Below are 56,527 nucleotides of genomic sequence, written 5' to 3'. Positions count from 1 at the left end.
CTTGGGGTCCAGGTTGGCCCCTTCGAAGGGCTGAACGTGGAAGGACAGGGTCTGGTGCCGGTACAGCTGACCTTCGGGGTCCATGCGCAGCAGCACCGCCGCCACCTGCAGCAGGGCGTCGGTGCGCGGGTTGAAGCCGCCGGTCTCCACGTCCACCACCACCGGCAGGAAGCCCCGGAAGCGCTGAGCCAGGGGGATGAAGTCGGATGTCTCGCTCATGGGTGCGTAGGGTAATACAGACGGGGTGTGAAGGGCGAAGTAAGAATTGGGAAGTGGGAAGTGAAAGGCCTCGCTTCGCACTTCCCAATTCCAACTTCCCACTTCAGACGAGTTTCCAGCCTATCTTCCCGCCGGCCCGCAGGGGCACCACCGTCTCGCCACCCAGGGGATACTCCCCGGGCACCTCCCAGTCCTGCTTCACCAGGGTGATGCGCTCCTCGTTCACCGGCAGGCCGTAGAAGCGCGGGCCGTTGAGGCTGGCGAAGCCCTCCAGCCTGTCCAGCGCGCCGGCCTGCTCGAAGGCCTCGGCGTAGAGTTCGATGGCGCCATGGGCGCTGTAGATGCCGGCGCAGCCGCAGGCGGACTCCTTGGCGCCCTTGGCATGGGGCGCGCTGTCGGTACCCAGGAAGAAGCGCGGGTGGCCCTCGGCCAGCACGTCCATGATGGCCTTGCGATGGCTTTCCCGCTTGAGCACCGGCAGGCAGTAGTGATGCGGGCGGATGCCGCCCTGGAACAGGGCGTTGCGGTTCATGAGGATGTGCTGCGGGGTCACCGTGGCGCCCACCCGCTCACCGGCCTCGCGCACGAAGGCCACGGCATCTGCGGTGGTGATGTGTTCGAACACGATCTTCAGTTCCGGGAAGTCCCTGCGCAGGGGCGCGAGGGTCTGTTCGATGAACACCGCCTCCCGGTCGAACACGTCCACGGCCGGGTCGGTGGCCTCGCCGTGGATCAGCAGGGGCAGACCCGCGGCCTGCATGGCCTCCAGGGCGGCGTAGGTATGGCGGATGTGGGTCACGCCGGCATCGGAATGGGTGGTGGCGCCGGCCGGATAGAGCTTGACGCCGAACACGATGCCGCTGTCCCGGGCGCGCTGGATCTCTTCCGGGGAGGTGGCGTCCGTGAGGTACAGGGTCATCAGCGGGGTGAAGTCCACGCCCTCGGGCACCGCCGCCAGGATGCGGTCGCGGTAGCCCTCGGCCTGGGCAGTGGTGGTCACCGGCGGCTTGAGGTTGGGCATGATGATGGCCCGGGCGAAGCGCGCGGCAGTATGCGGCACCACGTCCTTGAGCACTGCGCCGTCGCGCAGGTGCAGGTGCCAGTCGTCGGGACGTCGCAGGGTGAGGGTCTGGGGGACGGTCATGGCCTGATTCCTGTGTCTTTTCGGTAGCTTGCGGGCGTGACGGGGTGTGCCGATTGCTGCGCTGCACATTGACCTGTTTGCCCCGAGGCTTGAACATACCCGGCTTTGCTCTGCCCCGTGATCACGGGCGGGCTCAACAGAATGACTAACATATCAGGATTCTCCCCGGTTTGACCCTCCCGCCTGTGTCCGCCCCGATGGAGCAGGGGATGGTCGGCCGGTCACGGAACCTGACCCCACGAGGCTGGCATGACACAGCAGAATCAGACCCAGGATCTGGACGCCCAGGAAACCCAGGAGTGGCTCGACGCCCTTGAGGCGGTCATCAAGGCGGAGGGCCCCGAGCGGGCGCATTACCTGCTGGAACGCTTGGTGGACCAGGCCCGCCGTTCCGGCGCCTTCCTGCCGTATTCGGCCAACACGGCCTACGTGAATACCATCCCGCCGCACCTGGAGCCCGAGTATCCGGGTGACGGTGATCTGGAACATCGCATCCGCTCCTACATCCGCTGGAACGCCATGGCCATGGTGGTGAAGGCCAACCGCATCAGCGCCGAGCTGGGCGGCCACATCGCCACCTTCGCCTCCGCCGCCACCCTCTACGACGTGGGCTTCAACCACTTCTGGCGCGCCCCTTCCCATGAGCATGGCGGCGACCTGCTGTTCGTGCAGGGTCACTCCTCGCCGGGCATCTACGCCCGGGCCTTCCTGGAGGGGCGCCTCACGGCCGAGCAGCTTGACCACTTCCGCCAGGAGGTGGACGGCAAGGGCCTGTCCTCCTACCCGCACCCCTGGCTGATGCCGGATTTCTGGCAGTTCCCCACGGTGTCCATGGGCCTCGGCCCCATCATGGCCATCTACCAGGCCCGCTTCATGAAGTACCTGCAGGACCGCGGTCTGGCCAACACCAAGGACCGCAAGGTGTGGTGCTTCATGGGCGACGGCGAGGTGGACGAGCCGGAGTCCCTGGGCGCCATCTCCCTGGGCTCCCGGGAGAAGCTCGACAACCTCACCTTCGTGGTCAACTGTAACCTGCAGCGCCTGGACGGCCCGGTGCGCGGCAACGGCAAGATCGTGCAGGAGCTGGAAGCCACGTTCCGCGGCGCCGGCTGGAACGTGATCAAGGTGCTCTGGGGAAGCTACTGGGATCCGCTGCTGGCCCGGGACACCAAGGGTCTGCTGCACCAGCGCATGATGGAGGCCGTGGACGGCGATTATCAGAACTACAAGTCCAAGGACGGCGCCTACGTGCGCGAGCATTTCTTTGGCAAGTACCCGGAACTCAAGGCCATGGTGGCCAAGATGACCGACGAGGACATCTGGCGCCTGAACCGCGGTGGCCACGACCCTTACAAGGTCTACGCCGCCTACAAGGCCGCCATGGAATACACCGACGGGCCGACCGTGATCCTCGCCCATACCGTGAAGGGCTACGGCATGGGCGGCGCCGGCGAGGGCCAGATGCGCACCCACAGCCAGAAGAAGCTGGGCGTGGACGACATGAAGGCCTTCCGCGACCGCTTCAGCATCCCGCTCAGCGACGAGCAGGTGGAGCGCGCCGAGTACATCAAGCCGGACGAGGACGCGCCGGAGATGAAGTACATGCACGAGCGGCGCAAGGCACTCGGCGGCTACATGCCGGTGCGCAAGCACAAGGCCGCGCCGCTCGAGATCCCGGAGCTGTCCGTGTTCGACGCCCTGCTGGAATCCAGCGGCGAGCGCGAGATGTCCACCACCATGGCCTTCGTGCGCATGATCACCGCGCTCGCCCGGGACAAGAAGGCGGGCCGCCACGTGGTGCCCATCGTGCCCGACGAGGCGCGCACCTTCGGCATGGAGGGCCTGTTCCGCCAGCTGGGCATCTACTCCTCCGTGGGCCAGCTCTACGAGCCCCAGGACCGTGACCAGGTGATGTACTACAAGGAGGACAAGCAGGGTCAGATCCTGGAGGAGGGCATCAACGAGGCCGGTTCCATGTCCTCGTGGATCGCCGCCGCCACGTCGTACTCCACCCACGGCGTGAACATGATCCCCTTCTATATCTTCTATTCCATGTTCGGCTTCCAGCGGGTGGGGGATCTCATCTGGGCCGCCGGCGACATGCAGGCGCGCGGCTTCCTCATGGGCGCCACCGCCGGTCGCACCACGCTGGCCGGCGAGGGCCTGCAGCACCAGGACGGTCACAGCCTGATGATGGCCGCCAACGTCCCCAACTGCATCAGCTACGACCCCACCTTCGCCTACGAGCTGGCGGTGATCGTGCACGACGGCCTGCGCCGCATGTACGCCGAGCAGGAGAGCGTCTTCTACTACATCACCGTCATGAACGAGAATTATCCTCAGCCGGCCCTGCCCAAGGGCGCCGAGGAGGGTATCGTCAAGGGCATGTACCTGTTCCAGAAGGGCGGGCGCGGCAAGAAGCAGCGCGTGCAGCTGATGGGCTCCGGCGCCATCCTGCGCGAGGTGATCGCTGCCGCCGAGCTGCTCAAGAGCGACTTCGGCGTGGAATCGGATATCTGGAGCGCCACCAGCTTCACCGAGCTGGCCCGCGAGGGCCGCGATTGCGAGCGTCACAACCTGCTGCACCCGGATGCCAGGCCCCGCGAGGCCTACGTGACCCGGTGCCTCAAGGACGCCGAGGGCCCGGTGATCGCCGCCACCGACTACGTGAAGGCCTACGCGGACCAGATCCGCGCCTGGGTGCCCGGGCGTTACGTGGTGCTGGGCACCGACGGCTTCGGTCGTTCCGACCTGCGCTCCGCCCTGCGTCGCCACTTCGAGGTGGACCGCCACTTCGTGGTCGTGGCGGCACTGAAGGCCCTGGCCGACGAGGGCGCCATCGCCGCCTCCAAGGTGGGCGAGGCGATCAAGAAATACGGCATCGACGTGAACCGGCCCAACCCGCTGCGCGCCTGAGCGCGCGGTGGGGCTTTGAGTTGCGTTGATCGATTACAAGACACTGGAGTTGCGAGATGAGCAACGTGGTTGAGGTGAAGGTCCCGGACATCGGGGATTTCAAGGACGTGGAAATCATCGATGTGCTGGTCAAGCCGGGTGACGCGGTCAAGGCCGAGGACCCGCTCATTACCCTGGAATCCGACAAGGCCACCATCGACATCCCGTCCCCGGGCGCCGGTGTCATCAAGGCGCTGAAGGTGAAAAAGGGCGACCGGGTCTCCCAGGGCGATGCCATCGCCGACATGGAGGCCGCGGCCGGCGCGCCCGCCGAAAAGCCGGCGCAGAAGGCCGCGGAGAAACCCGCCGAACCGGCGCCCTCGCCCAAGGCCGCCGAGCCGGAGCGCGCCGACACCGGGTCCGCCGCCGAGCCCGCGCGGCCCGCCGGTCCGCGCCCCTCGCCCACGGCGGGGTTGGTCAACGAGGAGGGCTTCCGCAAGGCCCATGCCTCGCCCACGGTGCGCCGTTTCGCCCGGGAACTGGGCGTGGATCTGGGCGCCGTGGACGGCAGCGGCCCCAAGGGGCGCATCCTCAGGGAAGACGTGCAGGGCTACGTGAAGCGGGCGCTCGCCCAGGGCGGCGGCGGTCTGGGCGTGGCGCCCATGCCGGAGATCGACTTCAGCCAGTTCGGTCCTGTGGAGACCCAGGCGCTGACCAAGATCAACAAGCTCACCGGTCAGAACCTGCACCGCAACTGGGTGACCATCCCCCACGTCACCCAGTTCGACGAGGCGGACATCACCGAGCTGGAGTCCTTCCGCAAGACCCTGGCCGAGGAATACAAGGACAAGGGGGTGAAGATCACCTTCCTGGCCTTCCTGATGAAGGCGGTGGTCTCGGCGCTCAAGGAATACCCGCGGGTGAACGCCTCCCTGGATGCCACCGGCGAGCACCTGATCCTCAAACAGTACTATCACGTCGGTGTGGCGGTGGACACGCCTGACGGCCTGGTGGTGCCGGTGATCCGCGACGTGGACCGCATGAGCCTGGTGGATATCGCCCGGGCCCTGCAGGAGATGTCCCAGAAGGCCCGGGACAAGAAGCTCAAGCCCGCCGATATGCAGGGGGGCTGCTTCACCATCTCCAGCCTCGGCGGCATCGGCGGCACCTCGTTCACGCCCATCGTCAACGCCCCCGAGGTGGCCATCCTGGGCGTCTCCCGGGCCAAGATGCAGCCGGTGTGGAACGGCAAGGAATTCACCCCGCGCATGATCCTGCCCCTGTCCCTGTCCTATGATCACAGGGTCATCGACGGCGCGCTGGGCGCACGCTTCACGACCTTTTTGAGCAGCCGGCTGTCGGATATGCGCAGGATGCTTCTGTAGGAAGGCGCGAGAGGCAGGATACAAGAGACAAGAGGCAAGAAGGGGTGCCGGTCGTAGGTCGGGCTTCAGCCCGACGCCGGTGCCCGTCGGAGCCGCCGTTGTCGGGCTGAAGCCCGACCTACAGGCAACTGTGGCCCATCGCTTGTCACGTAGGGTCTGAACATACGAGAACAAATCGGAGTTTTGCCATGGGCAAGGTGGTTGAGATCAAGGTGCCGGACATCGGCGATTTCAAGGGCGTGGAGATCATCGACGTCCTGGTGAAACCCGGTGACAAGGTCAAGCCGGAAGACCCGCTCATCACCCTGGAATCCGAGAAGGCCAGCATCGACATCCCCGCGCCCCAGGCCGGCAAGGTCAAGGGGCTCAAGGTGAAGAAGGGCGGCAAGGTCTCCCAGGGCGACGCCATCCTGGATCTGGAGGTGGACGAGGCCGAGGCGGCCAAGCCCGCCGACAAGTCTGCCAAGTCCGAAGCCAAGGCACCGGCGGCCAAGGCCTCGGCCACCGCCCCCGGCGACGCCGACATCAACTGCCAGCTACTGGTACTGGGTTCCGGTCCTGGCGGCTACACCGCCGCCTTCCGCGCCGCAGACCTGGGCCTGGACGTGGTCATGGTGGAGCGTTACGCCGAGATCGGCGGCGTGTGCCTGAACGTGGGCTGCATCCCCTCCAAGGCCCTGCTGCATGCGGGCCAGGTGATTGAGGAGGCCGAGGCCTTTGCCGAGCACGGCATCACTTTCGGCAAGCCCAGGATCGACCTCAAGAAACTGGCCAGCTACAAGGACGGCGTGGTGGGCAAGCTCACCGGCGGCCTCAAGCAGCTGGCCAAGCAGCGCAAGGTGCGCGTGGTCCATGGCACGGGGCAGTTCTCCTCTGCCAACACCCTCACGGTGGAGGGCAAGGACGGCACGCAGGTGATCGGTTTCGAGCAGGCCATCATCGCCGCCGGCTCCCAGGCGGTGAAGCTGCCCGGCTTCCCTTGGGACGACGAACGCGTCATGGATTCCACCGACGCCCTGATGCTCAAAGACGTGCCCAAGCGCCTGCTGGTGGTGGGCGGCGGCATCATCGGCCTGGAAATGGCCTGTGTCTACGACGCCCTGGGCGCCAAGGTGACGGTCTGCGAACTGTCCAACGAGCTCATGCCCGGCGCCGACCGCGATCTGGTGCGGCCGCTGGAGAAGCGCATCAAGGGCCGCTACGAGGCCATCTACACCGGCACCAAGGTGGCCAGGGCCGAGGCCACCAGGCAGGGCATCAAGGTGAGCTTCGAGGGCGGCAAGGCCCCGGAGACAGACACCTTCGACCGGGTGCTGGTGGCCGTGGGCCGCAGCCCCAACGGCAAGAAGATCAATGCCGAGGCCGCAGGCGTGCAGGTGGATGAGCGCGGTTTCATCAACGTGGACAAGCAGCAGCGCACCAACGTGGCCCACATCTTCGCCATCGGCGACATCGTCGGCCAGCCCATGCTGGCCCACAAGGCGGCCCATGAGGGCAAGGTGGCCGCCGAGGTCGCCGCCGGCGAGAAGTCCCACTTCGACGCCCGGGCCATCCCCTCCGTGGCCTACACCCACCCGGAGGTGGCCTGGATGGGCATCACCGAGACCGAGGCCAAGGCCCAGGGCATCGAGTACACCAAGGGCGTGTTCCCCTGGGCCGCCAGCGGCCGGGCCATCAGCGTGGGCGGCGACAGCGGCCTGACCAAGCTGCTGTTCGACGAACACGGCCGGGTGATGGGCGCCGGCATCGTCGGCCCCAACGCTGGCGAGCTGATCGGCGAGACGGTGCTGGCCCTGGAGATGGGTGCCGACATGGAAGACATCGGCCTGACCGTGCACCCCCACCCGACCCTGTCCGAAACCATCTGCTTCGCCGCTGAGGTGGCCCACGGCAGCGTCACGGACATCATGGCGCCCAAGCGGAAGTAGATTCCCTGCCCCTGAAAGCCTTCGACGCAAAGACGCGAAGACGCAGAGAAAAAGCTTTGTTGACAGGATTGACATGATTAACGGGATTTCTGAACGAGATTCCCGACAATCCTGTTAATCATGTCAATCCTGTCCACGCCTTATGCATTGCTCTGTGCCTCCGCTTCTGCGCGGCAGGTTCTTCTAAAGTCCCGCACACGCCCGCCGATACAGGGTCTATGGCCCGACTTATGGCGATCCTCATGCTGTTTGCCGCCGCGCCCGCCTGGGCGGGGGTGGAGTTCGGCGCGCGCCTGGAGCAGTCCTTCTGGACGGTCAGCAGCGCGCCGGATGCCTGCGAACTGCGCCACGAGATCCCCCGCTACGGGGTGGCGCGCTTCCAGGAGCGGGCCGGCCACGAGCTGGGATTCAGGCTGGATACCGATCTCTCCGGCGCCTCGGGCCGAGAGGCGCGGCTGGTGCTGGTGCCGCCCAACTGGCGTCATGACCTGCGTCCCCGGCACCTGGCGGACGTGGGCTCCGAGGCCCGGACCCTGAGCCTGGACAGGGCCACCACCCTGGAACTCTTTCACGCCCTGGAGGCCGGCTACCAGCTGAGCGTGGAGCATCCGTCCCCCGGGGCCGGCGGCTTCCAGGTGGCGGCGGCGGTCTCCACGGTGCGTTTCCGGGATGTGCAGGCGGAATTCAGCCGTTGCCGGGCCGGCATGATCCAGCTGGATTTCCGGCCGGTGGCCGAGTGGCGGGTGCATTTTGACACCAACCTGAGCCGCCTGGATGCCCGGGCCCACGAGACCCTGCGTGAGGTCCTCACCGCCTGGCGCGCCCAGCGCCACATGCGGGTGATCGTGGCCGGTCATGCCGACGTGCGCGGTGGCGACACCATCAATGACCCCCTGTCCCGGCGTCGCGCCGAGGCGGTGCGTACCTTCCTGGATGTCTACGGCATCCCCCGCAACCGCATCGAGCTGCGTTCCTTCGGCGCCACCTGGCCCCTGGACCCGGGCGAGGGCGAGGCCGCCTGGGCCCTGAACCGCCGCGCGACGGTCTGGCTGGCGCCATAGGGGCGATATAAATTCAAGATTCAAAATTCAAGATTCAAAGGACAGAGAACCCCTTTGAATCTTGAATTTTGAACTTTGAATCTCCCCTTACGTATAATCCCGCCCCCTATCCTCAACTTTTTCTTTGAAGGTTCCTCCATGGCCAGTGGCGTGAAAAAGGTGGTGCTTGCCTATTCCGGCGGGCTGGACACATCCGTGATCCTCAAGTGGCTGGAGGATACCTACGGCTGCGAGGTGGTGACATTCACCGCCGACATCGGCCAGGGGGAGGAGCTGGAGCCGGCCCGGACCAAGGCCCAGGCCATGGGCGTGAAGGAGATCTACATCGATGATCTGCGCGAGGAGTTCGTGCGGGACTTCGTGTTCCCCATGTTCCGCGCCAACACCCTGTACGAGGGCGAGTACCTGCTGGGCACCTCCATCGCCCGGCCGCTGATCGCCAAGCGCCTGATCGAGATCGCCAACGAGACCGGCGCGGACGCCATCTCCCACGGCGCCACCGGCAAGGGCAACGACCAGGTGCGCTTCGAGCTGGGCGCCTATGCCTTGAAGCCCGGCGTGAAGGTCATCGCCCCCTGGCGCGAGTGGGACCTCAACTCCCGCGAAAAGCTGCTGGCCTACGCCGAACAGCACGGCATCCCGGTGGAGATGAAGCGCGGCAAGAAGTCGCCGTACTCCATGGACGCCAACCTGCTGCACATCTCCTACGAGGGCGGCCCCTTGGAGGATCCCTGGTTCGAGGCAGAGGAGGACATGTGGCGCTGGAGCGTGTCTCCGGAGAACGCCCCGGATCAGCCCACCTACGTGGAGATCACCTACCAGAACGGCGACCCGGTGGCCCTGGACGGCAAGGCCATGAGCCCGGCCACCCTGCTGGCGGAACTCAATCGCATCGGCGGTGCCAACGGCATCGGTCGTCTGGACCTGGTGGAGAACCGCTACGTGGGCATGAAGTCCCGGGGCTGTTACGAGACCCCCGGCGGTACTATCCTGCTCAAGGCCCACCGGGCCATCGAGTCCCTCACCCTGGACCGCGAGGCCGCTCACCTGAAGGACGAGATGATGCCCCGCTACGCGAGCCTTATCTACAACGGCTACTGGTGGAGCCCGGAGCGGCGCATGATGCAGGCGCTCATCGACGCCTCCCAGGCGCACGTCAACGGTGTGGTGCGTCTCAAGCTCTACAAGGGCAACGTCATCGTCGCCGGTCGCCAGTCGACCACCGACAGTCTGTTCGACGCCTCCATCGCCACCTTCGAGGACGATGCCGGTGCCTATAATCAAAAAGATGCGGAAGGCTTCATCAAACTCAATGCTCTGCGCATGCGCATCGCTGCGCAGCGGGGGCGCTGAGCGGCGCACTGCCGGGCACCGGGGCGCCGGACGATGAAGCAAGGCTCATGGTCATCTGCCTGGCGCAAGCCCGTGGTAGTCGCGGCCTCGGTCTGCCTGTGGCTGCTGGTCTTCGCATCGCCCATCAAGGCCTGGCATCACCACGATGAGATCACCATCGGCGTGCTGGCCTTCCGAGGCATGGACGAGGCGGTGCGCATGTGGTCGCCCACCGCCGAGTACCTGGAATCGCAATTGCCCGGCGTGCAGTTCCGCATCCTGCCGCTGACCAATGACACCATCGAGGAGGCCGTGGCCAGTGGCGAGGCGGATTTCGTCATCACCAACTCCGGTTCCTACGTGGCACTCAACCAGCGCCACGGTATCACCCGCATCGCCACCCTGATCAGCCAGCGCCCCACCGGCACCTCCACCCGCTTCGGTGCGGTGATCATCAGCCGGGCCGACCGCGACGACATCCGCGAGATCGCTGATCTGCGCGGCAAGCGATTCGCCGCCATCCATCCGGATGGTTTCGGTGGCTGGTGGATGGGCTGGAAGGAACTGCGTGATCACGGCATCGAGCCGCTGCAGGACATGCAGCTGGAATTCACCGGATTTCCGGTGGACCTGGTCATGGAGGCGGTGCGTTCAGGCCAGGTGGATGCCGGCACCTTCCGCACCGAACTGCTGGAACAGTGGATCAATGAGGGGCGTATCCGCGCCGACGAGTTTCATGTCCTCAATGCCCGGACCACGCCGGGTTTCCCGTTCCTGCACAGCACCCGCCTGTACCCGGAATGGCCGCTGGCGGTGCAGCCGGACATGGACGAGGATCTGGCCAAGCGGGTGCTCCAGGCCCTGTTCGCACTGCCGCAAGGTCACCCCGCGCTGGATGCCGCCGAGATCGCCGGCTGGACCATCCCGCTCAACTACGATCCGGTCCATGACCTGATGCGCGAACTCAAGGTAGGCCTCTACCAGCCCGACGAGGTGATCACCCTGCGCGAGGTGCTCACCGTCTATGGCCCCTGGTTCGCCGGGATCCTGGGCATCCTGCTCACCGGTTTCCTGGCCTTCGTGATGCGGCTGAACCGCAGTCTGACCGCCTCCCGGGTGAGCCTGGCCAACACCCTGCGCTCCATCGGCGACGCGGTGGTGACCACCGACACCCAGGGCCTGATCCAGTACATGAATCCGGTGGCCGAGCGCATGGGGCATTGCAGCCTGCCGGATGTCCAGGGCCATGACTACCGGCAGGTGTTCCACCTGGTGGACGAGTCCAGCCGCAAGGAACTGGGCAACCTCGCCCGCCACAGCGCCAGCATGCGGGAGCCGCGGCCGTACACCTTCGACGGCCTGCTGCTGGGTCGCGACGGCCAGGAATACTCGGTGAAGATCACCACCTCCACCATCCGCGCCGGGCTCAGCCGGGTCTCGGGCTGCGTGCTGGTGATCCATGACGTAACGGAACTGCGCACCCTGGCACGCCAGCTCAAGTTCCAGGCGGCCCACGACCCGCTCACCGGCCTGGTCAACCGCCGGGAGTTCGAGACCCGCTTGTCCCGGGCCGTGGATGGCAGCCAGAAGAGCGGCCAGACCCACGTGCTGATCTTCCTGGACCTGGACTGGTTCAAGGCCATCAACGACACCCTGGGCCATGCCGCCGGCGACCAGGTGCTCAGGGAGGTGGCCGACATGCTGGAACGGCAGGTGCGTTCCACGGACACCGCCGCCCGGATCGGCGGCGACGAGTTCGGCATCCTGCTCCTGAACTGCGAACTGGAGGCGGGGATCGCCGTGGCGGAGAAGCTGCGCGATGCCATTGCCGGCTACAGCTACGTATCCGGGGGAGAGACCTACCGGGTGGGCGTGAGCCAGGGACTGGTGCTCATCGATCGGCAAAGCGGAAACCTGGGTGCGATCCTCAAGGCGGCCGACGAGGCCTGTTACACTGCCAAGGAACACGGCCGCAACCGCTATCACGTATACTCCAGCGACCCCAGTTGACCCCCGTCAGGCGGCTGCGCCGAGACGCAGCATCATCGCCTGGAAAGGACATTCGTTCATGACACGCCCATCCTCTTACATTCGCCTGGTTTGGCTGCTGTGTGCCGCCTGGCTGCTGGTCGGTTGCGCGAGCACCCAGGGGCCGCGGGATCCCGCCGATCCGTGGGAGGGTTACAACCGCGCCATGTTCCAGTTCAACGAGGCGGTGGACAAGGCGGTGCTCAAGCCGGTCGCCCAGGGCTACGTGAAGGTGACCCCGCGACCGGTGCGCACCGGCATCGGTAACTTCTTCGCCAACCTGGGCGATGTCACCAACCTGTTCAACAACATCCTGCAGCTCAAGTTCGAGCCGGCACTCAACGATTTCGGCCGGATCACCTTCAACAGCACCATCGGCCTGCTGGGCATCCTCGACGTGGCCAGCCACATGGACCTGCCCAAGAGCAACGAGGACTTCGGCCAGACCCTGGGCCACTGGGGCGTGCCCTCCGGACCCTACCTGGTGCTGCCCCTGCTCGGGCCGAGTACCGTGCGCGATGCCCCCAGTCTCTACGTGGATGCCCTGACCAATCCGCTCTACTACCACGAGCCTGAAGGCCGCCGGAACATCCTCGCGGGCGTCTATGTCATCGATACCCGGGCAGGCTTCCTGGCCACCGAACAGATGCTCGACGGCATCGCCGCCGACCGTTACTCGGCCATCAGGGACTTCTACCTGCAGCGCCGTGAGTTCCTGGTCCACAATGGCGAGGCCCGGGGTCGGGACGTGGGCGCCGACCTGTTCGACGAACTGGAGGCGCTCGAGGTCCTGGAAGCGGAAGAGGCCAGGCAGAGGCAGGAAGGACAGTAGAGCAAGTGCGAAGTGGGAATTGGGAAGTGCGAATTGAAAGATCGCATTTCACTTCTCACTTCTCACTTTCCATCCTCAAGGCATACCTGTCCCCCAGTTGCATCAGCCAGTCGTCCAGGCCGCCGAACAGCCATTCCTTGAAACGCTGCCAGCGGCCCCGGGCACGCCAGTCCTCGGCCTGCCAGGCCAGGCTCTGCGCAAAGTCCTGCTCGAACAGGCGCGCCAGTGCCCCGGCCAGGTCCTCATCCATCACCGCCTGATTGGCCTCCAGATTCCAGCGCAGGGTCCAGTGGTCCAGGTTGCTGGAGCCGACGCTTGCCCACTGGTCGCAGAGCAGGAACTTGGCGTGCAGGAAGCGTGGCTGGTATTCGTAGATTTTCACCCCTGAACGCAGCAGCCGCCCGTAGAAGCGCCTGCCCGCGTGCCAGACGCTGGGGTGGTCCGTGTGCGGGCCGGGCAGCAGCAGGCGCACGTCCACCCCTCGCCGGGCCGCGCGCACCAGGGCGCGGCGCAGGCGTCCGGTCGGCACGAAATAGCCGGTGGCCAGCCAGATGCGCGAACGGGACCGACCCATGGCGGCGATCGTCGAGGACATCACCGCTCGCCCGCCGTGGCCGAACTCCCCCAGCACCTGACCACCGCCGCCGGCGGAGTCGATTGTCCGGGAGGGCGAGGGCAGGCGGCGGGCATCGGTGCACCAGCGCCGCCATGCGGCCTCGAACAGCTTCTGCCAGTCCTGCACGCAGGGTCCGCGGATCTCGAGCATCACCTCGTGCCATGCGGCCTCGCCGCGCACGGCCGGGTCGAAGTCATCGGTCATGCCCATGCCGCCTGTGAAAGCGATCTCCCCGTCCACCAGCAGCAGCTTGCGGTGATCCCGCCACAGGCTCAGTCGCCAGCGGTGCAGGCTCAGGGGGTTGAAGAAGGCCAGTTGCACCCCGGCTGCGGCCAGTGCTTGGCGGTGCGCCTCGGACAGGCCACGCCCGCCATAACCGTCCAGAAGGATGAATACCGCCACACCCCGCTGCGCCGCCCGGCACAGGGCGTCCACGAAGCTGCCGGCGCAGTGGCCATCCTCGACCAGGTAGAGTTCCAGCAGGACGTAGCGGCGGGCCGCTTCGATGGCCTGGAGCATGGCGGGCAGGAAGCGCTCGCCGTCCACCAGCAGTGCGTAGCGGTGGCCTGCTCGCTCTGGAAACGCGGTTCTGGGACGGCGCAGGGGGTTGGCGGGCATAATTTAGTGGCAAGTGGCAAGTGGCAAGTGGCAAGGTCAATAATTCGTCAGTTGGCTAGTCTATCGTCCCTTGAATGGGAAAAGCGCGAACACGGATTCAGGTATCCTATTCGTACCAAGAGGATTCCCCCTCGAGGTCAGAAGCTTTTCGTATTTCCTTGCCACTAGCCACTAGCCACTCTACTTGCATGTACGCCATCATCCGACCTTTCCTGCAACTGACCCTCTTGCAGATCGGCCCTCAGGACCTGCCCGCTTCCTCGACCCTGGCCGGGATCATCGGGCTGCTCTACCTGCTGGTGGGCAGCCTGCTGGGCACGCCCTTCTACGGCTTCCAGAGCGCCATGATCCAGAGCTTTGCCGAGCTGGTGCTGCTGGCGGTGGTGGTGCACCTGGCCCTGCACCTGGTGGGCCATCCCGGGCGCTTCCTGCAGACCTACAGCGGCCTGCTCGGGGTCGGCGTGGTGCTGGGCGTGGTGATGCTGCCGCTTACCCATAGCCTGGCCGGAGGGCTGGAGCAGGGCGGGCAGACCCCGCCGCTGATCAGTCTTGCCTACCTGCTCATGCTGGGCTGGCTGCTGGCGGCCTACGGCAACATCATCCGGCACGCCCTGGCCCTGCGCCGGCTGAGTTTCGGTTTCGGTCTGGCGCTCCTGTACCTGATCCTGTCCGCCGGCCTGATCGAGCTGGTGGTGGGCGCCTGGCTGCGGTCCTGACGGGGTATCCGGCTTGCGGCACATACACATCCTCGGCATCTGCGGCACCTTCATGGGCGGCATCGCCCTGCTGGCCCGGGCCGCCGGCTACCGGGTCACCGGCTCCGATCAGAACGTCTACCCGCCCATGAGCACCCTGCTGGCGGAGCAGGGCATCGATGTCTCCCAGGGCTTCGATCCCGCCCACTTGGATCCCGCACCGGACCAGGTGGTGATCGGCAATGTCATGAGCCGGGGCAACCCGGCGGTGGAGTACGTGCTTAACCGCGGGCTTGCTTACACCTCGGGTCCCCAGTGGCTGGCCGAGCACGTGCTCAAGGACCGCTGGGTCCTGGCGGTGGCCGGCACCCATGGCAAGACCACCACTTCGAGCATGCTGGCCTGGATCCTGGAGTACGCGGGTCTCAGGCCCGGCTTCCTGATCGGCGGTGTGCCGGAGAACTTCGGCGTCTCCGCGCGCCTGGGCGAGGCGCCGTTCTTCGTGGTGGAGGCCGATGAGTACGACACCGCGTTCTTCGACAAGCGTTCCAAGTTCGTCCACTACCGCCCGCGCACCCTGGTGCTCAATAACCTGGAATACGACCACGCGGACATTTTTCCGGACCTTGCTGCCATCGAGCGCCAGTTCCATCACCTGGTGCGCACCGTGCCCGGCGAGGGCCTGATCGTGCGCAACGCTGATGACGAGAACCTGAGCCGGGTACTGTCCCAGGGCTGCTGGACGCCGGTGCAGGGTTTCAGTGTGGCGGGTCATGGTGACTGGCAGGGGCGGCCGCAAAGTCCCGATGCCAGCCGTTTCCAGGTGCTTTACCGGGGTGAGTCTCAGGGTGAGGTCTGTTGGGAAATGATCGGCCGCCACAACATGGCCAACGCCCTGGCGGCCTTGGCCGCCGCACGCCACGCCGGGGTGCCGGTGCCACAAGGCATCCATGCCCTGGCCAAGTTTCAGAGCGTCAAGCGGCGTCTGCAGCTGCGCGGCGAGCGTTCGGGCATCCAGGTCTACGACGACTTCGCTCACCATCCTACCGCCATCGCCACGACCCTGGAGGCTCTGCGCGCCCGGGTGGGCGCGGCGCGTATCATCGCCGTGCTGGATCCGCGCTCCAACACCATGCGCATGGGCGTGCATCGCGACCGCCTGGCCGGGTCGCTGGCGGCCGCCGACCGGGTGTTCCTGCACGCCCCGGCGGACCTGGGCTGGGACAGCCAGGTGGTGATCGATGCCTTGCCCCATGGTCTGGCCTGTGCGGACACCGATGCCCTGCTGGCCGCGTTGCTCGCCGAGGTGCGCCCCGGCGACCACGTGCTCATCATGAGCAACGGCGGTTTCGGCGGCCTGCATGACCGGCTGCTGGCCGCCCTGTCCGGACCGTAGGATCCTCCTTTCCCCGCTCAAACCATGGCGGGATGTCGGCCTTAAGGCCGACCTACGGAGCGTCATGAGGTAGGTCGGGCTTTCAGCCCGACAACCAGGTATCCGAAGCAGCACCAGCCACGGGCCTCCCCGTTGCCATCGGTGGTATCCTCAAACTTCGCAGGGAATGGCCGAGGATAAAATCAGAGGGATAGCAAGGCCTATGAACCGCGCGGAGCGCATCTACCGGATTCACGGGCTGCTCAAGGGCAGCCGCAGGCCTGTCCCGCTGGCCCGGCTCATGGAGGAATTGGGCGCGTCCCGGGCCACGGTGGTGCGGGATCTCGCCTACATGCGCGATTTCATGGGGGCGCCGTTGCCCTATGATCGCAACCTCAACGGTTACGGCTATGATCCGAACGCCCCGGAGTTCGAACTCCCTGGCCTGTGGTTCAACGCCAGTGAACTGTATGCCCTGCTTGCCACGGAACAACTACTCGAATCCGTGCAGCCCGGTCTGCTGGGCCCAAGTCTTGGACCCCTCAAGGGGCGTATCCGGAAACTGCTGGGGGAGAGCGGTCATTCCTCGCAAACGGTGAGTCAGCGGGTGCGCCTCCAGCCCATGGCCCCGAGACGGGTGGACGACCGGTTGTTCGGACAGGTCTCGGCGGCTGTGCTCGAATCCATGCCGCTTCACATCGAATACCACGGGCGCGAGCGCGATATCTTTTCCCAGCGCCGAGTGCATCCTTACCGTCTCACGCATTACCGTGACAACTGGTACCTGATCGCCTGGTGTGATCAGGCCAATTCCCTGCGCACCTTTTCCCTGGACAGAATTCGCCAGGCGGAACCTGTCGAGGGTCCTCTGCGACCCGTGGACGCCAGCCTCCTGGACCGCTACCTGGGCGGAAGCTTCGGCATCTTCACCGGCACGGTCGAGCACTGGGCCGTGTTGCGCTTTACCTCCGAACGCGCCCGCTGGGTGGCGGACGAGAATTGGCACCCCGACCAGATCGGACGTTGGGACGGCGACGTTTACGAGCTCCAGGTGCCTTATTCCGACCCGAGGGAGCTGCTGATGGACATCCTCAAGTACGGGCCGGATGTGGAGGTGGCCGCGCCGGCATCCCTGCGTCGGCAGGTGGCCGCGCGTCTGCGGGCGGCCTGGGAGCGTTATCGAGGGCCTGGGGATTGATCCGGTTGCCCCATGGGACGGACACCGCTTTCCGGCCATGCCAAGTGCCTTGCATTTCATGCCAATGAATGGAGTACCCATGACCGCCGAACTCAATTACGTAGAACTGCCCACCTACGAGGACGAAACCCTTGCCGCTCTCGATCCGCCTCGGCTCGTCGCCCTCCTCGTGTGCGACCAGGACCGTGTTCCGCTGAATCTCATCGATGCCTGCGTGGCCCATGGCGACGGGATACTCGAAGCGTTACTTGAAGCCATGGGCGAGCCTTATCCCATCGAGGAAGGCGAAGACGGACTGTGGTGGCTTTCCTACCACGCCGCCATGATTGCCGGACGCCTGCCGTCCCGGGAGGCCGGGACGTTTCTGATCGATCTCATGCATCGACTGGAAGCGACCGGCGACGAGAACATGATGGAGTGGCTGACAGGCTATTGGCCTACCCTGTTTGCCAACAAGCCTGAAGACCTCGCGGAGCCCTTGCGCGTGCTCGCCGAGCACTGTGGTTACGATCTCTATACACGCACCAACGCGGCGGACACGGTCCTCAGCCTGCATGCCCGGGAGGACGCGGCCCGGCTCGAGGAGGCCATCGACTGGCTGGCCGGGATCGTGGCGGATGAGGAGCAGGACTGGAGTACCCGTCTGTGCCTGTGCAGCACGCTCCTGGACTTCCCCAGGGAGCGGCACCGCCCCTTGATCGAGTCCCTGGAGCGACGCCAGGAAGGCTTCGGTAAGCATTTCGACCAGCGGGATATCGAACGAGCCTACGGGGCCGGCGCGGACGCACCGGACTGGGAGCGGTTCCGGGACCCGTGGGCGTTCTACCGCCCGGCGGCGATCAGTAAGCGCCAGCTTCGCTGGGCGGAAGAGGCTCGACGACGTCGCCGACGACAGGACCTTCTTGGTCCGTCGGTGTGGACCGATGTCGAGCCATACATTCGGTCCGAACCGAAGACAGGTCGCAACGACCCCTGCCCGTGCGGCAGCGGAAGGAAGTACAAGAAATGCTGCCTTGTGCGCCAGGGGCTGTCTTGATCCCAGGGGGTGCAACTTGACCAATATTTGTCGCCGGCGGGGGGTGTCGGCTTACGCCGCGCGTCGACGCGTTCGGGCCGAATTTGACGTGGCGCGGCCACAAACTTACCCTTTTGTAAGGCTGATTTTGAAAGGTAAGGAATTATGCTCTCCACGTTGACCAGCAAAGGGCAGGTGACTCTGCCCAAGGCCTTGCGGGAACGCCTGCACCTTCGGACGGGTGACAAGGTGGAGTTTCTCATTCATGAAGATGGGCGGGTGGAGCTTCTCCCCGTCACCGCGCCGGTGACTCGCCTGAAGGGTATGGTGCCGAGACCCAAACGCTCGGTTTCCATCGAGGGTATGGAGACCGCCATCCGCCGTCGGGCGCAGGATCACGAATGATCGGTCTCGATACCAATGTCCTGGTGCGATATATCGTTCAGGACGACCCCGCCCAATCGGCTGTGGCCGGAGATCTCATCGAGGGCATGTGCACGGCCGAATCCCCTGGCCGGGTCGATACGATCGTGCTGTGTGAGCTCGTCTGGGTACTGGAATCCGCCTACGGGTATTCAAGCGGGATCGTCGCCGGTGTGCTGAGGCAGATCCTGTCCACCGCCGAGCTGTCCGTCGAGGCACCCCACCTGGCCTGGGCCGCCTTGCGCGCCTACGAACAGGATCATGCCGATTTCGCCGATTACCTGATCGGTGCCCGCAACCGGGAGGCCGGATGCACGGCCACCTACACCTTTGACAAGCGCGCCGCGAAGTCACCCTGGCATTCCCTGCCGGGCTGAGCGGCTGTCCGTCGATCACCGCTGCCACGGAAAAAAGACAGGCACAGGCTCAATCTGTGAGCCACCGGGGCTGGTACAAAGCAATCAGATTAAGTGAGCAGGCATTGCCGATGAAATACGCTGATTTTTTCAATCAGGCGGCTGGCTTCGAGCCCTTCCCATATCAGGCCAGGCTTGCCGAGGCTCCATGGCCGGATACCCTCGATGTCCCCACGGGGTTGGGCAAGACCGCCGCAGTCACGCTGGCCTGGCTCTACAAGCGCCGTGAGCAGCGCGATGAGGCCACCCCTCGGCGCCTGATCTGGTGTCTGCCCATGCGCGTGCTGGTGGAGCAGACCTGCCGCAATATCGAGCATTGGCTTCAGCGACTGAATCTGCACGGCTTACCCGGCGAGGGCAAGGTGTCGGTTCATTTGCTCATGGGCGGGGAGGACGATGTTCGGGCCGCGACCTGGGCGGAGCACCCCGAGGAGGACATGATCCTGGTGGGCACCCAGGACATGCTGCTTTCCCGTGCGTTGATGCGTGGTTACGGAATGAGCCGGTATCAATGGCCCATGCACTTCGGCCTACTGCACAACGATGCCCTGTGGGTGTTCGACGAGGTTCAGCTCATGGGACCCGGTCTGCAGACATCAGCGCAACTGGAGGCCTTGCGCCGTGACCTCGGTTGTGTGCGTCAGAGTCGCAGCCTGTGGGTGTCTGCGACCCTGAATCCTGGCTGGCTCGGCACCGTGGACATGCGCCCCTGGATGGATAAGCTTGCGCGCCACGCTCTCGATGCGCAGGAATGCACAATGGACGCGGTGCGGGCACGTCGGGAGGCGGTCAAGCATCTGGAGTGTCTCCCGGTCAGCCTGGAAGGGGACTCTAAGACGTTCGTTCAAGCCTACGTGACCGGGCTTGCCGAGCGGGTGATCCAGGCCCATGTGCCGGGCACGACCACGCTGGTGGTGCTGAACACGGTGGAGCGGGCCCAGGGGCTGGCGCGTGCGCTCAAGGAGCGCACGGAAGACCGGGATCCGTTGCTCGTCCATGCGCGATTCCGTGCCCGGGAAAGACGCCTGCTGGAGCAGGCCCTGGGCACGCAGGTGCCGCCCGAAGGGCGTATCGTGGTTGCCACCCAGGCGGTGGAGGCGGGCGTGGACATGACGTCGCGTACGCTGTTCACCGAACTGGCGCCCTGGTCCTCCATGGTGCAGCGCTTTGGCCGTTGCAACCGCTATGGGGAGTACAACGGCGATGGGGGCGCGCGAATCTACTGGATCGATCTGGACGATGCCGTGTCGGTCCCCTATGACGCCGAACAGCTTGCCCCAAGCCGTGAAAGGCTGCGCGCCCTGACATCCGCCAGTCCGGTGGATCTGCCGCCCACCAAGGAGACAGCACCCGAGGCGATGGTGTTGCGTCGCAAGGATCTGTTGCAGTTGTTCGACACCGACCCGGACCTGTCCGGTTTCGACCTGGATGTCTCCCCTTATATCCGCGATGTCCGAGAGACCGATGTGCAGGTCTTCTGGCGTACTTTGAACCGGGATCAAAAAACAGCGTCCCGGCTCGATGACATCCCGAGGCCCTTGTCTCGGGAGTTGTGCCGTGCGTCGCTGAGCCAGATCAAGTCCTACCGCGACAAGCGCAAGGCCGGCCGGGTTTGGGCGTGGGATGCGGTCATGGGCACATGGCAATCGGTGAGCGATGCCATTCGACCCGGCATGACGCTACTGCTCGATGCCGAGGCGGGCGGGTACGACCCCGTGCTGGGCTTCGATGCCGCGCATAAAGGGGATGTCGAGGTGATCCCCGTTCCGGCGGATCTCCCCGCGCCCGAGGCCTATTCGTCGGATGTGCGCAGTCTCTTGCGACGGGCCGTGCCTTTGGATATGCATTTGCGAGATGTGGGTCAGGCGGCCGGCGAGCTGTGCCGGGCATTGGAACTTGATGAGGTCTTCAGCCGCTCGGTCATCCGAGCCGCCCGTTGGCATGACGTGGGCAAGGCCCACGAGGCCTTTCAGAACATGCTACGCGCCGCCATGCAAGATCCGCAGGCGCGGCGCGCGGGTCTCTGGGCCAAATCCGACGGCATGGCCAGGGCGCGTCCCGAGTATTTCGTCGAGCGCGACGGCTTACAGGAGAAGCGCCCGCACTTTCGCCACGAGTTGGCCTCCATGCTGGCCTGGTTGGAACATCACCCCGAAGAACCCGAATCCAACCTGATCGCCTATCTGATCGCCGCCCATCACGGCAAGGTGCGCATGGGCCTGCGTGCTCTGCAACGTGAGCAACAGCCGCGTGATCCCGATCTCCTGTTCGCGCGCGGGGTGTGGGATGGCGACGCGTTGCCGCCGGTGCCCATCGATGAAGGCGAGTCGGTGCCGCCCACGGTCTTGCGCCTGGATCTCATGCGCCTGGGCGACGGACCCCAGGGCCCGTCATGGAGCGCGCGCACCCAGAGCCTCTTATCTGAACACGGCCCGTTCAGACTGGCCTGGCTGGAAACCCTGGTGCGGCTGGCCGACTGGCGGGCGAGTCGGCTTGAGCAAGCAGAGGGCGCCGAGCATACCGACGATGAGCCGTCACAGGAGAATGGCCATGGATAAGGACATGCATATAAATGAGATCGTCCTGCGTGGTTGTGCTCCTACGCCTCTGGCCGCCTATCTCAAGGCGCTGGGTGTCCTGCGGCTTGTTTGCGAGCAGGTGGACGCAACGGCGAAGGGCTGGTGGCAGGATGAGTGCTTCATGCTCCGTACCCGTCTCGATGACAACGATCTGCGGCGCTTCTTTATCGAGGACTATCGCCCCACACCCATGCTGTCGCCCTGGAACGGCGGCAGCGGGTTCTATCGCAAGGGCAATGAAACGGCCTGGAGCACGCTTGAGAAAATCATAACCACCCAGGCCGAGCGCTGGCGCCCGTTCCGTGATACGGCGGAGGTCATGGCCGATGCGCTTGAACACTTGAAACTGACCGAAAAGCCTGCCGAGTTGGACAAGCGCGCGCTCTTGGCCCGCTTGCGGGCGACACTGGATGACGAGTTCCTGCCGTGGCTGGATGCCGCAGTCCTGCTGACCGACGACAAGCCCGACTACCCGCCCTTGCTGGGTACGGGGGGTAACGACGGCCGTCTCGATTTCACCAGCAACTACATGCAGCGGCTGCTGGAGATGTTCGATCCCGTCACGGGCAAGGCGCAGGGGGATGTCGGGAACAAGTTGGAGTCTGCCTTGTTCGCTCGTCCGGTCCCCGGTATGACGGCCCTCGCGATCGGCCAATTTTCCCCCGGTGCCGCGGGTGGGCCCAACAGTTCCACCGGCTTTGACAGCGGCGCGCAGGTCAATATCTGGGATTACGTGTTGATGCTTGAGGGCGCGCTGCTGTTCGCAGCGACTGCCACCCGCCGTTTGGAGAGCGCCGATCCTTCGGCCTTGAGTTATCCCTTCACGGTACGCCCCAGTGGTGGTGGCAGCGGCGCTGTTGCCCTGGGGGATGAAAGGCCGGCCCGGGCCGAGATCTGGATGCCCCTGTGGGAACGTCCGGCCTCGCTGCCGGAATTGCGAGTGTTACTGGGCGAGGGGCGTGTCACCCTCAATGGGCGGCTTCCCCGGGACGGCTTGGACTTTGCCCGTGCCGTGGCCAAGCTGGGGACAGATCGGGGCGTACGTGCCTTCCAGCGTTACGCGTTTATGATGCGTTCCGGAAAGGCCTATCTGGCCACGCCGTTGAACCGATTCCATGTGCATCGAAACCCCAAGGCCGACCTGATCGACCAGTTGGAGCGCGGTGATTGGTTGCGCCGTTTCCGCCGTGCGGCCCGTTCCACACATGCACCGGCGCGCTTGCAGGGGCTTGCCCACCGTCTGGACGACGCCCTGTTCGATCTGGTCCGTGTGGCGGATCCCCGTAGGGTGCAGGAGGTGCTCAAGGTCCTGGGCGAGGTACAGTTCTACCTGGCGCTCAGTCCCTCCCTGCGCGAGCAAGTGCGGCCCGTGCCCCGGCTTGACGCGCACTGGGTCGAGGCCGCCCGGGATGACAGCCACGAATTCCGGGTGGCGGCAGCCCTGGCCGGTCTCGACGATGGCCTGCCCATGGGCGTACATCTGGCCCCCATCGATCCCGTGAAGCGCAATGTTTGGGCACCGGAAAGCCGCCTGGCCGTCTGGGGGCAGGGCAATCTCTCGGACAATCTCGCCCAGGTGCTGCAACGGCGCCTGCTGACCGCCAGCAGAACGGATCTCAACGACAAACCCCTGTCCGGCCGTTGTCCCGCCGATGAGGGAGCGGTGGCGGCCTTTTTGGCAGGCGACGCTGACGAGCGCCGCATCGCCGAGCTGATGGCAGGTCTGGCGTGCGCGCGGCTGCCGGCCCGTTTACCCCTCCGGCAACGCGGTGCCTCGGAGGCATCATCCCTGCCCATGATCTACGCCTTGCTCAAACCGCTGTTCGTGCCGGATGCCCAGCTCCGCGAGGCCGGTGTTCTGACACCCGATGGATGCCTGCCGCTCCCGCCGGCCTTGCCTCGGCTGCTGCGGGCCGGTCCGGCTGGTGTGGGGCGTGCCGTGGACCTAGCTCGCCGCAGGCGCCGGGCCTCCGGGCTGGCGGATGCCGGCTGGCGCCTGACGCCGCCCTACCCGGATGGCGGGCGCCTGCTGGCGGCGCTCATGATCCCGGTGGAAATCCGTGTCATCAAAGGCTTTATCAAACGCCTCGCTGATCACAAGTCCGACGAACCCGCCACCCAGGATGCGTCCTGATCCCGTTGCATCTTTCTCAAGGAGAGCCCTGTCATGAAACTTGAACCCCTGCTCAGTGATGTGCCCCGACTGCTTATGGAGGCCGATCTCGTGCCCGTGCAGGGTACCCGCTTCCAGCCTACCGGATTCCCGGATCTCGGCGCGGCGCACTACGAAGGACCGGACGGCCGCCCCATGTTGCTGGTGGAGTCTGCCCAAAGTATGGCCAACCGGCTGGAGACGGTCTGCTGGGACAAGGATGCCGATGATTGGGTGGTGCCTTTGCGGGGTCTCCCGGTGGTCAAGGTTCTGGACAAGGCGGGCAAGCCGCTGACCAACTCGGTCCTGGAGGCGCACAGGCTGAACTCACCCTATATCCTGGAAGGCAAGGACAAAACCCTGTTTGACCTGCTCAAGCAGGAGCTGGCCCACATGGAAGAAGGGCCGGTGGACATTCGTAAACTGGCTGAGACGCTTCTCAAGGTGGATGCCAATGCCGTGCTACACGGTGTCTTTCTCGCCAAAAAAGAACTGGCGGGTGGGCGGCTGCGTCTGCCCAGGGCGCTTTCCGCTTTTATTGAGGCCGAAGATGTGAGGGTGGCGTCCAGTGGCGGAGTCAAGAACGATCACGTCAATCCCTCCGGTGATACGTCCAGGGGGTTCGGTAATGTGCCTTTTGCCAGGGATGAATACGTCTCCCCCCGCATCAAGGCCTACTTCAATCTCGATCTGGCCCAGATCCGAGCCTTCGGGCTGGGAGAGCAGGTTGATCGTCTGCTCATTGCCCTGGCGCTGTATAAGGTGCGCCGATTCCTTGTACACGGACTGCGCCTGCGTACGGCCTGCGATCTGGACTGCCAGGCATTGCGTGTCACCCGGCCGGAGGGTTGGGAGGTGCCGGAGCTGTCGGAACTGGAAGCGGCACTCCCGGGCCTGATCGAGGCGGTGGCAGGCGAGGGTCGGTTCGCGCAGCCGGCGGTCACCATCGTCACCTACGAGAAATAAACCATGCTTGCCGTTGCCTGCCGGTTCACAGCCGGACGTTTTCATGCCACACCCTGGGGGCGGCATGTAAACGAGGCCGACGTGGAATGGCCGCCGTCCCCGTGGCGTTTCCTGCGCGCCCTGATCGCCACCTGGCACCGCAAGCATGATCCAGGCGAGTTTCCAGAGGCCCGCCTGGAGGCGCTCGTCAATGCCCTCTCCGGTGTTGCGCCTGTCTATCGTCTGCCGGATGCGGTCCATGCCCATACGCGCCACTACATGCCGGTGCGCGAGGGACGGGCCGATAAGTCGGTCCTGGTGTTCGACGCCTTCCTTCGAATCGATCCTGATGAAGAGCTGATCATCGCCTGGCCCGACCTGGACCCGGACCCGGAGCTTCTGGGATCCCTGGACGCGCTTATGCGGGATCTGAATTTCTTCGGTCGCGTCGAGAGCTGGATCGAGTGCCGTCGGCTGGAGGGCTGGAACCCTGAGGATGCCAATTGCCGTCCGGGCAACCTGGCTGTGAATCCGGCCACGGGCGAGACCAGCGAACCGGTCAGATTGATCGTGCCAAGATCGGCAGCTGACTATGCCCAATGGCAACAACAGACCGTTGAGGACCTCAGGCTGGAAAAACTGGCCAAACAGAAACGGCTCTCGGTCCTGGCCACCTTGCCGGAACGTCTGATCGATGCCTTGCGCCTGGAGACCGGTGACATTCAGCGCGCCGGCTGGAGTCTGGCGCCCGGCGCCACGGAGGTGCTCTATCAGCGGCCCCAGGGGGCCTTGGGCGTGCGCCGCCGCCGCGTGCCCGAGTGGCATCGTACCAGCCGGATTACGACGGCCCGTTTCGCGCTGGCCGGCAGGCCCCTGCCCAGGGTCGAGGACACGGTGCGTGTGGCGGAACGGATGCGCGCGGCACTGATGTCCCGGGCGAAACGCCGGTTCGGTGAGTCCGACATTCCCGCGCAGCTGTCCGGACACGGCTTGCCGCCGGATAACCGTCATGCCCACGCCTTCTTTCTCCCGGAGGGAAATGACAAGGGACGCATCGATCACGTGATTGTCCATGCGGAGGCCGGTTTCCCGCAGGAGATGCTCAAGGTCTTCGAGGATCTGCCCATCCTGCGGGGGCAGGATGGCAGTCAATGGCAGGTCGCACTGGAATCCGTCGGCGGTCGAGAGGATGAGCGTCACTGGCAGGCGATCCAGTCCGCGATTCCGGCACTCGGACATGCCACTGTTTGGGTCACGCGCACCCCCTATTTGCATCCCTGGCATGCCAAGAAAGGCTTCGGCTACGTTGAGCAGATTCGCCGGGAATGCCGAGAGCGCGGGCTGCCCATCCCTAGTCAGGTGGACCTCTTGCCGGAGATCCCGGTCGGCAGCGGCAGAAGCTGCCGACCGGTTCAGTTCCATCGTTTCCGCACCAAGCGTGGGTTGCCGCAACCAGACACCCACGGCGCCTTCGTTCGCCTGACGTTCCCGCAGCCGGTCTCGGGGCCGCTTGCCTTGGGGTTTGGATGTCATTACGGCCTGGGCCTGTTTGCGCCGTCGCATGACTCGGAGTAGAGGCATGGATCACGATTTCAACAAACGGCCGATCGCCATCACCATCGACCACCGCGAATCCAGGAGCCCGGTGGTGGCCGCGCTGCGCGCATCGGCTGGGGTCGCCGCGACCTTCGCCCGGCTCGATTGCGGCGACTATTTGATCGACAACCGCTTCCTCGTCGAGCGCAAGACGCTCCCCGACCTCATCGAGTCGATCAAATCAGGACGGCTGTTCGATCAGGCCCTGAGGCTGGCCGCGGTCGAACAGTGGCGCCCGGCCCTGATACTGGAAGGCACGGCAAGGGACATCGAAGGCAGCGCCATGCGCTGGGAGGCGGTTCAGGGGGCCCTGGTCACGGTGAGTCTGTTTATCGGCCTGCCGGTCCTGCGCACTCGTTCGGCGGGGGAGACCGTCGGGACGTTTCTCTCCATTGCCCGTCAGGGCCGCACCGTGGCCGGCGGTGCGCTGCCGCGCCGCGGTGCCCGACCCAAGGGCAAGCGGGCCCTGCAATCCCACATCCTCCAGAGCCTGCCCCGGGTCGGTGCCGAGCGTGCGGCACGGCTGCTCGACCGGTTCGGTTCCGTCGAGGCCGTCATCCGGGCGGGTGACGCGGAGTTGAAGGAGGTGGATGGGATTGGGCAACGAACTGCTCGCTGTATCCGCTGGGCCGTGGAGGAGAGCAGGGGCCCTTATGCGGTGGATGGCGGTCGGCGTTGTCTCGTTTGACCCGGTTAAGACCGGGGACTACGCTTTACGTGTACTCCATCGATGGGAATTTTGTATGACGACTGTGACTGTTTCCAAGAAATATCAGATTGTTATGCCTCGGGAGATGCGCCAGGCCATGGGGATCCGCCCGGGGCAGAAGCTCCAGGTGGTGCTTTATGAAGGACGGGCCGAGTTGATTCCTGTTCGGGATATCACGGAGATGCGCGGTTTTCTAAGAGGTATTGAAACCGACGTTCCACGGGATGGGGATCGGGTGTGAATCTGGTGGATTCCTGTGGTTGGCTGGAGTATTTCGCCGATGGTGACAACGCCGGGTTCTTCGTGCCCGCCATCACCGACACGGCCAACTTGCTCGTGCCGACCCTCGCGTTGTTTGAGGTGTTCAAACGAATACTTCAGCAGCGGGAAGAGAATGCCGCCTTGCAGGCAGTGGCCATGATGCAGCAGGGAGCCGTCGTGGACCTCACTGCGGATATTTCTCTCAGTGCGGCGAAACTCGCTGTGACCCATAAGCTGCCGATGGCGGACTCCGTCATGCTCGCCACCGCCAGGCGATATCAGGCTCGACTGTGGACACAGGACGGTGACTTTGAAGGCATTGAGGGTGTGCACTACCGCCGTAAGGTGATGGGTTAAGGATTGCCGGTACGCAGTCCCTGCGTCACCACATCCCCATCACAGCCTTGAGGCTCTTTTCGACGCTGGCCAGTTCATCCGTCGTCAGCGTGGTCAGGGGCCCTTCGCCGAAGCGGCTGCGATCGATGGCTCGTGGTTGGTCCACGATGATCTGGCCATCTTTGAGAAGACGGTCCCGGGCGGGCAGGGAGATGCGCCAGCGCTTGAAGGAGGGATATATCTGAGTGGTGATCGGAAGCACGATGATCGGGTTGTCACCGACGGCCGTAAGCTCGTCCGCCTGGATAACGAGCACCGGGCGGATCTTGCCGATTTCGCTCCCCCGGTTCGGGTTAAGCTGGGCCACCCACACTTCCCCCCGGCGCATCAGCGCCACCACTTCTCACCGGTTTCCTCCGGCCACGGTTCGCCGGGTCGGCGGCCCTCGGCAATGTCGAGGGCCTCGTTGCCAGTGACGATCGCTTCCTCCGCCAGTTCAAGGGCTTCGCGACATGCCTCGGGGTCACGGTAATAGGCTTGCGCTTCGGCTACGAGCTCCGCCATGAACCGCTCGCGCTCCCGTCGGGTGATGTATTCCGCGATCGCCTCGCGCACCACTTCGGAGCGTGGGCGGCCTTCAATACGGGCCTCTTCGGCGAGGCGGGCCTCGATCTCATCCGGAAGGCGGAGACTGATGGCAGGCATGTGTTTTATCTCGAATTACGAAATGTATTACGAAATGTATTACGTAATGTAGCTCTGTTTCGTGCTATCCGCAAGTGGGAGGCCAGCCGCAATGGACGATCAGCAGCAGCCCGAACTGCCGCTCCCTTTTCCGGAGCTATCCGGCGATATGCCCTTGCTCCCGGCGCGCATGGTCAACGAATACCAGTACTGCCCCCGTCTGGCGTATCTGGAATGGGTGCAGGGGGAGTGGTCCGAGTCCGCGGATACCGTGGATGGACGCTACCGTCACCGTCGGGTGGACAAAGGTTCTGGAGATCTTCCGGCCCCCGGCGTCGCCGAGGCGGGTGAACGCTACCATGCCCGCTCCATAACCCTGTCCTCCAACCGCCTGGGCCTCATCGCCCGCATGGATCTGCTGGAAGGCGAGGGTGACCATGTCACACCCGTCGACTACAAGCGTGGCAAGCGGCCTCATGTGGCCCGCGGCGCCTACGAGCCCGAAAGGGTCCAGTTGTGCGTGCAGGGCATGATTCTGGAGGAATGCGGCTATACCTGCGACGAAGGGGAGTTGTACTTCACCGAATCCCGCGAGCGTGTACGTGTGCCCTTCGACGAGGAATTACGCCGGTTGACGCTCAACGCCATCAACGGACTACGATTCATCGCCGCGGGTGGACAGATCCCCGCACCCCTGGAGGACAGTCCCAAGTGTCCGCGCTGTTCGCTGGTAGGTATCTGCCTGCCCGACGAGGTCAACTACCTCCGCCGGGAACAGACGCCGCCAAGGCCCCTGGCCGTCGCCCGGGATGAGGCCCTGCCACTCTATATCCAGGCCCGGGGCGCCAAGCTGGCCAAGCGGGGCGAGACTTTGGAGGTCACGGTGGATGACGAAAAAGTACAGTCGGTGCGCCTCATCGACGTCTCCCAGGTGATCGTCATGGGCAATGTCTATATCACCACGCCGTGCCTTCAGGAACTCATGCAGCGCGAGATCCCCGTCAGTTGGCATTCCCATGGCGGCTGGTTCATGGGCCACACCATGGGCACCGGCCACAAGAACGTGGAGATCCGGACTGCCCAGTACAAGGCGAGCTTCGAGGAGCACCAGTGTCTGCACATCGCCAAGGGCCTGGTGGAGGCCAAGATCCAGAATTGCCGCACGCTGTTGCGGCGCAACTGGAAAGGCGAGGACAAGCCCGTGGATCTGCTCGACGGCCTGCAGGTGGATATCAGGAAATCCCGTCGTGCATCCAATCTTCAGGAGCTGCTTGGCATCGAAGGGGCGGCCGCCTCCCGCTACTTCGGTGCCTTCGCCCGGCTGTTGAAGCACAGCGATGCCGGGCCCGAACTGACATTCGACTTCACCACGCGCAACCGCCGTCCGCCCACGGACCCGGTCAACGCCCTGTTGTCCTACGCCTACGCCCTTCTGACCCGGTCCTGGACGGCTTCGCTCTCGGCAGTGGGCCTTGATCCGTATCGAGGCTTCTATCATCAGCCCCGTTACGGCCGTCCGGCGCTGGCATTGGACATGATGGAGCCGTTCAGACCCTTGATCGCGGATTCCAGTGTCATTCAGGCGATCAACAACGGTGAAGTGCGTCCATCGGATTTCCAGAGCGTGGCCGGCAGCGTCGCGCTGACCAACGACGGACGCAAGCGCTTCATCGCCACCTTCGAGCGGCGCATGAGTCATGAGATCACCCATCCCCTGTTCGGATACCGGCTCAGCTACCGCCGGCTGCTGGAGGTCCAGGGCAGGCTGCTCGCGCGCTATCTGTTGGGTGAGCTGCCCGACTATCCGAACTTCACGACCCGGTGATACCCATGGACGAACATCTCTACATCGTCACCTACGACATCAGTGATCAGAAGCGCTGGCGCCGTGTGTTCAGACTCATGCGTGGTTACGGTGAGTGGCTGCAATTATCAGTGTTCCAGTGTCGAATGAGCCGGCAGCGCCATGCAGAATTGATCGCGCTGCTGGACGGCATGATTCATCATGATGAGGATCACATCGTGATCCTCGACGTAGGTATTGCCGAGAAAGTTGCGCCCAGGGTTGTAAGCCTGGGCAAGGATTTCGAACCGGTCGCTCGGGAACCGGTGATCATTTAAACTTTCGGGCACGGCACGTGTTAATCGACATGCCGCCGGAGTGATTCGAGCGCTGGGTTGATGCCGGCAAGCCCGGGCAGCGCTCGAAAGACTCCAGCTCTTTGAAAATATGGGATAAATTGGTTTATTGTCGGACTTAGTGGAGTGCCGGATATGCGTGAATTCGTGTTTGAATTGAAGGTGCTCGAAAACCCGCCCTCCAGGCCTTGTGTCATCGACTTTTCTGCGAGGGCCGTCATCCGCGGCATTTAGCCGCGGCCTCATTGAAGCTTATTCCATGGCTGAGCGGGCGGCGCGCCAGTGGATGTCATCCGCGGCATTTAGCCGCGGCCTCATTGAAGCGCGGCGCGCCAGGGCGTTCAGGTCAAGTTCCCCGCGTCATCCGCGGCATTTAGCCGCGGCCTCATTGAAGCGAAACCTACAGATACAGGAAAGAATGACATGCGTGGTCATCCGCGGCATTTAGCCGCGGCCTCATTGAAGCCCCTCCACGCAGGTGAACCGCGTCTGGCAGGGTACCGTCATCCGCGGCATTTAGCCGCGGCCTCATTGAAGCAGGGGACAGGTTGAGCTCGGCCGCCGGATAGGCGCGTCATCCGCGGCATTTAGCCGCGGCCTCATTGAAGCAGCGCCACCTGACCCCGGCCGAGCGCAAGGAGCTCGCGGTCATCCGCGGCATTTAGCCGCGGCCTCATTGAAGCTCAGTGAGGTGCCAGCTGTTCGTGGACGCGCCCGGGGTGTCATCCGCGGCATTTAGCCGCGGCCTCATTGAAGCCCTGGGACGTGCCCGATGCCCTGTTCACGGAGATGGAGTCATCCGCGGCATTTAGCCGCGGCCTCATTGAAGCTGCTTCGTTGCCATTGGTCCTGGTCTTCTTTCATGAGGTCATCCGCGGCATTTAGCCGCGGCCTCATTGAAGCCCAGCTTGCCCAGCCCAAGCACCAGTGGGCGAAGCTGCGTCATCCGCGGCATTTAGCCGCGGCCTCATTGAAGCTGTCGCGGAAGGCCTCGCGCGGGAGGGCACGGTGGCAGTCATCCGCGGCATTTAGCCGCGGCCTCATTGAAGCCCAGAGCTCCCTAGCCGCCGAGTGCGGGTACTCTTCCGTCATCCGCGGCATTTAGCCGCGGCCTCATTGAAGCGAGCTGGGCAAAGGCCCACGTCCTCCGATCCATATCCGTCATCCGCGGCATTTAGCCGCGGCCTCATTGAAGCTGGTTGAAGGTACCGGCCGGAATCATCGCCAGACGGCGTCATCCGCGGCATTTAGCCGCGGCCTCATTGAAGCTGCATCGAGACGGCAATGCGCCAGGGGGAGGCGGCGGGGTGTCATCCGCGGCATTTAGCCGCGGCCTCATTGAAGCAACACCCCCTTAAACGATCCACGGCGTGACCAGCAGCGTCATCCGCGGCATTTAGCCGCGGCCTCATTGAAGCCTCTGAACCATGAGTTGATTTCGAGCGAATACCCGCAGTCATCCGCGGCATTTAGCCGCGGCCTCATTGAAGCCTGCCACAGGAGACGGGGGAGATTCCCACCCATGGGAGGTCATCCGCGGCATTTAGCCGCGGCCTCATTGAAGCACCAGGACGCTGGCTTCGGTGACGCCCTCAAAGGCGTCATCCGCGGCATTTAGCCGCGGCCTCATTGAAGCCTTGACATTCGTCTCACCGGTTGAGGGGGCGGGCGTGTCATCCGCGGCATTTAGCCGCGGCCTCATTGAAGCTCCCCTGGCGGAGCCACGATCACCCCGCGGATCAGGTGTCATCCGCGGCATTTAGCCGCGGCCTCATTGAAGCCCCATGCAGTCCCGTACAGCTCCTCCTGGGCGCGGTTAGTCATCCGCGGCATTTAGCCGCGGCCTCATTGAAGCGCGAGGATCCGCCGGCCTTCAGCGCCGTGCTTTTCCGTCATCCGCGGCATTTAGCCGCGGCCTCATTGAAGCAACAGCCTTGACTGGTTTTTATCAGCGTCTCACAACGTCATCCGCGGCATTTAGCCGCGGCCTCATTGAAGCCTCACAGCTTGGTCAGGCCCTCACCTGGCACCCAGATGTCATCCGCGGCATTTAGCCGCGGCCTCATTGAAGCAAGCCTGGCTTTGATCTCATGCGCGAGGGCATCCCATGTCATCCGCGGCATTTAGCCGCGGCCTCATTGAAGCTTGGAGTTGCCGGAAAATACCTGAACATCGGTGTTATGTCATCCGCGGCATTTAGCCGCGGCCTCATTGAAGCTGGAGATCTCGCCAAGAAGTAACCATTCGGGCCTCGTCATCCGCGGCATTTAGCCGCGGCCTCATTGAAGCCCGAAGCCGGAGAAGGCCACCACGTTGATGAACTTGTCATCCGCGGCATTTAGCCGCGGCCTCATTGAAGCACTGCAGCAGCCTGAAAGCCAGCCGGGCCGTGCTGGTAGGTCATCCGCGGCATTTAGCCGCGGCCTCATTGAAGCGGCCTGCTGCTGGGCGGCTTCAGCCTGCTGGAGCGCCGTCATCCGCGGCATTTAGCCGCGGCCTCATTGAAGCGAAGCCTGCCAGCATTGCGGCACGGTTCTTCATGTGTCGTCATCCGCGGCATTTAGCCGCGGCCTCATTGAAGCACCCAGGGTGCTGCAAAGCCCAGCGACTTCCAGGACAGGTCATCCGCGGCATTTAGCCGCGGCCTCATTGAAGCCCGATAGCCTTGTCGATGTACTTGATGCCGCGGGAGTGTCATCCGCGGCATTTAGCCGCGGCCTCATTGAAGCTTCAGCATGTAGTCGGGGAACCCCCTGCGCCCGGCGTCATCCGCGGCATTTAGCCGCGGCCTCATTGAAGCTCGTCCACCCGGGACACCTGCCCCGGGCTCCTCCCGTCATCCGCGGCATTTAGCCGCGGCCTCATTGAAGCCGCGCTGCCATGGTCCTGGTGGCGGATTGCCTGGAGTCATCCGCGGCATTTAGCCGCGGCCTCATTGAAGCGGCACCACCAACGACGACCAGTTCCTGGACGATGACACGTCATCCGCGGCATTTAGCCGCGGCCTCATTGAAGCTCTTCGCCGTTTCATCTATCAAGGGACTGACTACTCATGTCATCCGCGGCATTTAGCCGCGGCCTCATTGAAGCGCAGTGATCCTAACGACTGCGATGTTTCAACAGCCTTGTCATCCGCGGCATTTAGCCGCGGCCTCATTGAAGCGGGCACCAGACAGGGCCATAGACCCGGGCCCAGCGCGTCATCCGCGGCATTTAGCCGCGGCCTCATTGAAGCCCGCACCGGGGGCGGATTCTGACAACCGGCGAACGGGTGTCATCCGCGGCATTTAGCCGCGGCCTCATTGAAGCGAGAATGCTGGGAAGGCGACATCGAGAAGAACGACGTCATCCGCGGCATTTAGCCGCGGCCTCATTGAAGCGCCTCAGCCACGGCTTTCTTGACATTCGTCTCACCGGGTCATCCGCGGCATTTAGCCGCGGCCTCATTGAAGCCTGCGCAACAAGCTGTCGGTGCCGACCCGGCGCTGGAGTCATCCGCGGCATTTAGCCGCGGCCTCATTGAAGCGATCGTCGAGGCCAAGCCGCCGGCGAAAACCAAGGCGTCATCCGCGGCATTTAGCCGCGGCCTCATTGAAGCCTGAAAGGCCACGGTGCGCAGCATCTCCGACAGCAGCGTCATCCGCGGCATTTAGCCGCGGCCTCATTGAAGCAGCTCCAGTGTCTGCATCGGCGTCACTCCCCCGGCAGCGTCATCCGCGGCATTTAGCCGCGGCCTCATTGAAGCGACAGAACCGCCCACGTCCACGAACTCACCGTCACTGTCATCCGCGGCATTTAGCCGCGGCCTCATTGAAGCGGATCTGCCAGCCAGTCAATGCGTGCCGCATCCTTGTCATCCGCGGCATTTAGCCGCGGCCTCATTGAAGCTTGTGCGCCCGTCGCAAACGTCATGACAGGCACTACGTCATCCGCGGCATTTAGCCGCGGCCTCATTGAAGCATTGGCCGACTCGGGGCCGATCCAGAGCAGCGGTACGTCATCCGCGGCATTTAGCCGCGGCCTCATTGAAGCAGGTTCCGGCCGGTCCTGCTGTGCGGGCTTGCGGCCGTCATCCGCGGCATTTAGCCGCGGCCTCATTGAAGCGCGCCGGCATCGAGATGAGCACTACTGACGACGACCCGTCATCCGCGGCATTTAGCCGCGGCCTCATTGAAGCGCGAGGACAGCGGTTCCACGCTGGTTCCGCTGCTGAGTCATCCGCGGCATTTAGCCGCGGCCTCATTGAAGCCACGGGGACAATGCCCATGGCCTCCAGTTCGGCGCCGCGTCATCCGCGGCATTTAGCCGCGGCCTCATTGAAGCCTGTTACGGCGCTCGTTACGCACGGGCAGACCGGTGTCATCCGCGGCATTTAGCCGCGGCCTCATTGAAGCGCACCACAAGGTGGTCCAGCGTGTCCACGTCGATCAGTCATCCGCGGCATTTAGCCGCGGCCTCATTGAAGCACACCGGGGGTGGATCACGACTTCATCAAAGCTCTTGTCATCCGCGGCATTTAGCCGCGGCCTCATTGAAGCAATGAACACACTGTCACCGGGTTGCATTTTTGCAAAGTCATCCGCGGCATTTAGCCGCGGCCTCATTGAAGCCAGTGTGGCAGTGACGGGGCAGCCCTCGGTGTCCTTGTCATCCGCGGCATTTAGCCGCGGCCTCATTGAAGCGACAACGAGACGATTAGCGTGCCGATCACCGGCGCCCGTCATCCGCGGCATTTAGCCGCGGCCTCATTGAAGCGCCGAATCTCTTGGCCGATCTCTCTGCCGCAGCCATGTCATCCGCGGCATAGTGTCCTGAGTCAGAGATTCGTTGCATTTCAGAGCCCCGCACAAGACCCAAGGCAAGGCGCGGGCCGCAGGCAATGGCAAGCCCTTGGCAAGGCCCGCACCCATCTGTCGGGAGCAGATGGGGATGGCCGCAGGCCGGCCCGAAGGGCGGACTCCATGGATGGAGTCCGCAACGCCGCATTGGGTCTTGTGCGGGGCTCCCTGCGGGCGGGCCTGTACGGGCGCTCGGCCGCGTTGCTCTCGCTCGAATGGGCCTGCCCGTCCTTCGCTCGTGCGCCTTGCCGCGCATCCCGTACAGGCCCGCTGAAATGTAACGAATCTCTGACTCAGGACACTAGGGGTGAGGCCAGTCGTGACCCGACCCCTACGCCCGAGGCGCCTCGTGGTACGACCACGGGTGTGTGCCGCGACTGGCGGGGAATCAGCATAGCATGTGATTCGGTATATCACCGGCTGTCATGCTCCGTACCACAGTCCTGCCAGGAGGGTCGCGGCAAGGATCATGAACAGGCCGCCCACAAGGCTGTGAATGACGCCAGTATTTTGTGGCAATTCACCAAGTCGTCAAAGCCCCCTCATCACCCTGTCACGTACTTGCGGCGATGCTGAGCCTCCTTAGTCCTAGGGAGGTTTCGCCATGATCAAGTCACGTTTTTCCGTAGGGTTGTATGCTGCCGCGTTGTTGACAGGCGGCATGATGTTTTATGCGGGTGTGGTCCACGCCGAGCCCGGCAAGCGGCCGCTGCCGGTTCAGTCCCAGGCCTGTGAGCGCATCGACCAGATTCAGGGACGGGTTCCTGGTCGTGCCCAGGAACGTCTGCAGGCCCACCCCAACTGTCAGGGTATCAGCGTGACCCTGATGCACACGAATGACAGCCATGCCCGACTCGAGCCCATCTCTGCATCCGGTTCCGATCCGGAACATGGGGGGGTGGCACGGGTCAAGACGATCGTCGAGCAGGTGCGTGCCGAAGTCGGTCACGACAACGTCATCCTCGTGGACGCGGGTGACTATTCCCAGGGCACCATCTTCTGGAATGCCTGGAAGGGCTCCGACGCGGTGATGTTCATCAATGATATCGGCTACGATGTCATCACCCTTGGTAATCATGAGTTCAATCTGGGGCCCGATAACCTGGTGGCCCGCATTGAGGGTCATCCGGTCACCATCGCAGGTGTGGACTATGCCACCGAGGCCCTGCGCGCGGCCGTGGTGGCCACCAACCTGGATCTGAGCGGTGAGCCCAACCTGGATCGCCTGGTGCAGCCCAGCGCAATCATCGAGAAAGGCGGGGTGCGCTTTGGCGTACTGGGTCTGATCACCGACACCACGCGCAATATCTCCAGTCCGGGACTGAATGTCTTGTTCCTGGATTACGTCCAGAGCGTGCAGGCCGAGGTGGACCGCTTGCGCGATCAGGAAGGCATTCGCCACATCATCCTGCTCTCCCACGTGAATCATGCCGATGACCTGGAGTTGGCGCGCCAGCTCTCCGGCGTGGACATCATCGTCTCCGGTCACGACCATGTGCTGCTTGGAGACATGTCCCAGCTGCCTTCGTGGACGCACAACCGCATCCAGGGCGAGTATCCCGCCGTGGTGAGCGGTCGCGACGGTGACAACACGCTGGTGGTCAGCGCCTGGGAATGGACGCGCGTGGTGGGACGCCTGGACGTGGAGTTCGACGCCCTGGGTCGCGTGGTGGGCTGGTCCGGAGGTCCCATCGTGGCCGATCTGAGCATCCCCGAGGATCAGGGGCTGGGCCAGAAGGTGGCCGCCTACCGCGTGCCGGTGGATGCCTTCGCCAATGTCATCATCGGCTCCTCCGGCATGTTCTTCGATGGCAATCGCATTCCCGGCGTGCGTTCCCAGGAGATGCCTCTGGGCAACCTGGTCACCGACACCATGCTCAACTATGTCCAGCTGGATGGGCTCGGGATTGAGGCCGCCATCACCAACGGCGGCGGCATTCGCGCTTCCATCAACCAGGGCGACGTGAGCTTCGGCGACGCCCTCTCCGTGCTGCCCTTCGGCAACTCGCTGGTGGCCATGGATGTGACCGGTGCCGAGCTGGTGGCGGCACTGGACAACGGCCTGACCTGGTCGTATGACCCGGTCGGAAACCGTGTCCAGTCCACCGGCGCCTGGCCCCAGGTTTCCGGCATGACCGTAAGCTATTGCCACTCCACGGTGGCTGACATCCAGGCGGCCATTCTTCCGCCGGCGGTCTGCGGTGATGCCTTGCTCGAGGGCGGGGTGGTCAAGGCCGTGGAGATCCAGGGCGCGCCCCTGTCCCTGGATCAGACCTACCGCATCGTGACCAACAACTTCATGGCCCGAGGCGGCGACTTCTATGCTTCGCTGGCCACGGCCTGCAATCGGATCGGTAATTTCTGCGAAGACACCTTCTTTCTGATGCTCGATGCATTCGTGGATGAATTTGAAAGGAACTCCCCCGTGAACCGGGGGCTTGAAGGCCGTCTGATCGCAGAGTAGGTGCGGATTCGGATGACCTCATCGGGCGCCCCACAAGGGCGCCCGATGCATTTCATGAGGCAGGCATCACTTCCTGACGGGGATACCTGATGGAGGGCTCTACATGTATGCTTGGGATGAGAACAATCACAACGAGCCCCATAGTCCCAAGGGGCGTGGAGGATGCATGCGTTCGTATTCCCGATGGCTGTTGGCGGCCGTGCTGTGGGTGTTGGCCTCGGTAGCCTGGGCCCACCACGGCTGGAGCGCCTACGACAACCAGAACGAACTGACCCTCACCGGCACGGTGGTCTCGGCGGTGTTCGAATGGCCCCACGCGGAGGTGGTGATCGACACCGGCGAGAAGCAGTGGCGCGTGGTGCTGGCGCCGCCCAGCCGGACCCGGGCCCGGGGCCTGTTGCCCGAGTGGGTGACCGAGGGGGCGACGGTCACGGTGGTGGGCTATCCACACCGGGTCGATGAGGTGGAGCTGCGCGCCGAGCGCATCATCGTGGGTGACGAAGCCATCGAGCTGCGTTGATGCACGATCATGGAGTCGATGCACCAGCCCTGCTGGTGTGGCTGGAAGCCGGTGCCCTGGGACGCATGATGCGCGAATCCCTGTGGCTCTACCCCAGTGTCGAGATCCTGCACATCCTGGGTTTTGCCCTGCTGCTGACGGCGGTGTTGTTGTTCGATCTGCGGGTGCTGGGCCGCCAGGCGCACCTGGCGGTGGACGACCTGGGCCACCTGCTGCTGCCCGCCGCCTGGGTCGGTTTCGGCCTGGCCCTGCCCACGGGCTTCCTGCTGCTGGCCACCCAGGCCACGGCCATCGGTATGCAGCCGGTGTTCTGGGTCAAGCTGGGCCTGATCGGCCTGGCCGGACTCAACGCCCTGCTGTTTCATCGCGGCTGCCTGCGCCATCTCTACCGCTGGAACCGGGCCACGCCAGCCCCGTGGCGGGCCCAGGCGGTGGCGGTGATCTCCATCGCGAGCTGGCTGGGCGTGCTGGTCAGCGGCCGCCTGATTGCCTATCTTTGAGCCCTCGTTCCTCCAGCGTAGAGTGTCTGCCGTGAGTCAGCCCAGCCCCCGTTCCGTCGCCCTCGCCATGACCGGCGCCTCCGGCGCCCAGTACGGTCTGCGCCTGTTGCAGTGCCTGGTGGAGGCGGACGTGCAGGTATCCCTGATGCTGTCGCGCCCCGCCCAGGTGGTGATCGGCATGGAAACGGACCTGTCCCTGCCCGGGCGCAGCCGGGAGATCGAGCGCTTCTTCACCGAGCGTTACCACGCCCGCGACGGTCAGATCCGCGTCTACGACCGGGAGCAGTGGACCGCCCCGGTGGCCAGCGGCTCCTCGCCGCCGGATGCCATGGTGATCTGTCCCTGCACCACCGCCACCCTGTCGGCGGTGGCCACCGGCGCGAGCCGCAGCCTGCTGGAGCGGGCCGCGGACGTGGTGCTCAAGGAGCGCCGCCCGCTGATCCTGGTGGTGCGCGAGACGCCGTTCTCCGAGGTGCACCTGGAGAACATGCTCAAGCTCGCGCGCATGGGCGTGACCATCATGCCCGCCAACCCCGCCTTCTATCATCACCCGCAAGGGGTGGACGACCTGGTGGACTTCATGGTCTCCCGGGTGCTGGATCACCTTCGCATCCCCAACGCGCTGATCCGTCGCTGGGGTACGGAGCCGGAGCCGGAGCCGGACGAGTGATGACCCTGCCGCTGTTCCCGCTGAACACCGTGCTGTTTCCCGGCGGGCGCCTGCCCCTGCGCATCTTCGAGACCCGCTACATCGACATGGTGCGCCGGTGTCTGCGTACCGACAGCGGCTTCGGCGTGTGCATGATCCGCGAGGGCGCCGAGGTGGGGCAGGCGGCCGAGGTCCAGCCTGTGGGCACCCTGGCGATGATCGCCGACTGGGAGGGACGTCCCGACGGGCTGCTGGGCATCACCGCCCGGGGCGAGCGGCGCTTTCGCATCCTGCGCACCTGGGTGCAGCCGGATCAGCTGCTCATGGGCGAGGTGGAACCCATGGATGAGCCCGCGGCCACGCCCCTGCCTGAGGAATTCCTGAGCCTGGCCACCCTGGCCGAGCGCATCCTCACGGAGCTGGGCGAACCCTACGCCAGCCTGCCCCGGGAGCCGGACAACGCGGTGTGGGTGGGCGCACGACTGGCGGAACTGCTGCCGGTGGATCACACGGTCAAGCAGCGCATGCTGGAGACCGATGATCCCCTGGCGCGCCTGTTCATGCTGCGCGACGCCATGCTCAACCATTTCTGAACCCTGCCCGCACCGGGGTTTTCGTTGACACCCCGGTACCCGCGGCTGGTAAGGTATAGGTTCGCTCGGACACGCGTCTGACCCGCCCCACCCCAATTTTTCGGAACCCATCATGGCCGTCATCGAACTCACCGAGGGGGACTTCGAGTCCACCATCACCGGCAACGACATCGTCATCCTGGACTTCTGGGCGCCCTGGTGTGCCCCCTGCCGAGCCTTCGCGCCCATCTTCGAGGCGGCTTCGGAGAACCATCCCGACGTGGTGTTCGCCAAGGTCAACACCGAGGAAGAGCAGGCCCTGGCCGCCCACTTCCAGATCCGTTCCATCCCCACCCTGATGATCTTCCGTGAGCAGGTGATCCTGTTCGCCCAGCCCGGCATGCTCTCCGCCGCCCAGCTGGAGGACGTGATCGGCAAGGTGCGCGAGCTGGACATGGCCCAGGTGCACGAGGAGATCCGCCAGCAGCAGGCCGAGCAGGGCTGAGGGTAATCCCCTCGCCGCGGTATCCCGGCTGTCGTATGATGTGCAAAGGCCCCGCCCATGCGGGGCCTTTTGCGTGGTGCGGGGCTGCGTGAGTGCACGCAGAGGACGCAGAGATCGCAAGGATTTTTCATCTTTCCGACTCCGCGACCTTTGCGTCTCTGCGCCCTCTGCGTTATCTCCACATGCTGATGCTGACACACCCGCCCGGCCTCCCAATGCAGCCCTGAGGACAAAGCATGTTTGCAGTCACCAGCCAGATGGCGGCACTGATCGTCTGCGGGGTCCTGTGGCGTCTGCTGCAGCCGGCCGGCCTGGACGCGGACACCACCCGCCGGGTGCTCACCAACGTGGTCTATCACCTGCTGCTGCCGGCCCTGGTGCTGCTGGTCATGTGGCGCGCGCCCCTGGGGCTGGATTCGGTGCGCATCGCGGTGGTGGCGGGCAGCTCCGTGCTGGTGGCCATGCTGGTCATCTGGGGCGGTTGCCGGGTCTGCGGCCAGTCCCGGGCCATCACCGGCGCCATGATCCTGGCCGCCGCGTTCCCCAACGCCGTCTACCTGGGCCTGCCGGTGCTGGAGAGCCTGTTCGGCGAGACCGGCCGTTCCATTGCCATCCAGTTCGACCTGTTCGCCTGTCTGCCCCTGCTGCTCACCGTGGGCGCCCTGGTGGCACGCCATTTCGGCGAACCCGGTGATGCCCTGCATCCCATCTCAAGCCTGATCCGGGTGCCGGCTATCTGGGCGGGACTCACCGGCATGGCCTTCAACCTCGGCGGCGTGCCCCTGATCCCCTGGCTGGACACCTGGCTCACCATGCTGGCCAACGGCGTGGCGCCGCTGATGCTGTTCTCCCTGGGCCTGGCCCTGTGCATCCGCAACTGGCGCATGAGCTACGTGGCGGTGCTGATCCCCGTGGTGGCGGTGCAGCTGTTCTTAATGCCCCTGTGGGCCTGGGGCCTGGCCAGCGGCATCGGCCTGGAAGGAGAACTGCTGGTGGGCACGGTGCTGGAGGCGGCCATGCCCAGCATGGTGCTGGGTCTGGTGTTCTGCGATCGCTACCGTCTGGACACCTCCGTGTACGCGGCTGCGGTGACGGTGACCACGGCACTGGCGCTGGTGACGCTTCCGCTGTGGTACGGCTGGGTCAGTTGAAGCGAATTCAAAATTCAAAATTCAAAATTCAAAGGGCGAGCGATCATCCTTTGAATTTTGAATTGTCCCTACACCAGCATCTTCACCCCCAACCCCATCAGCAGCAGCGCGAAAAGTCGGCGCACCAACGGCACCGGCAACCGGTGTGTGAGCCGGGCGCCTATGGGCGCGGTGAGGAAGCTGGCGATGGCGATGCCGGCCAGGGCGGGTCCGTGGATATACCCGGCGCTCCAGGCCGGCAGCCCTTGCGCCTGCCAGCCGTGAATCATGAAACCCGCGGCACCGGCGAGCGCGATGGGCAGCCCCACGGCCGAGGCGGTGCCGATGGCCTGGCGCACGGCCACGTTGAACCACACCAGGTAGGGCACCGTGAGGGTGCCGCCGCCGATCCCCAGCAGGGATGAAACCAGGCCGATCACACCGCCACCGGCGCTCAGGGTGGCCACGCCGGGCAGGGGGCGCTGGGGCGCAGGACGTGTGCCGATCAGCATGTACAGGGCCAGCGCAATCTCGAAGACGCCGAACACCCGGCGCAGCATGTCGGAGCTCAGGAACTCCGCCAGGGTCGCGCCGGCCAGGGCACCGAACACCACGCCGGGCGCCAGGCGCCAGACCAGGTCCCAGCGCACCGCGCCGTGGGCGTGGTGCGCCCGGGCCGAGGCGATGGCCGTGGGCACGATGGTGGCCAGCGAGGTGCCGATGGCAAGATGCGTGATCACGGCCGCATCCACCCCCTGGTGCACATAGAGCCACACCAGCACCGGCACGATCAGCAGGCCGCCGCCGATGCCCAGAAGGCCGGCCAGTACGCCGGCCACGGCGCCCAGAATCAGGTAGGCCAGCCAGGCTTCCATCAAGTGCCCCCATGGATCGAAAAAACCGGCATGATAGCCTTTGCACACATCAAGCGCAGAATGCCATGCCTCTGAATCGCACCGAACCCCGCGAGCCCGATGCCTGAGCCCGTGTCCATCCTCGGTGTGGCCCTGGGCAGTGCCCTGGGCGCCATGGCGCGTCATGGGCTGTCCCAGTGGGTGGCGCGGCATCTGGGGGAGGGTTTTCCCTGGGGCACATGGGTGGTGAACCTGAGCGGTGCCTTTGCCCTGGGCCTGCTCGCGGGTGTCATGCATGACGGCGGCGGCTGGCTGTCCGCCTGGCTGATCTACGGTTTCCTCGGCAGTTACACCACGGTCTCCACCTTCAGCCTGCAGACCCTGGCCCTGGCCCGGGACGGGCACCTGTTCCGGGCCGGCTCCAATGTCCTCGGGACGGCCATTGCCTGCACGCTGGCCGCCGGTCTGGGTGTGTGGCTCGGGGGTGGCCTGTGGACTGGATAGGTACTTTGAAGGCCTACCTGGCAGTGGGCCTGGGTGCGGCCCTGGGTGGGAGCCTGCGCTACGGTGTGGTGTGGTTTACGGTCACACAGCTGGGACTGGCGGGTGCCTGGGCCACGGCCTTCGTCAACATCACCGGTTCCCTGCTGATCGGTCTGTTCGCCGCCGTCAGCGCCGGGCCTAGGCTGCGCCTGCCCGGCGCCTTGCGTCTGGCCGTGGCCACCGGCTTCCTGGGGGGCTACACCACCTTCTCCATGTTGAGCCTCGAGACCTGGAAGCTGTTCGACGCCGGCGCTTTCCTGCTGGCCGGGCTGAACCTGTTCGGTTCCCTGGGCCTGGCGCTGCTGGCGGTGTGGGCGGGAGACCGGTTGGGCGCCCTCTACCACAACACCTCCGACGCTGGAGCGCGATGAGACAGCCAGGGCTCGAAGCGTTTTGAGCCTTTGCGGTCCTCCGCGTCTTCGCGCCTCTGCGTCGCGGTTGCCCTGTCAGTTGCCTGACACTTCCCGCAGTGACCGCGCCGCCGCCTCGATGGTCTCGGCTAGGTCCGCCTCGCTGTGGGCGCTGGAGACGAAGCCCGCCTCGTAGGCGGAGGGCGCCAGGTAGACGCCGCGCTCCAGCATCTCGTGGAAGAACAGCCGGAAGCGGTCCAGGTCGCACTGGGTGGCCTGGTAGAAATTGGTCACCGGCTGCTCGCTGAAGAACAGGCCGAACATGCCGCCCACCTGGTTGGCGGTCATGGGGATGCCCGCCTCGCCGGCCGCGGTCAGCACGCCGTCCACCATCACCCGGGTCTTGCGGGTGAGTTCGTCGTAGAAGCCGGGCCGGGAGATGATCTCCAGGGTCTTGAGGCCCGCCGCCATGGCCACCGGGTTGCCGGACAGGGTGCCCGCCTGGTACACGGGGCCGAGCGGTGCCAGCTGCTCCATCACCTCGCGGCGTCCGCCGAAGGCACCCACGGGCATCCCGCCACCGATGATCTTGCCCAGGGTGGTGAGGTCGGGCTTCACCCCGTAGTGGGCCTGGGCGCCGCCCAGGGCGACGCGGAAACCGGTCATCACCTCGTCGAAGATCAGCAACGCGCCGTACTCGTCGCAGAGTTCACGCAGGCCTTCCAGGAAACCGGGCACCGGGGGGATGCAGTTCATGTTGCCCGCCACCGGCTCGACGATGATGCAGGCCACCTGGCCGCCCACGTGGGCGAGGGTCTCGCGCACCTCGTCCAGATCGTTGTAGGTGAGTGTCAGGGTGTGCTCGGCGAGCGCCGCCGGCACGCCCGGGGAGCTGGGCACGCCCAGGGTCAGGGCGCCGGAGCCGGCCTTCACCAGCAGGGAGTCGCCGTGGCCGTGGTAGCAGCCCTCGAACTTGATGATCTTGTCCCGTCCGGTGAAGCCGCGGGCCAGGCGGATGGCGCTCATGGTGGCCTCGGTGCCGGAGCTGACCATGCGCACCATGTCCATGGAGGGCACCAGTTCGCACACCCGCTCCGCCATGCGGATCTCGATCTCCGTGGGCGCGCCGAAGGACAGTCCGCCCCGGGCCGCCTCGCGCACCGCCTCCACCACCTCCGGGTGGGCATGACCGGCGATCATGGGGCCCCAGGAACCCACATAGTCGATGTAGCGCTTGCCGTCGGCGTCATACATGTACGCACCCTCGGCGCGCTGGATGAACACCGGGTCGCCGCCCACGCCCTTGAAGGCGCGCACGGGGGAGTTCACGCCGCCGGGGATGTGGCGTTGGGCGGCTTTGAAGAGGTCGTGGGATCGGGTCATTGGGGGAGGCTTCTGTGATGGGTTTGGAATCGGTTAACAGAGACAAGATACAAGAGACAAGAGACAAGTGAAAACCAAAGGGCGGAGTCCGCTTTTTCTTGCCTCTTGTCTCTAGACCTCGAACATCGCCGCAAGCCGCCTGGCTTCTGCTTCAGGGTCGGGTCGAGCAAAGACACCACTGACGACCGCTACCATGTCCGCGCCGGCTGCGATCACCGCTGCTGCATTGTCCGCCTCGATACCGCCGATGGCGCACACGGGAATGGACAGGGTCTCGCGGGCCTCGGTGAAGAGAGGCAGCGGTGCGCGCACGGCGCCGGGTTTGGTGGGGGAGGGGTAGACGGCGCCGAAGGCCACGTAGTCGGCCCCCGCGGCCTGGGCGCTCAGGGCCAGGTCCAGGCGTTCGTGGCAGGTGATGCCGATGATGGCCTCCCGGCCGAGCATCGCTCGGGCCTCGGCCAGGGGCATGTCCTGCTGGCCCAGGTGAACACCGTGGGCGCCCACCCGCAGGGCCAGCGCAACATCGTCGTTGACGATGAACAGGGCGCCGTGCCGTTCGCAGAGTGCCCGCAAGGCCCGCGCCGCCTGCTCGCGGCGCGGCAGGTCGGCGGACTTGTCCCGGTACTGCAGGAGCCGGGCGCCGCCGCGCAGCACCGCCTCCGCCCGGGCGCGCAGATCCTCGATGTCCGTGGGGATATCGGGGGTGACGGCGTAGAGGCCCCTCAGGCGCTCCCCTGTCTCAGTCATGTTCCTCGTCGGGGCTAGCCCAGAACAGGCGGTTGGGCAGGCGCTGGCCCATGCCGATGCGATAGCCGTGGTTAAGCGCCTGCCAGGTGAATTCCTGGGCCTCGTGGGCCGCCGAGAGCGGTTCGGTGCCCTGGGCCAGCAGGCCGGCGATGGCCGAGGCCAGGGTGCAGCCGGAACCGTGGTAGCTGCCCTCCAACCGGGGCCAGGTGAAGGTCTCCAGTTTGCGCCGGTTGCCGTACAGGGTGTTGTGCACCTCGGGCGTGTTCTCGTGGCTGCCGGTGATCAGCACGAACTCGGCGCCATGGTCCAGCAGGGCCATGGCGCAGGCATCCAGGTTGTCGGACTCCGGGGCCAGGCGCCGGGCCTCCAGGCTGTTGGGGGTGAGCACGGTGGTCAGCGGCAGCAGCAGGCTGCGCAGACCGTCCACCACCTCCTCGTTGGCCAGTTCCCCGCCGCCGCCGGCGCTGATCACCGGGTCCAGCACCACCGGGATGTCCGGGTAGTCCATGAGGATGGTGTGGATGGCCTGCACCGCCTCGATGGAACCCACCATGCCGATCTTGGCGGCGGCCACGGGCATGTCCTCGAGCACCGCCCGGGCCTGCTGGATGATCAGCTCCGCGTCGATGGGGGCGAAGCCCTGCACCGAGGTGGTGTCCTGGACCGTCAGGGCGGTGACCACCGGCGCGGCATGGCAGCCCATGCTGATGATGGCCTCGATGTCCGCCTGGATGCCCGCGCCACCGGTGGGGTCATTGCCCGCGAAGGTCATCACCACCGGGACCGCCTTGGGTTCGTTCATGGTAAGCTCCCGATCCGTATTTCCAACCGAGTGTATCACCGGCTGGCAGCATCGCACTGCGGGCCGATTCAACAGATCAAAGGGGGCATGTGGTGAAGACCTATCAGTGTGTGATCTGCGGATTCATCTACGACGAGAGCAAGGGTCTGCCCGACGAAGGTATCCCCCCGGGAACCCGCTGGGATGATGTCCCCGCCGACTGGACCTGCCCGGAATGCGGCGCCGGCAAGGACGATTTCGAGATGGTGGAACTGTGAGCGAAACGGACCAGGAAAAAGACCGGGAAACCCCCGAGGATCTCGTCCTCTGGCTGATGCGCGAGGCCCGCGCCGGCAACCTGCCCAAGGGGCCGGAGCTGGACGCGGCGCTCACCGCCCTGGACGAGGAGATGACCCGGCTGGCCGGCACCCTCAAGGTGGAGCACCTGGGCCCCGGCGTGGGCATGGCCGACATGAAGGCCGAGCACGTCTACCGCCTGGTGGTACGCCATCATGTCTGGGACACCACCACCGCCGGCTGGGGCCTGAAGATCTGCGACGGTCTGGATAACAACGACCTGCGCCCCATGTGGCCGGTGCAGGGCGTGGGTCGTCTGCGCCGCCAGCAGCTGGTGGCGGCGCTGCCGGAATTCTTCCGCGGCTATGCCGCCGCCGTGGCCGCCGCAGGCAAGGCCGATACGCCCGCCGGCCGACGCGTGAAGGAGCTGGCGGGACTGCTTTGAAGTGGGAAGGGGGAATTGGGAAGTGGGCATTTACTTCTCACTTCTCACTTCTCACTTCTCACTTCTCACTTCAGACGTATCTCAGTGAGATCATCGGCCAGCCCTTTTCCTGGGCATGGTCGGTGAGCTTCACATCCCCATCCACCACCACCGGGTGATCCACCCGCTCCAGCAGCGGGATGTCGTTGTGGGAGTCGCTGTAGAACCAGCTGCCCGCCAGGGTCTCGCCGTGTTCCTTGAGCCAGGTCTCCAGGCGCAGCACCTTGCCCTCCTGGAAACAGGGCACACCCGCCAGTTCTCCCGTGTACCGACCGTCCCGCAATTCCGGTTCCGTGGCCAGCAGGTGGGGCACCCCCAGGCGTTCGGCGATGGGGGCAGTGATGAAGCGGTTGGTGGCGGTGATGATCATGAGGGTATCGCCGTCGTCCCGGTGTCTGGCCAGCAGTGCCTCCGCGGCGGGCAGCACCAGGGGTTCGACGCGCTCGGCCAGAAAGCGACTGCGCCAGCCTTCCAGGGTGGCCAGGTCGTGGCTGGCCAGGGGGCGGAAGGCGAAGCGGCAGAACTCCCGGATATCCAGCGTGCCGGCCTTGTACTGTTCGTAGAACGCCCGATTGGCGGCCTCGTAGGTCTCGGCATCCACCACCCCCAGTTCCACCAGGAAGCGGCCCCATTCGTAGTCGCTGTCCCCTGAGAGCAGGGTATTGTCCAGATCGAAGATGGCCAATGTCACCGGGATTCTCCCTTGGGCTGTGCGATGGACCGGGCATTGTATCGGATATGCTTTTTACTGTGATGTCCGGGGTTTGCCCGAAATCCTGGGTTGTGGAACAATGCAGGACAGACGCGGCACACGAGCGGTTTCATTAAGTGATTGATTGTGATGGATATAGACCGAACGTAGGCATCATCCTGAGCAATCAGGAAAGACGCCTTTTCTGGGCGAAACGCATCGGCCAGCAGGCCTGGCAGTTTCCCCAGGGCGGTATCCGTCGCGACGAGTCCCCCCTGGACGCCATGTACCGGGAACTGGCCGAGGAGACCGGCCTTGGTCCCGAGCACGTGGAGGTCATCGGCAAGACCCGGGACTGGCTGCGTTACCGCCTGCCCAAGCACCTGATCCGGCGCCATTCCAACCCCGTGTGCATCGGCCAGAAACAGATCTGGTTCATGCTGCGCCTTGTGGGGGACGAGACCTGCGTGCGCCTGGACAGCGTGCAGCCGGCGGAATTCGACTCCTGGCGCTGGGTGGATTACTGGCGGCCCATGCGCGAGGTGGTATTCTTCAAGCGCCATGTCTACCGCCGGGCCCTGCGTGAACTGGCACCGCTGCTGTTCCCCGAGGGCATGCCCGGCCAGCAACGCCAGCCCCGCACCCGGAGCGGCGCTTGAGTCCCATCGCGCCCCGGCGCCGGCGATTCCGTCGGCGCTACCCCGCGTCACCGCCCCTGGATCAGGACTGAATCCCCCATGCTGGACATTCTCAGACGCATCGTTCAGGAAGTCAGTACCGCCGAGGACCTGCACCAGGCCCTGGACATCATCGTGCACCGGGTCAAGCAGGCCCTGGGGATCGATGTTTGCTCCGTTTACCTGATGGCGCCGGATCGCCAGCACCTGATGCTCATGGCCACCGAGGGCCTCAACCCGGATTCCGTGGGCCACGTGCGCCTGGCCCTGGGCGAGGGCCTGGTGGGCCTGGTGGCCGAGCGGGCCGAGCCGGTGAACCTGGACAACGCCACCGACCACCCTCTGTTCCGTTATTTCCCCGAGACCGGCGAGGAGCGCTACCACGCCTTCCTGGGTGTGCCCATCGTCCATCACCGCCGCATGCTGGGCGTGCTGGTGGCACAGCAGCACGAGCGTCGGCGCTTCGACGACGAACACGTTGCCCTGCTGATCACCCTGGCGGCGCAGCTGGCCGGGGCCATCAGCCACGCGGAACTGATCGGTGAAGTGGGACCCCGGCGCGGTACCCCGCGCCAGGCCAACCTGCAGATCATGGGTATCCCGGGCGCCTCCGGCGTGGCCATCGGCACCGCCGTGGTGGCCTATGCTGCGGCGGCCCTGGACTCGGTGCCGGATCGCGAGCCGGTGGTCTCGGTGGAGGAGGAGATTCACGCCTTCAGGGAAGCGGTGCAGCGGGTGCGCGAGGAGATGGAGTCCATCAAGCTGCGCATGAACGGTGTGCTTTCCTCAGAAGAACTGCTGCTATTCGACGCCTACGTGATGATGCTCGGCAGTGACAGTCTGGTGCTGCGCACCATCGAACGCATCGAGGCGGGCAGCTGGGCCCAGGCGGCCCTGCGCGACACGATCCGCGAGAGCACCCGCGCCTTCGATGACATGGACGACCCGTACCTGCGGGAGCGGGCCACGGACCTGCGCGACATCGGGCGGCGCATCCTCACCCACCTGCAGTCCGGCCAGCGCAAGACCGAGGACTTCCCCGAGCGCACCATTCTGATCGGCGAGGATCTGACCGCCACCCAGCTGGCCGAGGTCCCCGTGGAGCGCCTGGCGGGCCTGGTCTCGGCCCGGGGTACGGGTTCCTCCCACGTGGCCATCCTGGCCCGGGCCATGGGCATCCCCGCGGTGATGGGCGTCTCCGACCTGCCGGTGGGGCGCATGGACGGCATGGAGGTGGTCATCGACGGCTACCGGGGCCAGATCTTCCTCCAGCCCAGTCGAGAGCTGCGCGAGGAATTCCAGCGCCTGGTGGACGAGGAGCGGGAGCTGGCCGAGGGGCTGCGCAACCTGGCCCTGGAACCGGCCACCACCCAGGACGGCGTGGTCATCCCGGTGTACGCCAACAGCGGCCTGCTGGCGGACATCAACCCCTCCAAGCAGTCGGGTGCCGACGGCATCGGCCTGTACCGCACCGAAGTGCCGTTCATGATCCGCGACCGGTTCCCGGGTGAAGAGGAGCAGGTAGAGATCTACCGCCAGATCCTGTCCTCCTTCGATCCCCGGCCAGTGACCCTGCGCACCCTGGACGTTGGCGGCGACAAGGCGCTGCCCTATTTCCCGGTGCACGAGGACAACCCTTTCCTGGGCTGGCGCGGCATCCGCATTACCCTGGACCACCCGGAGATCTTTCTCACCCAGCTGCGTGCCATGCTGCGTGCCAGCCAGGGTCTGAGCAACCTGCAGATCCTGTTCCCCATGATCAGCTCCCTGGATGAGCTGAAGGGCGCCCTGCGCCTGCTGCAGCGGGCCCGGGACGAACTGCTCGACGAGCACTACGTCATCCCCATGCCCAAGGTGGGCGTGATGGTGGAGGTGCCCTCGGCGGTGTACCTGGCCGAGGCCCTGGCGCGGCGGGTGGACTTCCTGTCCGTGGGCAGCAACGACCTGGTGCAGTACCTGCTGGCGGTGGACCGCAACAACGCCCGGGTGGCGGATCTCTACAACGCCTTGCACCCGGCGGTGCTGCGCGCCCTCAAGCAGGTGAGCGAGGGTGCCAAGAAGGCGGGCAAGCCGGTGAGCATCTGCGGCGAGATGGCCGCCGACCCCGCCGCCGCGATCCTGCTGATCGGTATGGGCATCGACTCCCTGAGCGTCAACGTCGCCTCACTGGCCCGGGTGAAATGGGTGATCCGCAGCTTCTCCCAGGCCCGCGCCCGAGAACTGCTCAATCAGTGCATGGAGATGGAAGAGCCAGCGGCCATCCGCGCCCTGCTCAACAACGCCCTGATGCAGGTGGGCCTGGGTGGCCTGGTGCGGGCGGGGAAGACCTGATTTTAATTGCGAAGTGTGAATTGGGAAGTGCGCGCGAAAGTGGGAAGTGAGAATTTGGAAGTTGGAAGTAAAAGCCTTTCACTTCGCACTTCCCAATTCATCCTTCTCACTTCCTAACGGGCCTTCATGCGCTGCATCAGCGCGAACGCGACGAAGATGCCCAACACCACCCCCATGGCAATCAGACCTGGCATCACCTGGCGGCTGATCACCAGCACCACGATGCCCACCAGCATGAATACCGGGATCTCGTTGAACCAGCGGTACCACTGGTGGGAATGGCGGTTGGCATCCTCCCGGAACTGCTGCACCAGCACGCCGCACCAGATGTGGTAGCCGATCAGCAGCACCACCAGCAGCAGCTTGAAGTGCATCCAGCCGGCGGCGTAGGCCTGGGGGTGCATGGCGATCATCCAGATGCCGAAGGCGGCGGTGATCACCGCGCCGGGGGTCATGATGCCCCAGAACAGCTTGCGCTCCATGATCTTGAAGCGCTCATTGCCCGCCTCGTCACGGGTCTCGGCGTGGTAGACGAACAGCCGCGGCAGATAGAACAGGCCTGCGAACCAGGTCACCATGAAGATCACGTGCAGGGACTTGGCCCACAGGTAGGCGCTCATCCCAGCCAGCGCTCCAGGTTGCGCTCAACCAGCGACCAGTCGATGTCGCCCAGCTTCTGGTAGACGATGCGGCCCTGGGGGGAGATCAGGAACGAGGTGGGGGTGAGGCGGATCTGGCCGAAGGCCAGGGCGGCGGCATCGTTGGTGTCGTGGGCGATGGTGTAGGGGATCTCGCGGGCGCGCACCATCTCTTCCACGTGGTCGCGCCGGTCATAGGACATGGCGATGCCGATGACCTTCAGGCCCTGGGCCTGATAGCGTTCGTGCAATTCCGCCAGGTGCGGGATTTCGCGTACGCAACTCGGGCAGTTGGTGGCCCAGAAGGTCAGCAGCACCGGCTGACCACGCAGGCCTTCCATGGACAGGGTCCGTCCGTCCAGGGTCTGGAAGCTCACTTCGGGGGCCGGGCGCAGGCCCTCCTCGGGGGCAAGCCACAGGGCCAGGCCGCCGCCGATCAGGATGGCCACGATGGCGAGGGTGATCAGATCACGTCGTTTCATGGGTCTGCTCGTCTGCCGTTTGGGTCGAAGAAGGCGCAGTGTACCCGTTGGAGTACCAGCCGTTAAGGAAGTTCGCTGCCAAAACCGTGGTCGGATGTGCGTTTTTCCCCTGAGGGTAATGGGAGTATGATCGCCAGCCTGACATATTCAGACACTGGCAGGAGGGCATCGTGATCAGGGCAGGTATCGTAGGGGCAACCGGGTACACGGGTGTGGAGCTGCTGCGTCTGCTGCTGGCCCATCCCGGGGCCGAACCGGCGGTGGTGACCTCCCGGGGCAATGCCGGGGAGCGCCTCGATGCCATGTTCCCCAACCTGCGCGGGCACACGGACCTGGCCTTCACCGAGCCCGATCCGGGCCTCCTGGCCGAATGCGACGTGGTGTTCTTCGCCACCCCCCACGGCGTGGCCCATGCCATGGCCGGTGAACTGCTCTCCCGGGGCACCCGGGTGATCGACCTGTCCGCCGATTTTCGCATCCGGGACGCCGCGCTCTGGTCCCGCTGGTACGGTCAGCCCCATGGTGCCCCGGAGCTGCTTGACCAGGCGGTCTACGGCCTGCCCGAGATCAACCGGAAACGTATCCCTGATGCCCGCCTGATCGCCGTGCCCGGCTGTTACCCCACGGCGGTGAGCCTGGGCTTCATCCCCTTGCTGGAAGCCGGGCTGGTGGACACCGCGCACCTGGTGGCCGATGCCAAGTCCGGGGTCAGCGGCGCGGGTCGCAAGGCCCAGGTGGGCATGCTGCTGTGCGAGGCCAGCGAGAACTTCAAGGCCTACGGCGTGGCGGGTCACCGTCACCTGCCGGAGATCCTGCAGACCCTGGGCGACGTGGCCGGTCAGACGCCGGGGCTGACCTTCGTGCCCCACCTGCTGCCCATGATCCGCGGCATCGAGGCCAGCCTCTACGCGGTGCTGAAAGATATGGACACCGACCTTCAGGCCCTCTACGAACAGCGCTACGCCGCGGAACCGTTCGTGGACGTGATGCCCCCGGGCAGTCACCCCGAGACCCGCAGCGTGCGCGGCACCAACCGCTGCCGCATCGCCGTGCACCGTCCCCAGGGGGGCGACACCGCGGTGGTCCTGTCGGTGATCGACAACCTGGTCAAGGGGGCCTCGGGCCAGGCGGTGCAGAACATGAACCTGATGTTCGGCCTGCCCGAGACCGCGGGCCTGGACGGCATCGCGGTCCTGCCCTGAGCGCGTGAAGTCACTGGGTACACAAGGCGGCTACCGGGTCCGGTATCACCATCCGGTGCGTCGTGCCCTGATCTGGGGCGGCCTGGCCGTGGCCCTGATTCTGGCCGGTTGGGGCCTGTTTGAGGCGGGCCAGAATCTGGGTGGTGAACGTCACAGCGATGCCCGTGGCGAGATACGCGAACTGCAACGGCGCGTGGCGAGCCTGGAGCGTACCAACCGGGAACTGGTACAGCGCAATGCCCGGCTGGAACGGGGGCAGATCATCGAAAAGGCCGCCGCCGAGCGACTGCGCGAAAACCTGGCCGACATGCAGACCCGCCTGCAGTCCATGGACGAGGAACTGACTTTCTACCGCAACATCGTTTCGCCGGAAAATCTGGAATCGGGTTTGCATATTCACAGCTTCGTCCTTGAGCCCGTGGGGGCCAGTGGCGAGTATGTCTTCAGGGCGGTATTGACCCAGATCCGGGGCACCGCCAACGTGGAAGGTACCCTGGAACTGGCCGTGCGCGGCCAACGGGGTGGGGCGAAGGTGGATGTGCCCGCCGACGCCCTGGGCGAGGGCAGCCGACCCTTCTCCTTCCGTTACTTTCAGAACATCGAGGGACGCGTCCTTCTCCCGGAGGGCGTGAGGCCCGAACAGATCAAGGTCACGCTCACACCGGCGGGCAACCGTCCCCGGGTGGTGGAGCAGGAATACGGCTGGCATGCCAGCCTCAGGACAGGTAACTGAGCCGATGTGGGGAAATCGCAAAAAGATGAGTTCCGCCCAGGTGGACACCCTGGTGGGGCGCAACACCGTCGTGGAGGGCAACATGCGCTTCTCCGGGGGCCTGCACGTGGAGGGCACCATCCGCGGCAATCTCTACGCCGATGACGGCGAGCGTCCCTCCATCCTGATCCTCAACGAAGGCGGTCGGATCGAGGGGGAGGTCAATGTCCCCCGGGTGGTGATCAACGGTACCGTGGAAGGCGATGTGCATGCCAGCGAGCGGGTGGAACTGGCACCCAAGGCGAGGATCAGCGGCAGCGTGTATTACAATCTGATCGAGATGGCCATGGGCGCCGAGGTGAACGGCAACCTGATCCGCCGGTCCAACGACAAGCCCCGACTCGAATACCTCAAACCCGAGGAGGGTTCCGCAGCGACGGCGGGCAACGCCCCCACGGGCGGGGCAGGCAAGGCGAATTCTTGACCGGGATGGTCAACAAATGCTAGCGTAGCCCCAACCCATCGGACAGAACTCACGTTCGGAGAGATTTATCATGAGCGCTACTGAAACCGTCAATGAATCCATGCCCAGCCCGCTGATCTTCACCGATTCGGCGGCCTCCAAGGTCAAGAGCCTGATCGAGGAAGAGAACAACAACGCCCTGAAGCTGCGGGTGTTCGTCAGTGGCGGCGGCTGCTCCGGCTTCCAGTACGGCTTCACCTTCGACGAGAACGTCAACGACGGTGATACCGTGGTGGAAAAGGGCGGCGTCACCCTGCTGATCGATCCCATGAGCTTCCAGTACCTGATGGGTGCCGAGATCGACTACACGGAAGGCCTGGAAGGCGCCCAGTTTGTGATCCGCAATCCCAACGCGACCACCACCTGCGGCTGCGGCTCTTCCTTCTCGGTGTAGGAAGGCGCAGAGACAAGTTACGAGATCCAAGAGACAAGGGGGGGCGAAAGCCCCCCTTTTCTTTTACTTGTCTCTTGGATCTTGTCTCTTGTCTCTGCCCGGAAAGATGCCACCCAGGATTACGTCCTCACGGGCGCCAGTGACTTCCCTTATATTCCCAGGCCGCCCCTGCAGGGCTTCCCTCGCCAGCCAGGCGAAGGCCATCGCCTCCACCCAATCCGGGTCGACACCCATTGCGGCGGTGTCCGTGACCTGCCGTCCCGGCATCAGTGCCGCCAGGCGCTCCATGAGCAGGCCGTTGTGGGCCCCTCCGCCACAGACCAGGGCGCGCACGCTGTCCGCGGCAAAGGCATCCACGGCCCGGGCGATGCTGCGGGCGGTGAACTCCAGCAGGGTGCGCTGGATGTCCTCGGGCCTGGCGGTCAGGTCGCTCAGGTGTGCCTCCAGCCATGCGGGGCTGAAATGCTCGGGACCGGTGCTCTTGGGGGCGGGCAGGGCCAGGTAGGGGTCCGCCAGCAGGCGCTGCAGGAGATCATCGAGGATCAATCCCTGCCGTGCCCAGGCGCCATCCGAATCGTAGGGCAGGTTCCGGTGCCGGCGTATCCAGCCGTCCATCAGGGTATTCCCGGGCCCGGTGTCGAAGCCGATGACCGGTGCCATCCCCTGGGCGGGCAGGCGGGTGATGTTGGCGATGCCGCCGATGTTGATCACCACCCGGGACTCGTGCGCCGCACCGAACACGGCGCGGTGAAAGGCCGGTACCAGCGGTGCGCCCTGGCCACCCGCAGCCATGTCACGCTGGCGGAAATCCGCCACGGTGGTGATGCCGGTACGCTGGGCGATGCGGTGGGGGTTGCCGATCTGCAGGGTAAAGGGCGGGTTGGCCTCGGGGCGGTGGCGCACCGTCTGGCCATGACTGCCGATGGCGACAACCGCGTCTGTGCTGACGCCGGCCGCCTCGATCACCGCCAGTGCGGCCTCGGCGAACAATTCACCGGTGAGTACGTCCGCTTCCCCCAGTTCATCCAGGCCGGCACCTGCCGCGGGATCCGCGAGGCGCTTGAGGCGGGCGTGCAGATCAGGGGGTATCGGGTAGGCCAGGGCGGCCAGGCAGCGCAGCGGGCCTTGCTCGGGCAGGTCCACCAGCACCGCATCCACGGCGTCCATGCTGGTTCCGGAGATGAGGCCCGCGTAGAGGGCGCTCATCTTTGGGTTCACCGGGAAGATCCGGCCAGGGTCAGGCTGTTGAGCATCTCGATCTGTGCCAGCAGGGGAGCGGTCTTGGCCTTGAAGTCGCTCATGTACCTATCAGGCAGGGGCTCTGCGTCGGGCAGGCGCACGGTCAGCGGGTCGCGGTGCACGCCGTTGACCAGGAATTCGTAGTGCAGGTGGGGCCCGGTGGCCATGCCCGTGCTGCCCACGTAACCGATCACCTGGCCCTGGCGCACCCGCTCACCGACAGCGGTATTGCGGGCGAAGCCGTTCATGTGGGCATACAGGGTCTGGTATTGCTGACCATGCTGAATGACGATGGTCTTGCCGTAGCCGCCCCGGCTGCCCCGGTAGGCGATCCGACCGTCACCGGAGGCGCGGATCGGCGTACCAGTGGGGGCGGCGTAGTCCACGCCCCGGTGCTGGCGCATGGTGTGCAGGATGGGATGACGCCGGCTGCCGAAGCG

The 56,527-nt window shown here is 65.1% G+C and carries 53 protein-coding genes and 1 CRISPR repeat array (2 of these 54 cut by a window edge); of the genes, 39 read left to right on the top strand and 14 right to left on the bottom strand.

Annotated features, from left to right (window positions below; all coding sequences use genetic code 11):
- Positions 1-219, bottom strand: the beginning of a protein-coding gene (gene rnt, locus TGR7_RS12350; protein WP_012639011.1) for a ribonuclease T. Its footprint begins 432 nt before the window's first position; the window shows 219 of its 651 coding nt (coding positions 1-219); its start codon is at positions 217-219; the stop codon falls past the left edge of the window.
- 103 nt (positions 220-322) lie between these two features.
- Complete coding sequence (gene pyrC, locus TGR7_RS12345) at positions 323-1,363, bottom strand: dihydroorotase (protein ID WP_012639010.1); 1,041 nt, start codon at positions 1,361-1,363, stop codon at positions 323-325.
- A 249-nt stretch (positions 1,364-1,612) separates the two neighbouring features.
- Between pyrC and aceE the strand changes: the two genes are divergently transcribed.
- The 7 genes from aceE (at position 1,613) to TGR7_RS12310 (ending at position 12,824) form a co-directional block, all read left to right on the top strand.
- Complete coding sequence (aceE, locus tag TGR7_RS12340; protein ID WP_012639009.1) at positions 1,613-4,279, top strand: pyruvate dehydrogenase (acetyl-transferring), homodimeric type; 2,667 nt, start codon at positions 1,613-1,615, stop codon at positions 4,277-4,279.
- 56 nt (positions 4,280-4,335) lie between these two features.
- Positions 4,336-5,643, top strand: coding sequence for a dihydrolipoyllysine-residue acetyltransferase (aceF, locus tag TGR7_RS12335; protein ID WP_012639008.1), 1,308 nt, complete (start codon positions 4,336-4,338; stop codon positions 5,641-5,643).
- 188 nt (positions 5,644-5,831) lie between these two features.
- Positions 5,832-7,571 (top strand): dihydrolipoyl dehydrogenase, encoded by a 1,740-nt coding sequence (gene lpdA, locus TGR7_RS12330; RefSeq protein WP_012639007.1) that lies wholly within the window; start codon positions 5,832-5,834, stop codon positions 7,569-7,571.
- Positions 7,572-7,789: 218 nt separating this feature from the next.
- Positions 7,790-8,632 carry a MotY family protein gene (locus TGR7_RS12325; RefSeq protein ID WP_012639006.1) on the top strand — a complete coding sequence of 281 codons (843 nt, stop codon included), beginning with the start codon at positions 7,790-7,792 and terminating at the stop codon, positions 8,630-8,632.
- 138 nt (positions 8,633-8,770) lie between these two features.
- Positions 8,771-9,985 carry an argininosuccinate synthase gene (locus TGR7_RS12320; RefSeq protein ID WP_012639005.1) on the top strand — a complete coding sequence of 405 codons (1,215 nt, stop codon included), beginning with the start codon at positions 8,771-8,773 and terminating at the stop codon, positions 9,983-9,985.
- A 33-nt stretch (positions 9,986-10,018) separates the two neighbouring features.
- Entirely contained in the window at positions 10,019-11,974 is a 1,956-nt protein-coding gene (locus tag TGR7_RS12315; RefSeq protein WP_012639004.1) for a diguanylate cyclase, read from the top strand.
- A 58-nt stretch (positions 11,975-12,032) separates the two neighbouring features.
- Positions 12,033-12,824, top strand: coding sequence for an MlaA family lipoprotein (locus TGR7_RS12310; protein ID WP_012639003.1), 792 nt, complete (start codon positions 12,033-12,035; stop codon positions 12,822-12,824).
- 55 nt (positions 12,825-12,879) lie between these two features.
- Here TGR7_RS12310 and TGR7_RS12305 read toward each other — a convergent pair whose 3' ends face one another.
- A complete protein-coding gene (locus TGR7_RS12305; RefSeq protein ID WP_012639002.1) occupies positions 12,880-14,058 on the bottom strand; it encodes a phospholipase D-like domain-containing protein in 1,179 nt (392 codons plus the stop codon).
- A 188-nt stretch (positions 14,059-14,246) separates the two neighbouring features.
- On the opposite strand from TGR7_RS12305, the gene TGR7_RS12300 reads away from it, so the two are divergent.
- From TGR7_RS12300 to TGR7_RS12240, 13 genes are all read left to right on the top strand, one after another.
- The gene (locus TGR7_RS12300; protein ID WP_012639001.1) at positions 14,247-14,774 is read left to right on the top strand and encodes a hypothetical protein; all 528 of its coding nucleotides are present in this window, start codon (positions 14,247-14,249) and stop codon (positions 14,772-14,774) included.
- Positions 14,775-14,787: 13 nt separating this feature from the next.
- On the top strand, positions 14,788-16,149 hold the full coding sequence (gene mpl / locus TGR7_RS12295; protein WP_012639000.1) for a UDP-N-acetylmuramate:L-alanyl-gamma-D-glutamyl-meso-diaminopimelate ligase: 1,362 nt from the start codon (positions 14,788-14,790) through the stop codon (positions 16,147-16,149).
- A 202-nt stretch (positions 16,150-16,351) separates the two neighbouring features.
- Entirely contained in the window at positions 16,352-17,326 is a 975-nt protein-coding gene (locus tag TGR7_RS12290) for a helix-turn-helix transcriptional regulator (protein WP_012638999.1), read from the top strand.
- A 79-nt stretch (positions 17,327-17,405) separates the two neighbouring features.
- The gene (locus TGR7_RS17910) at positions 17,406-18,362 is read left to right on the top strand and encodes a YecA family protein (protein ID WP_012638998.1); all 957 of its coding nucleotides are present in this window, start codon (positions 17,406-17,408) and stop codon (positions 18,360-18,362) included.
- 144 nt (positions 18,363-18,506) lie between these two features.
- Complete coding sequence (locus tag TGR7_RS12280) at positions 18,507-18,746, top strand: AbrB/MazE/SpoVT family DNA-binding domain-containing protein (protein ID WP_012638997.1); 240 nt, start codon at positions 18,507-18,509, stop codon at positions 18,744-18,746.
- Positions 18,743-19,141, top strand: coding sequence for a type II toxin-antitoxin system VapC family toxin (locus TGR7_RS12275; RefSeq protein ID WP_012638996.1), 399 nt, complete (start codon positions 18,743-18,745; stop codon positions 19,139-19,141). Before TGR7_RS12280 ends, TGR7_RS12275 begins: the two co-directional genes overlap by 4 nt.
- 110 nt (positions 19,142-19,251) lie before the next feature.
- The gene (locus tag TGR7_RS12270; RefSeq protein WP_012638995.1) at positions 19,252-21,738 is read left to right on the top strand and encodes a CRISPR-associated helicase/endonuclease Cas3; all 2,487 of its coding nucleotides are present in this window, start codon (positions 19,252-19,254) and stop codon (positions 21,736-21,738) included.
- Entirely contained in the window at positions 21,731-23,893 is a 2,163-nt protein-coding gene (gene cas8g1, locus TGR7_RS12265; RefSeq protein ID WP_012638994.1) for a type I-G CRISPR-associated protein Cas8g1/Csx17, read from the top strand. The genes TGR7_RS12270 and cas8g1 overlap by 8 nt, the downstream gene beginning before the upstream one ends.
- A 33-nt stretch (positions 23,894-23,926) precedes the next feature.
- Complete coding sequence (gene cas7g, locus TGR7_RS12260) at positions 23,927-24,877, top strand: type I-G CRISPR-associated RAMP protein Csb1/Cas7g (protein WP_012638993.1); 951 nt, start codon at positions 23,927-23,929, stop codon at positions 24,875-24,877.
- A gap of 3 nt (positions 24,878-24,880) precedes the next feature.
- Entirely contained in the window at positions 24,881-26,431 is a 1,551-nt protein-coding gene (csb2, locus tag TGR7_RS12255) for a type I-G CRISPR-associated protein Csb2 (protein WP_012638992.1), read from the top strand.
- Positions 26,432-26,435: 4 nt separating this feature from the next.
- Positions 26,436-27,140 (top strand): ERCC4 domain-containing protein, encoded by a 705-nt coding sequence (locus TGR7_RS12250; protein ID WP_012638991.1) that lies wholly within the window; start codon positions 26,436-26,438, stop codon positions 27,138-27,140.
- Positions 27,141-27,195: 55 nt separating this feature from the next.
- Positions 27,196-27,402 carry an AbrB/MazE/SpoVT family DNA-binding domain-containing protein gene (locus TGR7_RS12245; RefSeq protein WP_012638990.1) on the top strand — a complete coding sequence of 69 codons (207 nt, stop codon included), beginning with the start codon at positions 27,196-27,198 and terminating at the stop codon, positions 27,400-27,402.
- Positions 27,399-27,779: a type II toxin-antitoxin system VapC family toxin gene (locus TGR7_RS12240; protein ID WP_012638989.1), complete on the top strand. Its 381-nt coding sequence runs from the start codon at positions 27,399-27,401 to the stop codon at positions 27,777-27,779. The genes TGR7_RS12245 and TGR7_RS12240 overlap by 4 nt, the downstream gene beginning before the upstream one ends.
- Before the next feature lie 25 nt (positions 27,780-27,804).
- Here TGR7_RS12240 and TGR7_RS12235 read toward each other — a convergent pair whose 3' ends face one another.
- Positions 27,805-28,146, bottom strand: a complete 342-nt coding sequence (locus TGR7_RS12235; protein ID WP_012638988.1) for a type II toxin-antitoxin system PemK/MazF family toxin — start codon at positions 28,144-28,146, stop codon at positions 27,805-27,807.
- Positions 28,146-28,463 (bottom strand): ribbon-helix-helix protein, CopG family, encoded by a 318-nt coding sequence (locus TGR7_RS12230; protein WP_012638987.1) that lies wholly within the window; start codon positions 28,461-28,463, stop codon positions 28,146-28,148. The genes TGR7_RS12235 and TGR7_RS12230 overlap by 1 nt, the downstream gene beginning before the upstream one ends.
- Positions 28,464-28,554: 91 nt before the next feature.
- On the opposite strand from TGR7_RS12230, the gene TGR7_RS12225 reads away from it, so the two are divergent.
- The 9 genes from TGR7_RS12225 to TGR7_RS12185 all read left to right on the top strand — a co-directional run bounded on the left by TGR7_RS12225 (position 28,555) and on the right by TGR7_RS12185 (position 41,780).
- On the top strand, positions 28,555-30,267 hold the full coding sequence (locus tag TGR7_RS12225) for a CRISPR-associated endonuclease Cas4/Cas1 (RefSeq protein ID WP_012638986.1): 1,713 nt from the start codon (positions 28,555-28,557) through the stop codon (positions 30,265-30,267).
- A gap of 5 nt (positions 30,268-30,272) precedes the next feature.
- Entirely contained in the window at positions 30,273-30,563 is a 291-nt protein-coding gene (gene cas2 / locus TGR7_RS12220; protein ID WP_012638985.1) for a CRISPR-associated endonuclease Cas2, read from the top strand.
- Positions 30,564-30,797: 234 nt separating this feature from the next.
- Positions 30,798-35,336: direct repeats of the CRISPR family, unit length 36 nt; unit sequence GTCATCCGCGGCATTTAGCCGCGGCCTCATTGAAGC.
- A gap of 687 nt (positions 35,337-36,023) precedes the next feature.
- A complete protein-coding gene (locus tag TGR7_RS12215) occupies positions 36,024-37,883 on the top strand; it encodes a bifunctional metallophosphatase/5'-nucleotidase (protein ID WP_012638984.1) in 1,860 nt (619 codons plus the stop codon).
- Positions 37,884-38,049: 166 nt separating this feature from the next.
- On the top strand, positions 38,050-38,403 hold the full coding sequence (locus tag TGR7_RS12210) for a DUF6152 family protein (protein WP_012638983.1): 354 nt from the start codon (positions 38,050-38,052) through the stop codon (positions 38,401-38,403).
- Positions 38,403-38,903, top strand: a complete 501-nt coding sequence (locus tag TGR7_RS12205) for a hypothetical protein (RefSeq protein ID WP_012638982.1) — start codon at positions 38,403-38,405, stop codon at positions 38,901-38,903. The genes TGR7_RS12210 and TGR7_RS12205 overlap by 1 nt, the downstream gene beginning before the upstream one ends.
- A gap of 31 nt (positions 38,904-38,934) precedes the next feature.
- Complete coding sequence (locus tag TGR7_RS12200; RefSeq protein WP_012638981.1) at positions 38,935-39,573, top strand: flavin prenyltransferase UbiX; 639 nt, start codon at positions 38,935-38,937, stop codon at positions 39,571-39,573.
- Entirely contained in the window at positions 39,573-40,145 is a 573-nt protein-coding gene (locus tag TGR7_RS12195) for an LON peptidase substrate-binding domain-containing protein (RefSeq protein ID WP_012638980.1), read from the top strand. The genes TGR7_RS12200 and TGR7_RS12195 overlap by 1 nt, the downstream gene beginning before the upstream one ends.
- A 112-nt stretch (positions 40,146-40,257) precedes the next feature.
- The gene (gene trxA, locus TGR7_RS12190; RefSeq protein WP_012638979.1) at positions 40,258-40,629 is read left to right on the top strand and encodes a thioredoxin; all 372 of its coding nucleotides are present in this window, start codon (positions 40,258-40,260) and stop codon (positions 40,627-40,629) included.
- Between the two features lie 236 nt (positions 40,630-40,865).
- Positions 40,866-41,780 carry an AEC family transporter gene (locus TGR7_RS12185; RefSeq protein ID WP_012638978.1) on the top strand — a complete coding sequence of 305 codons (915 nt, stop codon included), beginning with the start codon at positions 40,866-40,868 and terminating at the stop codon, positions 41,778-41,780.
- A gap of 68 nt (positions 41,781-41,848) precedes the next feature.
- On the opposite strand, the gene TGR7_RS12180 is transcribed toward TGR7_RS12185, so the two are convergent.
- Positions 41,849-42,634 carry a sulfite exporter TauE/SafE family protein gene (locus TGR7_RS12180; RefSeq protein ID WP_012638977.1) on the bottom strand — a complete coding sequence of 262 codons (786 nt, stop codon included), beginning with the start codon at positions 42,632-42,634 and terminating at the stop codon, positions 41,849-41,851.
- A 99-nt stretch (positions 42,635-42,733) separates the two neighbouring features.
- Between TGR7_RS12180 and TGR7_RS12175 the strand changes: the two genes are divergently transcribed.
- Both TGR7_RS12175 and TGR7_RS12170 read left to right on the top strand, forming a co-directional pair.
- Positions 42,734-43,117, top strand: coding sequence for a CrcB family protein (locus TGR7_RS12175; RefSeq protein WP_012638976.1), 384 nt, complete (start codon positions 42,734-42,736; stop codon positions 43,115-43,117).
- Between the two features lie 5 nt (positions 43,118-43,122).
- On the top strand, positions 43,123-43,527 hold the full coding sequence (locus TGR7_RS12170; protein ID WP_012638975.1) for a fluoride efflux transporter FluC: 405 nt from the start codon (positions 43,123-43,125) through the stop codon (positions 43,525-43,527).
- Between the two features lie 75 nt (positions 43,528-43,602).
- Here TGR7_RS12170 and hemL read toward each other — a convergent pair whose 3' ends face one another.
- The 3 genes from hemL to thiD form a co-directional block, all read right to left on the bottom strand.
- The gene (gene hemL / locus TGR7_RS12165; RefSeq protein WP_012638974.1) at positions 43,603-44,889 is read right to left on the bottom strand and encodes a glutamate-1-semialdehyde 2,1-aminomutase; all 1,287 of its coding nucleotides are present in this window, start codon (positions 44,887-44,889) and stop codon (positions 43,603-43,605) included.
- 111 nt (positions 44,890-45,000) lie between these two features.
- Complete coding sequence (gene thiE, locus TGR7_RS12160; RefSeq protein WP_012638973.1) at positions 45,001-45,636, bottom strand: thiamine phosphate synthase; 636 nt, start codon at positions 45,634-45,636, stop codon at positions 45,001-45,003.
- Positions 45,629-46,438 (bottom strand): bifunctional hydroxymethylpyrimidine kinase/phosphomethylpyrimidine kinase, encoded by an 810-nt coding sequence (gene thiD / locus TGR7_RS12155; RefSeq protein ID WP_012638972.1) that lies wholly within the window; start codon positions 46,436-46,438, stop codon positions 45,629-45,631. Before thiD ends, thiE begins: the two co-directional genes overlap by 8 nt.
- 92 nt (positions 46,439-46,530) lie before the next feature.
- Between thiD and TGR7_RS12150 the strand changes: the two genes are divergently transcribed.
- Together TGR7_RS12150 and TGR7_RS12145 are read left to right on the top strand one after the other, a co-directional pair.
- Complete coding sequence (locus TGR7_RS12150; RefSeq protein ID WP_026289585.1) at positions 46,531-46,695, top strand: rubredoxin; 165 nt, start codon at positions 46,531-46,533, stop codon at positions 46,693-46,695.
- A gap of 56 nt (positions 46,696-46,751) precedes the next feature.
- On the top strand, positions 46,752-47,159 hold the full coding sequence (locus TGR7_RS12145; protein ID WP_049764734.1) for a hypothetical protein: 408 nt from the start codon (positions 46,752-46,754) through the stop codon (positions 47,157-47,159).
- Positions 47,160-47,229: 70 nt separating this feature from the next.
- Here the strand turns inward: TGR7_RS12145 and TGR7_RS12140 are convergent, their stop codons facing one another.
- Positions 47,230-47,889, bottom strand: coding sequence for a histidinol-phosphatase (locus TGR7_RS12140; protein ID WP_012638969.1), 660 nt, complete (start codon positions 47,887-47,889; stop codon positions 47,230-47,232).
- A 137-nt stretch (positions 47,890-48,026) separates the two neighbouring features.
- Between TGR7_RS12140 and TGR7_RS12135 the strand changes: the two genes are divergently transcribed.
- Both TGR7_RS12135 and ptsP read left to right on the top strand, forming a co-directional pair.
- Positions 48,027-48,548: an RNA pyrophosphohydrolase gene (locus TGR7_RS12135; RefSeq protein WP_012638968.1), complete on the top strand. Its 522-nt coding sequence runs from the start codon at positions 48,027-48,029 to the stop codon at positions 48,546-48,548.
- A gap of 78 nt (positions 48,549-48,626) precedes the next feature.
- A complete protein-coding gene (ptsP, locus tag TGR7_RS12130) occupies positions 48,627-50,897 on the top strand; it encodes a phosphoenolpyruvate--protein phosphotransferase (protein WP_012638967.1) in 2,271 nt (756 codons plus the stop codon).
- A 113-nt stretch (positions 50,898-51,010) separates the two neighbouring features.
- On the opposite strand, the gene hemJ is transcribed toward ptsP, so the two are convergent.
- Together hemJ and TGR7_RS12120 are read right to left on the bottom strand one after the other, a co-directional pair.
- Positions 51,011-51,517 (bottom strand): protoporphyrinogen oxidase HemJ, encoded by a 507-nt coding sequence (gene hemJ, locus TGR7_RS12125; RefSeq protein WP_012638966.1) that lies wholly within the window; start codon positions 51,515-51,517, stop codon positions 51,011-51,013.
- Entirely contained in the window at positions 51,514-52,017 is a 504-nt protein-coding gene (locus TGR7_RS12120; RefSeq protein WP_012638965.1) for a peroxiredoxin family protein, read from the bottom strand. The genes hemJ and TGR7_RS12120 overlap by 4 nt, the downstream gene beginning before the upstream one ends.
- A 170-nt stretch (positions 52,018-52,187) precedes the next feature.
- On the opposite strand from TGR7_RS12120, the gene argC reads away from it, so the two are divergent.
- The 4 genes from argC (at position 52,188) to erpA (ending at position 54,848) form a co-directional block, all read left to right on the top strand.
- The gene (gene argC / locus TGR7_RS12115) at positions 52,188-53,219 is read left to right on the top strand and encodes an N-acetyl-gamma-glutamyl-phosphate reductase (RefSeq protein WP_012638964.1); all 1,032 of its coding nucleotides are present in this window, start codon (positions 52,188-52,190) and stop codon (positions 53,217-53,219) included.
- Between the two features lie 4 nt (positions 53,220-53,223).
- Positions 53,224-53,952 (top strand): DUF6776 family protein, encoded by a 729-nt coding sequence (locus TGR7_RS12110; protein WP_012638963.1) that lies wholly within the window; start codon positions 53,224-53,226, stop codon positions 53,950-53,952.
- A 25-nt stretch (positions 53,953-53,977) separates the two neighbouring features.
- The gene (locus TGR7_RS12105; protein WP_148211505.1) at positions 53,978-54,415 is read left to right on the top strand and encodes a bactofilin family protein; all 438 of its coding nucleotides are present in this window, start codon (positions 53,978-53,980) and stop codon (positions 54,413-54,415) included.
- 70 nt (positions 54,416-54,485) lie between these two features.
- Positions 54,486-54,848, top strand: coding sequence for an iron-sulfur cluster insertion protein ErpA (gene erpA / locus TGR7_RS12100; protein WP_012638961.1), 363 nt, complete (start codon positions 54,486-54,488; stop codon positions 54,846-54,848).
- Between the two features lie 63 nt (positions 54,849-54,911).
- Here the strand turns inward: erpA and TGR7_RS12095 are convergent, their stop codons facing one another.
- Together TGR7_RS12095 and TGR7_RS12090 are read right to left on the bottom strand one after the other, a co-directional pair.
- Positions 54,912-56,054 (bottom strand): anhydro-N-acetylmuramic acid kinase, encoded by a 1,143-nt coding sequence (locus TGR7_RS12095; protein WP_012638960.1) that lies wholly within the window; start codon positions 56,052-56,054, stop codon positions 54,912-54,914.
- Between the two features lie 8 nt (positions 56,055-56,062).
- On the bottom strand, positions 56,063-56,527 hold the final stretch of the coding sequence (locus TGR7_RS12090) for a peptidoglycan DD-metalloendopeptidase family protein (protein ID WP_148211504.1). Its footprint extends 918 nt past the window's final position; only the last 465 of its 1,383 coding nucleotides appear in the window; its start codon lies beyond the right edge, outside the window — the gene reads right to left on this strand; it ends in the stop codon at positions 56,063-56,065.

Origin of the sequence: Thioalkalivibrio sulfidiphilus HL-EbGr7 (assembly GCF_000021985.1) — a bacterium.
Lineage (GTDB): Bacteria > Pseudomonadota > Gammaproteobacteria > Ectothiorhodospirales > Ectothiorhodospiraceae > Thioalkalivibrio_A > Thioalkalivibrio_A sulfidiphilus.
This window is presented reverse-complemented; position numbering and strand designations above follow the sequence as displayed.

Coding starts and splice junctions, on each gene's coding strand:
- pyrC (WP_012639010.1), bottom strand. CDS start 1,363: ATGACCGTCCCCCAGACCCTCACCCTGCGACGTCCCGACGACTGGCAC.
- aceE (WP_012639009.1), top strand. CDS start 1,613: ATGACACAGCAGAATCAGACCCAGGATCTGGACGCCCAGGAAACCCAG.
- aceF (WP_012639008.1), top strand. CDS start 4,336: ATGAGCAACGTGGTTGAGGTGAAGGTCCCGGACATCGGGGATTTCAAG.
- lpdA (WP_012639007.1), top strand. CDS start 5,832: ATGGGCAAGGTGGTTGAGATCAAGGTGCCGGACATCGGCGATTTCAAG.
- TGR7_RS12325 (WP_012639006.1), top strand. CDS start 7,790: ATGGCCCGACTTATGGCGATCCTCATGCTGTTTGCCGCCGCGCCCGCC.
- TGR7_RS12320 (WP_012639005.1), top strand. CDS start 8,771: ATGGCCAGTGGCGTGAAAAAGGTGGTGCTTGCCTATTCCGGCGGGCTG.
- TGR7_RS12315 (WP_012639004.1), top strand. CDS start 10,019: ATGAAGCAAGGCTCATGGTCATCTGCCTGGCGCAAGCCCGTGGTAGTC.
- TGR7_RS12310 (WP_012639003.1), top strand. CDS start 12,033: ATGACACGCCCATCCTCTTACATTCGCCTGGTTTGGCTGCTGTGTGCC.
- TGR7_RS12305 (WP_012639002.1), bottom strand. CDS start 14,058: ATGCCCGCCAACCCCCTGCGCCGTCCCAGAACCGCGTTTCCAGAGCGA.
- TGR7_RS12300 (WP_012639001.1), top strand. CDS start 14,247: ATGTACGCCATCATCCGACCTTTCCTGCAACTGACCCTCTTGCAGATC.
- TGR7_RS12290 (WP_012638999.1), top strand. CDS start 16,352: ATGAACCGCGCGGAGCGCATCTACCGGATTCACGGGCTGCTCAAGGGC.
- TGR7_RS17910 (WP_012638998.1), top strand. CDS start 17,406: ATGACCGCCGAACTCAATTACGTAGAACTGCCCACCTACGAGGACGAA.
- TGR7_RS12280 (WP_012638997.1), top strand. CDS start 18,507: ATGCTCTCCACGTTGACCAGCAAAGGGCAGGTGACTCTGCCCAAGGCC.
- TGR7_RS12275 (WP_012638996.1), top strand. CDS start 18,743: ATGATCGGTCTCGATACCAATGTCCTGGTGCGATATATCGTTCAGGAC.
- TGR7_RS12270 (WP_012638995.1), top strand. CDS start 19,252: ATGAAATACGCTGATTTTTTCAATCAGGCGGCTGGCTTCGAGCCCTTC.
- cas8g1 (WP_012638994.1), top strand. CDS start 21,731: ATGGATAAGGACATGCATATAAATGAGATCGTCCTGCGTGGTTGTGCT.
- cas7g (WP_012638993.1), top strand. CDS start 23,927: ATGAAACTTGAACCCCTGCTCAGTGATGTGCCCCGACTGCTTATGGAG.
- csb2 (WP_012638992.1), top strand. CDS start 24,881: ATGCTTGCCGTTGCCTGCCGGTTCACAGCCGGACGTTTTCATGCCACA.
- TGR7_RS12250 (WP_012638991.1), top strand. CDS start 26,436: ATGGATCACGATTTCAACAAACGGCCGATCGCCATCACCATCGACCAC.
- TGR7_RS12245 (WP_012638990.1), top strand. CDS start 27,196: ATGACGACTGTGACTGTTTCCAAGAAATATCAGATTGTTATGCCTCGG.
- TGR7_RS12235 (WP_012638988.1), bottom strand. CDS start 28,146: ATGCGCCGGGGGGAAGTGTGGGTGGCCCAGCTTAACCCGAACCGGGGG.
- TGR7_RS12230 (WP_012638987.1), bottom strand. CDS start 28,463: ATGCCTGCCATCAGTCTCCGCCTTCCGGATGAGATCGAGGCCCGCCTC.
- TGR7_RS12225 (WP_012638986.1), top strand. CDS start 28,555: ATGGACGATCAGCAGCAGCCCGAACTGCCGCTCCCTTTTCCGGAGCTA.
- cas2 (WP_012638985.1), top strand. CDS start 30,273: ATGGACGAACATCTCTACATCGTCACCTACGACATCAGTGATCAGAAG.
- TGR7_RS12215 (WP_012638984.1), top strand. CDS start 36,024: ATGATCAAGTCACGTTTTTCCGTAGGGTTGTATGCTGCCGCGTTGTTG.
- TGR7_RS12210 (WP_012638983.1), top strand. CDS start 38,050: ATGCGTTCGTATTCCCGATGGCTGTTGGCGGCCGTGCTGTGGGTGTTG.
- TGR7_RS12205 (WP_012638982.1), top strand. CDS start 38,403: ATGCACGATCATGGAGTCGATGCACCAGCCCTGCTGGTGTGGCTGGAA.
- TGR7_RS12195 (WP_012638980.1), top strand. CDS start 39,573: ATGACCCTGCCGCTGTTCCCGCTGAACACCGTGCTGTTTCCCGGCGGG.
- trxA (WP_012638979.1), top strand. CDS start 40,258: ATGGCCGTCATCGAACTCACCGAGGGGGACTTCGAGTCCACCATCACC.
- TGR7_RS12185 (WP_012638978.1), top strand. CDS start 40,866: ATGTTTGCAGTCACCAGCCAGATGGCGGCACTGATCGTCTGCGGGGTC.
- TGR7_RS12180 (WP_012638977.1), bottom strand. CDS start 42,634: ATGGAAGCCTGGCTGGCCTACCTGATTCTGGGCGCCGTGGCCGGCGTA.
- TGR7_RS12175 (WP_012638976.1), top strand. CDS start 42,734: ATGCCTGAGCCCGTGTCCATCCTCGGTGTGGCCCTGGGCAGTGCCCTG.
- hemL (WP_012638974.1), bottom strand. CDS start 44,889: ATGACCCGATCCCACGACCTCTTCAAAGCCGCCCAACGCCACATCCCC.
- thiE (WP_012638973.1), bottom strand. CDS start 45,636: ATGACTGAGACAGGGGAGCGCCTGAGGGGCCTCTACGCCGTCACCCCC.
- thiD (WP_012638972.1), bottom strand. CDS start 46,438: ATGAACGAACCCAAGGCGGTCCCGGTGGTGATGACCTTCGCGGGCAAT.
- TGR7_RS12145 (WP_049764734.1), top strand. CDS start 46,752: ATGCGCGAGGCCCGCGCCGGCAACCTGCCCAAGGGGCCGGAGCTGGAC.
- ptsP (WP_012638967.1), top strand. CDS start 48,627: ATGCTGGACATTCTCAGACGCATCGTTCAGGAAGTCAGTACCGCCGAG.
- hemJ (WP_012638966.1), bottom strand. CDS start 51,517: ATGAGCGCCTACCTGTGGGCCAAGTCCCTGCACGTGATCTTCATGGTG.
- TGR7_RS12120 (WP_012638965.1), bottom strand. CDS start 52,017: ATGAAACGACGTGATCTGATCACCCTCGCCATCGTGGCCATCCTGATC.
- TGR7_RS12105 (WP_148211505.1), top strand. CDS start 53,978: ATGAGTTCCGCCCAGGTGGACACCCTGGTGGGGCGCAACACCGTCGTG.
- erpA (WP_012638961.1), top strand. CDS start 54,486: ATGAGCGCTACTGAAACCGTCAATGAATCCATGCCCAGCCCGCTGATC.
- TGR7_RS12095 (WP_012638960.1), bottom strand. CDS start 56,054: ATGAGCGCCCTCTACGCGGGCCTCATCTCCGGAACCAGCATGGACGCC.